General features: G+C 32.7%; 48 protein-coding genes (1 of these 48 only partly in view). 28 read left to right on the forward strand and 20 right to left on the reverse strand.

The features are described from left to right. From J2X17_RS07250 to ychF, 5 genes are all read right to left on the reverse strand, one after another. On the reverse strand, window positions 1–656 hold the 5' portion of the coding sequence (locus J2X17_RS07250; protein WP_310296086.1) for a transglutaminase domain-containing protein. It extends 322 nt beyond the left edge of the window; the window shows 656 of its 978 coding nt (coding positions 1–656); it begins with the start codon at window positions 654–656; its stop codon lies beyond the left edge, outside the window. Then, on the reverse strand, window positions 653–1,183 hold the full coding sequence (locus J2X17_RS07255) for an NADPH-dependent FMN reductase (RefSeq protein ID WP_310296088.1): 531 nt from the start codon (window positions 1,181–1,183) through the stop codon (window positions 653–655). The genes J2X17_RS07250 and J2X17_RS07255 overlap by 4 nt, the downstream gene beginning before the upstream one ends. After that, on the reverse strand, window positions 1,180–2,139 hold the full coding sequence (locus J2X17_RS07260; RefSeq protein WP_310296090.1) for a YihY/virulence factor BrkB family protein: 960 nt from the start codon (window positions 2,137–2,139) through the stop codon (window positions 1,180–1,182). The genes J2X17_RS07255 and J2X17_RS07260 overlap by 4 nt, the downstream gene beginning before the upstream one ends. Before the next feature lie 118 nt (window positions 2,140–2,257). Then, window positions 2,258–2,935 carry a TIGR02117 family protein gene (locus J2X17_RS07265; RefSeq protein ID WP_310296091.1) on the reverse strand — a complete coding sequence of 226 codons (678 nt, stop codon included), beginning with the start codon at window positions 2,933–2,935 and terminating at the stop codon, window positions 2,258–2,260. Window positions 2,936–3,384: 449 nt separating this feature from the next. Further along, window positions 3,385–4,479: a redox-regulated ATPase YchF gene (gene ychF / locus J2X17_RS07270; protein WP_310296093.1), complete on the reverse strand. Its 1,095-nt coding sequence runs from the start codon at window positions 4,477–4,479 to the stop codon at window positions 3,385–3,387. 327 nt (window positions 4,480–4,806) lie between these two features. Here ychF and J2X17_RS07275 point away from each other — a divergent pair, with 327 nt between their 5' ends. Continuing rightward, entirely contained in the window at window positions 4,807–7,560 is a 2,754-nt protein-coding gene (locus J2X17_RS07275; protein ID WP_310296095.1) for a TonB-dependent receptor, read from the forward strand. A gap of 82 nt (window positions 7,561–7,642) precedes the next feature. Next, a complete protein-coding gene (locus J2X17_RS07280; RefSeq protein WP_310296097.1) occupies window positions 7,643–8,389 on the forward strand; it encodes a class I SAM-dependent DNA methyltransferase in 747 nt (248 codons plus the stop codon). A 38-nt stretch (window positions 8,390–8,427) separates the two neighbouring features. Here J2X17_RS07280 and J2X17_RS07285 read toward each other — a convergent pair whose 3' ends face one another. Together J2X17_RS07285 and J2X17_RS07290 are read right to left on the reverse strand one after the other, a co-directional pair. Beyond that, window positions 8,428–9,594 (reverse strand): hypothetical protein, encoded by a 1,167-nt coding sequence (locus tag J2X17_RS07285; protein ID WP_310296099.1) that lies wholly within the window; start codon window positions 9,592–9,594, stop codon window positions 8,428–8,430. A 149-nt stretch (window positions 9,595–9,743) separates the two neighbouring features. After that, window positions 9,744–10,094 (reverse strand): 4Fe-4S dicluster domain-containing protein, encoded by a 351-nt coding sequence (locus tag J2X17_RS07290; protein WP_160374709.1) that lies wholly within the window; start codon window positions 10,092–10,094, stop codon window positions 9,744–9,746. Window positions 10,095–10,245: 151 nt separating this feature from the next. Here J2X17_RS07290 and J2X17_RS07295 point away from each other — a divergent pair, with 151 nt between their 5' ends. The 6 genes from J2X17_RS07295 to J2X17_RS07320 all read left to right on the forward strand — a co-directional run bounded on the left by J2X17_RS07295 (window position 10,246) and on the right by J2X17_RS07320 (window position 15,286). Beyond that, complete coding sequence (locus J2X17_RS07295) at window positions 10,246–11,316, forward strand: acyl-CoA reductase (protein WP_310296103.1); 1,071 nt, start codon at window positions 10,246–10,248, stop codon at window positions 11,314–11,316. Window positions 11,317–11,408: 92 nt separating this feature from the next. Continuing rightward, a complete protein-coding gene (gene serC / locus J2X17_RS07300; protein WP_310296105.1) occupies window positions 11,409–12,479 on the forward strand; it encodes a 3-phosphoserine/phosphohydroxythreonine transaminase in 1,071 nt (356 codons plus the stop codon). Between the two features lie 219 nt (window positions 12,480–12,698). Beyond that, on the forward strand, window positions 12,699–13,649 hold the full coding sequence (locus J2X17_RS07305; RefSeq protein ID WP_310296107.1) for a D-2-hydroxyacid dehydrogenase: 951 nt from the start codon (window positions 12,699–12,701) through the stop codon (window positions 13,647–13,649). Window positions 13,650–13,755: 106 nt separating this feature from the next. Continuing rightward, on the forward strand, window positions 13,756–14,319 hold the full coding sequence (locus J2X17_RS07310; RefSeq protein WP_310296109.1) for a DUF937 domain-containing protein: 564 nt from the start codon (window positions 13,756–13,758) through the stop codon (window positions 14,317–14,319). 190 nt (window positions 14,320–14,509) lie between these two features. After that, window positions 14,510–14,950, forward strand: coding sequence for a DUF6146 family protein (locus tag J2X17_RS07315; protein WP_310296111.1), 441 nt, complete (start codon window positions 14,510–14,512; stop codon window positions 14,948–14,950). 33 nt (window positions 14,951–14,983) lie between these two features. Then, entirely contained in the window at window positions 14,984–15,286 is a 303-nt protein-coding gene (locus J2X17_RS07320) for a DUF6787 family protein (RefSeq protein ID WP_310296113.1), read from the forward strand. Here the strand turns inward: J2X17_RS07320 and J2X17_RS07325 are convergent. Beyond that, window positions 15,283–15,579, reverse strand: a complete 297-nt coding sequence (locus tag J2X17_RS07325; protein ID WP_310296115.1) for a hypothetical protein — start codon at window positions 15,577–15,579, stop codon at window positions 15,283–15,285. The genes J2X17_RS07320 and J2X17_RS07325 overlap by 4 nt on opposite strands. 221 nt (window positions 15,580–15,800) lie before the next feature. Here J2X17_RS07325 and J2X17_RS07330 point away from each other — a divergent pair, with 221 nt between their 5' ends. The 9 genes from J2X17_RS07330 (at window position 15,801) to J2X17_RS07370 (ending at window position 26,828) form a co-directional block, all read left to right on the forward strand. Then, a complete protein-coding gene (locus J2X17_RS07330) occupies window positions 15,801–16,466 on the forward strand; it encodes an ABC transporter ATP-binding protein (protein WP_310296117.1) in 666 nt (221 codons plus the stop codon). Beyond that, complete coding sequence (locus tag J2X17_RS07335) at window positions 16,467–18,167, forward strand: LIC_10190 family membrane protein (RefSeq protein WP_310296119.1); 1,701 nt, start codon at window positions 16,467–16,469, stop codon at window positions 18,165–18,167. Continuing rightward, entirely contained in the window at window positions 18,160–18,924 is a 765-nt protein-coding gene (locus J2X17_RS07340) for a TIGR02757 family protein (protein WP_310296121.1), read from the forward strand. Before J2X17_RS07335 ends, J2X17_RS07340 begins: the two co-directional genes overlap by 8 nt. Window positions 18,925–18,996: 72 nt before the next feature. Then, on the forward strand, window positions 18,997–20,061 hold the full coding sequence (locus J2X17_RS07345; protein WP_310296123.1) for a HEAT repeat domain-containing protein: 1,065 nt from the start codon (window positions 18,997–18,999) through the stop codon (window positions 20,059–20,061). Then, on the forward strand, window positions 20,058–21,494 hold the full coding sequence (locus J2X17_RS07350) for a glycosyltransferase family 2 protein (RefSeq protein WP_310296125.1): 1,437 nt from the start codon (window positions 20,058–20,060) through the stop codon (window positions 21,492–21,494). Before J2X17_RS07345 ends, J2X17_RS07350 begins: the two co-directional genes overlap by 4 nt. 7 nt (window positions 21,495–21,501) lie before the next feature. After that, complete coding sequence (locus J2X17_RS07355) at window positions 21,502–22,767, forward strand: YaiO family outer membrane beta-barrel protein (protein WP_310296127.1); 1,266 nt, start codon at window positions 21,502–21,504, stop codon at window positions 22,765–22,767. A 68-nt stretch (window positions 22,768–22,835) separates the two neighbouring features. Then, window positions 22,836–24,986 (forward strand): DUF4838 domain-containing protein, encoded by a 2,151-nt coding sequence (locus tag J2X17_RS07360; RefSeq protein ID WP_310296128.1) that lies wholly within the window; start codon window positions 22,836–22,838, stop codon window positions 24,984–24,986. Window positions 24,987–24,996: 10 nt separating this feature from the next. Beyond that, on the forward strand, window positions 24,997–25,365 hold the full coding sequence (locus J2X17_RS07365; protein ID WP_310296129.1) for a response regulator transcription factor: 369 nt from the start codon (window positions 24,997–24,999) through the stop codon (window positions 25,363–25,365). Between the two features lie 110 nt (window positions 25,366–25,475). Continuing rightward, a complete protein-coding gene (locus tag J2X17_RS07370; protein ID WP_310296131.1) occupies window positions 25,476–26,828 on the forward strand; it encodes a DEAD/DEAH box helicase in 1,353 nt (450 codons plus the stop codon). 99 nt (window positions 26,829–26,927) lie between these two features. Here J2X17_RS07370 and J2X17_RS07375 read toward each other — a convergent pair whose 3' ends face one another. After that, the gene (locus tag J2X17_RS07375) at window positions 26,928–28,040 is read right to left on the reverse strand and encodes a lactonase family protein (RefSeq protein WP_310296133.1); all 1,113 of its coding nucleotides are present in this window, start codon (window positions 28,038–28,040) and stop codon (window positions 26,928–26,930) included. Between the two features lie 258 nt (window positions 28,041–28,298). Between J2X17_RS07375 and J2X17_RS07380 the strand changes: the two genes are divergently transcribed. The 6 genes from J2X17_RS07380 (at window position 28,299) to J2X17_RS07405 (ending at window position 33,600) form a co-directional block, all read left to right on the forward strand. Further along, complete coding sequence (locus J2X17_RS07380; protein ID WP_310296134.1) at window positions 28,299–30,227, forward strand: BatA domain-containing protein; 1,929 nt, start codon at window positions 28,299–28,301, stop codon at window positions 30,225–30,227. A 184-nt stretch (window positions 30,228–30,411) separates the two neighbouring features. Continuing rightward, window positions 30,412–31,668, forward strand: coding sequence for a dihydroorotase (locus tag J2X17_RS07385; protein WP_310296136.1), 1,257 nt, complete (start codon window positions 30,412–30,414; stop codon window positions 31,666–31,668). Between the two features lie 5 nt (window positions 31,669–31,673). Next, window positions 31,674–32,000 carry a hypothetical protein gene (locus tag J2X17_RS07390; RefSeq protein WP_310296138.1) on the forward strand — a complete coding sequence of 109 codons (327 nt, stop codon included), beginning with the start codon at window positions 31,674–31,676 and terminating at the stop codon, window positions 31,998–32,000. Between the two features lie 116 nt (window positions 32,001–32,116). After that, window positions 32,117–32,761, forward strand: a complete 645-nt coding sequence (locus J2X17_RS07395) for an alpha/beta hydrolase (RefSeq protein WP_310296140.1) — start codon at window positions 32,117–32,119, stop codon at window positions 32,759–32,761. 167 nt (window positions 32,762–32,928) lie between these two features. Next, window positions 32,929–33,201: a type II toxin-antitoxin system RelE/ParE family toxin gene (locus J2X17_RS07400; RefSeq protein WP_409025248.1), complete on the forward strand. Its 273-nt coding sequence runs from the start codon at window positions 32,929–32,931 to the stop codon at window positions 33,199–33,201. An 84-nt stretch (window positions 33,202–33,285) separates the two neighbouring features. After that, window positions 33,286–33,600 carry a helix-turn-helix domain-containing protein gene (locus J2X17_RS07405; protein WP_310296142.1) on the forward strand — a complete coding sequence of 105 codons (315 nt, stop codon included), beginning with the start codon at window positions 33,286–33,288 and terminating at the stop codon, window positions 33,598–33,600. Between the two features lie 257 nt (window positions 33,601–33,857). On the opposite strand, the gene J2X17_RS07410 is transcribed toward J2X17_RS07405, so the two are convergent. Further along, window positions 33,858–34,361, reverse strand: a complete 504-nt coding sequence (locus tag J2X17_RS07410; protein ID WP_310296144.1) for a hypothetical protein — start codon at window positions 34,359–34,361, stop codon at window positions 33,858–33,860. 13 nt (window positions 34,362–34,374) lie between these two features. Next, window positions 34,375–35,139, reverse strand: coding sequence for an MBL fold metallo-hydrolase (locus J2X17_RS07415; RefSeq protein WP_310296145.1), 765 nt, complete (start codon window positions 35,137–35,139; stop codon window positions 34,375–34,377). A gap of 90 nt (window positions 35,140–35,229) precedes the next feature. On the opposite strand from J2X17_RS07415, the gene J2X17_RS07420 reads away from it, so the two are divergent. Beyond that, on the forward strand, window positions 35,230–36,690 hold the full coding sequence (locus J2X17_RS07420; RefSeq protein WP_310296147.1) for a TonB-dependent receptor: 1,461 nt from the start codon (window positions 35,230–35,232) through the stop codon (window positions 36,688–36,690). A 173-nt stretch (window positions 36,691–36,863) separates the two neighbouring features. Here J2X17_RS07420 and bcp read toward each other — a convergent pair whose 3' ends face one another. After that, complete coding sequence (gene bcp, locus J2X17_RS07425; protein ID WP_310296149.1) at window positions 36,864–37,316, reverse strand: thioredoxin-dependent thiol peroxidase; 453 nt, start codon at window positions 37,314–37,316, stop codon at window positions 36,864–36,866. A 411-nt stretch (window positions 37,317–37,727) separates the two neighbouring features. Between bcp and J2X17_RS07430 the strand changes: the two genes are divergently transcribed. Further along, window positions 37,728–38,378 (forward strand): endonuclease III domain-containing protein, encoded by a 651-nt coding sequence (locus J2X17_RS07430; protein ID WP_310296151.1) that lies wholly within the window; start codon window positions 37,728–37,730, stop codon window positions 38,376–38,378. A 19-nt stretch (window positions 38,379–38,397) separates the two neighbouring features. On the opposite strand, the gene J2X17_RS07435 is transcribed toward J2X17_RS07430, so the two are convergent. From J2X17_RS07435 to J2X17_RS07445, 3 genes are all read right to left on the reverse strand, one after another. Continuing rightward, complete coding sequence (locus J2X17_RS07435; protein WP_310296152.1) at window positions 38,398–39,462, reverse strand: tetratricopeptide repeat protein; 1,065 nt, start codon at window positions 39,460–39,462, stop codon at window positions 38,398–38,400. A 620-nt stretch (window positions 39,463–40,082) separates the two neighbouring features. Continuing rightward, window positions 40,083–40,226: a hypothetical protein gene (locus J2X17_RS07440; RefSeq protein WP_310296153.1), complete on the reverse strand. Its 144-nt coding sequence runs from the start codon at window positions 40,224–40,226 to the stop codon at window positions 40,083–40,085. A gap of 50 nt (window positions 40,227–40,276) precedes the next feature. Further along, the gene (locus J2X17_RS07445; protein WP_310296155.1) at window positions 40,277–40,861 is read right to left on the reverse strand and encodes an RNA polymerase sigma factor; all 585 of its coding nucleotides are present in this window, start codon (window positions 40,859–40,861) and stop codon (window positions 40,277–40,279) included. Window positions 40,862–41,348: 487 nt separating this feature from the next. Between J2X17_RS07445 and uvrA the strand changes: the two genes are divergently transcribed. Continuing rightward, entirely contained in the window at window positions 41,349–44,144 is a 2,796-nt protein-coding gene (gene uvrA, locus J2X17_RS07450; RefSeq protein WP_310296156.1) for an excinuclease ABC subunit UvrA, read from the forward strand. Between the two features lie 74 nt (window positions 44,145–44,218). On the opposite strand, the gene J2X17_RS07455 is transcribed toward uvrA, so the two are convergent. The 5 genes from J2X17_RS07455 to J2X17_RS07480 form a co-directional block, all read right to left on the reverse strand. Next, entirely contained in the window at window positions 44,219–44,518 is a 300-nt protein-coding gene (locus J2X17_RS07455) for a hypothetical protein (protein WP_310296158.1), read from the reverse strand. 751 nt (window positions 44,519–45,269) lie between these two features. Next, window positions 45,270–46,739: an oligosaccharide flippase family protein gene (locus J2X17_RS07465; protein ID WP_310296160.1), complete on the reverse strand. Its 1,470-nt coding sequence runs from the start codon at window positions 46,737–46,739 to the stop codon at window positions 45,270–45,272. A gap of 64 nt (window positions 46,740–46,803) precedes the next feature. Further along, the gene (locus J2X17_RS07470; RefSeq protein WP_310296162.1) at window positions 46,804–48,105 is read right to left on the reverse strand and encodes a glycosyltransferase family 4 protein; all 1,302 of its coding nucleotides are present in this window, start codon (window positions 48,103–48,105) and stop codon (window positions 46,804–46,806) included. 60 nt (window positions 48,106–48,165) lie between these two features. Then, entirely contained in the window at window positions 48,166–50,628 is a 2,463-nt protein-coding gene (locus tag J2X17_RS07475) for a YfhO family protein (protein ID WP_310296163.1), read from the reverse strand. Window positions 50,629–50,679: 51 nt separating this feature from the next. Next, on the reverse strand, window positions 50,680–50,964 hold the full coding sequence (locus J2X17_RS07480; protein WP_192185283.1) for a DUF4834 family protein: 285 nt from the start codon (window positions 50,962–50,964) through the stop codon (window positions 50,680–50,682). A 124-nt stretch (window positions 50,965–51,088) separates the two neighbouring features. On the opposite strand from J2X17_RS07480, the gene J2X17_RS07485 reads away from it, so the two are divergent. Beyond that, the gene (locus tag J2X17_RS07485; RefSeq protein WP_310296167.1) at window positions 51,089–52,057 is read left to right on the forward strand and encodes a transporter; all 969 of its coding nucleotides are present in this window, start codon (window positions 51,089–51,091) and stop codon (window positions 52,055–52,057) included. A 48-nt stretch (window positions 52,058–52,105) separates the two neighbouring features. Then, window positions 52,106–53,224: a GTP cyclohydrolase gene (locus J2X17_RS07490; RefSeq protein WP_310296169.1), complete on the forward strand. Its 1,119-nt coding sequence runs from the start codon at window positions 52,106–52,108 to the stop codon at window positions 53,222–53,224. Window positions 53,225–53,335: the final 111 nt, after the last annotated feature.

A 53,335-nucleotide genomic window follows, 5' to 3' on the forward strand; every position in this document is an offset into this window, starting at 1 on the left:
TGACCTAAAAAAGAACCAGAATCTGGAAAATGCTTTGCAAAAAAATAATCTGGATCGGTATCAAAATAAGCAGGTTCAAAATCTTTTATCATTCGACCTTTAGTGCTGTCATAATAACCCTGACCCCAGGTAACATCAACTAAACGCCATTTTCCGTTTAGCAAAACGATATTCCAGGCATGATTTGAAGTTGTATCTTTTCGTCCAATATCAGCCAGTCTGGTTTTAGAATCTCCCCGAATAATTTCTGATTTGATCCCCATCAATGAAGCTAAATATTGATATAAAAGCGTAAAACCTTCGCAGACTGCTTTTTGAGATTTGAATGCCTTTTGAAGCATTTGATTGTTCAGTGCTTCTATTTTTCGCTGCTTTTCGGCTTCACTTCGATAGGAAAAGCTTTGCGTTCTAGGTGGATTTAAAAAGGCAGCATAATCATATTTAATATTGAAGGCCATCCAACTGTAAATTGCCCGCGCCCTATCATAATCTGAAGAAAAATCGTATTGAATTCTTTCTGCTAATTCTTCTGGGCTATCAAAACTTTTTGGGTATTTTAAAACAACTTTGTCAACCGTACTATACTTTTGTGCAAAAGAATATTGCAGAAAAATTATATTTAAAAGCAATAGAAGAACTAGCTTTTTTGTTTTCATGAATTGATGCATGATTTTATAATGTCTTTTAATTCTTTGTCGAGTTCAGTATTAGTAATTTGATTTTTTTCTAAATCGAAATTAGCATTAAAAGCTGGCAAAGAAAAAGTGGCTTTTATTTGTGCACCATATCTTGGTAAAGCATTATTGGCTATTTCTAATACTGACGCTCCTCCCCTTGCTCCAGGCGAAGTTGCCATTAACAACATAGGTTTTTGCTGAAAAACTTCTTTCATAATTCGGGAACTCCAGTCAAAAACATTTTTGAATGCTGCTGAATAATTCGCATTATTTTCTGCCAATGAAACCACTAAAAAATCTGCTGACTTAATTTTGTTTAAAAACGCTTTCGCAAGCTCGTGCTGCCCAATTTCTTTCTCTAAATCAACGCTGAATAATGGCATCGCAAAATCGTTTAAATCTAAAACTTCCACTTCTGCATTTTCAAATAAACCTGCAGCATAAGTTGCTAAATGTTTATTGATTGATTGCGTACTGTTACTTCCTCCAAATGCTACTATTTTCATGGTTTCTCTTTTTGTAATGTTTCTTCTATTGGTTCTTTCTTGGGTTCGTCAATTTCATAAATCTCTTTGGCTATTTCGACTGAATATTCGTTTGGATAGATTTTTCCTCCATACGATTTAGCATAGACTTTCGTAAATTCTGCTCCAAAATACAGAATTATTGCCGAATAATAAACCCAAACCAGTATAATAATTACGGAACCTGCTGCTCCGTACACAGATGCAACAGTAGAGCTTCCTAAATAAAAACCTATAGCAAATTTACCAATCATAAAAAGGACTGCTGTTACTGATGAACCTATTAAGGCATCTTTCCATCTTATTTTTCCATCAGGCAATGTTCTAAAAATAATAGTAAAAAGAAGTGTTATACTTGACAACACAATTACTAAATTGACTACGTAAAATAAATAAACGGTACTTTCCGGAAAATATTCTTTTAAACGTGTACTAATAACATCGAGTGTCGTATTCACAAATAAACTGACCAGCATTAAAAAACCAACTGACGCAATCATCGAGAATGACATTAATCTATTTTGAATGAATTTTTTAAAACCTTTATCTGGCTTAGCGCGTAATCCCCAAATAAAATTAATAGAACTTTGAATTTCTGCAAAAACTCCTGAGGCACCAATTAATAACATTACAACACCAAATACAGTTGCAAAAACATTGCTGCCTGAAAGCTCTACATTTTTAATAGCTTCCTGAATCTGGCCTGCAGCTTCATTCCCAACCAATTCGTTTATTTGTCCGTATAATTGTCCTGTAACCGCTTCTTCTCCAAAGAAAAAACCACAAATTGTTATAATGATAATCAATAAAGGCGGTAATGCAAAAATGGTATAATATGATAACGCAGCACTCAGTTTAATAGCATTGTCATCATTAAATTCTGTAAAAGTATTTTTTAGCAGAAACCATGATTTAGCGAATATATTTTTTATTTTCACGATATACTGATTTTTTGATAGTCTCTCAAATTTAAGAAATACGCAAAAATTTTGAATTGTTGCTTTTTGAGCAAATCTTATATTTTTACCATGTTGACACTTATTCGATTATTCTCTTTTACTGATAATGACAAAAAATTCCTTTATCATAAACTGTCCATAAACTTGCTTTTTGATTGGCAGCTTTCAAAGCGCTATTTGCCCATGTATTGCAAGTATAAAAAAGGCTGTAACTTCCTTTTGCTTCATAAAAAGCATCTTTTTTGCCGTAGCTATAACCTTGAATCCATTCCGGATTTGTGGGATTATGAAAGCTTTCAGAAATATAGGAGACTAGTTTTTGATAGTTTTCTTTTGAAATATAAATGCGTTTGCAATTTTCATTTTCCGCAAGGCTTTTATAGAATGAAGTATGCATGGCGGAAGAACTTACTCCAAAAATTGCTTTTAAAGCTGTACTTGCTTTTAAATCGGACCATTCGGGCGTATGCAAATAAAAACCTTTATCGCCCCATCCAAATGCTACGAATGTTGCCAATGTATCTTTTGATTGTGTCTGACTGAATTGTATTTCTTTTCGCCAATCTTTTACTTCATTTGCAACCGGAACTACAATATCGGTGTGAACTCCGTTGGAAAGAATGTAAATCGGAATTCCATCTTTTTCATCTATTTGTGCAATATCTGAATTGACTGTGATTTTTGAAATCAGATACATCGCGATTAAATATAAAACGAGAAACGTAATAATTCCGAGGATTGTCCAGCCGAGAAATTTAAAAGATTTTTTTAGCATTTGGTTGATTGTTTTTGGATTAATGAATTAGGTTATTTTGTTGTAACCAATTTTTGAGCCAAAAATTAATTTTAAATTTCAAAGGTAGATTGGAATGTTAAAACAGAACGCGGATGAAACAGATTCGCTAAAGCGAAGACGCGGAATTTACACGGATTTTTTACTCTTTATTTTTTTTTTTAAAAATTAGATTTATTCGCATTTTTTATCATTTCGACGAAGGAGACCCGAGCGATAGCGAACAGACGAAGTAAATCCCCGCGAGAAGCTCGACAAGGATTGGGTTCTCGTTTCGGAGTTACTTGCGGGGATTTCTCCTTCGTCGAAATGACAGACTTTGTGCAATGAATTGAAAGAATTAAATTTTTAACATAAAAAAAACTGCTGAATCTCTTCAGCAGTTTTTAGTCTTTTCTCTTTATTCTTGATTCTATTCTCTCAAAAAAAATCTATACGTTAAAACGGAAGTGCATTACATCACCATCCTTAACAATATATTCTTTTCCTTCGACTTTGAATTTTCCTGCTTCTTTTGCTTTTGCTTCAGAACCATATTGAACGTAATCTTCGTATGAGATAACTTCTGCGCGGATGAAACCTTTCTCGAAATCAGTGTGGATCACTCCGGCAGCCTGAGGTGCTGTTGCTCCAATGTTGATTGTCCAGGCACGAACTTCTTTTACACCTGCGGTAAAGTAAGTTTGTTGTTTTAATAATTTGTAAGCTGCACGAATTAAAACTGACGCTCCCGGCTCAGTTAATCCCATATCTTCAAGGAAAACCTGGCGCTCTTCGTAGCTCTCTAATTCGGTAATATCAGCCTCTGCTCCTACTGAAAGGATGATAACTTCAGCATCTTCATCTTTTACTAATTCACGAACCTGATCTACATATTTGTTTCCGTTTACTGCTGAATTTTCATCAACATTACAAACGTACAATACTGGTTTTGCTGTAATTAATTGGAAAGATTCCATTAACTCTTCTTCGTCATTACCTTGAGGAGTAATAGTACGAGCTGATTTAGCTTGTAATAATGCCTCTCTGATTCTGTCTAAAAGTGCCTTTTCAGTTTGCGCTTCTTTATTTCCGGTTTTAGCAGCACGATTTACTTTCTCTAAACGTTTTTCAACCGTTTCTAAATCTTTCAACTGCAACTCGATATCGATAGTTTCTTTGTCACGGATCGGATTTACGTTTCCGTCAACGTGAACGATATTGTCATTATCAAAACAACGCAAAACGTGAATAATAGCGTTACACTCTCTAATGTTTCCTAAAAACTGGTTTCCAAGACCTTCACCTTTACTTGCACCTTTTACCAAACCTGCGATATCTACGATATCAACTGTTGCCATTTGTACGCGCTCTGGCTTTACCAATTCTTCTAATTTATTGATTCTTGGATCCGGAACGTTTACAACACCAATATTAGGTTCGATTGTACAAAATGGAAAGTTCGCACTTTGCGCTTTTGCATTAGATAAACAATTAAATAATGTTGATTTTCCAACATTTGGTAATCCTACAATTCCTGCTTTCATCTGTTGTTTTTGTTTATTTTATGTGATTCGATCGCGCTTAAATACTACTATTATTACTTATATATCAAATTAATGGTATTCAAACTTAATCGTCTTAAATATATTTTTTGTTTATTTTCTCTTTTGTTAAAATCATAATTTCTGACCTTAAAATTTGCAAATATAAGATTTAATACCGCTTGCGCGAAACAAAAAATATCAACATCTGTTTTTTTACGACTTTTCTTAAAAAAAATTAAACTTTTTCGTAATACTTTGTTAAATAATACTATTTTTATCACAATATTTAACAAACCAACACCAATAATTAACCAAAAAGTTTAAAACATGAAAAAAATTGCAATTTTATTATTTCTATTTAGCACTGTGCTCAGTTTTGCACAGCGGCAAGTTTCAGGTACAGTAAAAGATAACACAGGAACCCCTCTTCCTGGAGTTAACATTGTTGAAAAAGGAACCAACAACGGTGTATCTACAGATATTGATGGATCTTATAAAATTACCGTAAAAGAAGGCGCTTCTTTAATTTTTACCTATGTGGGATACAACAGCGCTACCAGATTAGCAAATACCTCACAAATTGATGTTGCGTTATCTGAAGAAGGCGGACAAAATCTTGATGAAGTAGTTGTAACTGGATCAAGAACAGCTGCAAGAAGTAACACAACCACTGCACTGCCTATTGATATATTATCGTCTAAAGATTTGACTTCAACAGGACAAGCTACATTTGATAAAGCATTACAATACAAAATTCCATCCTTTAATACCGTACAAACTCCGGTAAATGATGCTACATCATTACTGGATCCGTATGAAATTAGAAATATGGGGCCAAGCAGAACTTTAATCCTTATTAATGGTAAGCGTAAAAACTTAAGCTCATTACTTTATGTACAAACTTCACCGGGACGTGGAGAAACAGGGGCAGATATTTCTGCAATTCCGACAGATGCTATCGAAAGAGTAGAGATTCTTCGTGATGGTGCTTCAGCACAATATGGCTCTGATGCAATCGCCGGAGTTATGAATATAATTCTGAAAAAAAATGCCAGCGCCGGACAAGTAACTGTAAGAAGTGGAATTACATCTGAAGGTGACGGCGAAATGTTAGGCGTAAGCTTAAATAGCGGTACTACAGTTGGAGAAAAAGGTTTCTTAAATTACACCGTAGATTTTTCTAAAGTAAATTTAGCCAACAGACCTGGAACAGTTGATGCTGAAGGTGATGCAGGAGATTTTGGCGCAAACCTTGCAGATGTGCAAGCGTTTCTTGCTAAACATCCTGATGCCGGAAACATTAACGGATCGCCAGAAACGGCTGCAGCTAAATTCTTGATTAACGGAGGTAGCGACATAAGCGACAATACAAAACTATACTACAATGCCGCTTATGTGTATAAAAAAGTAAATTCTTTTGCCAACTTCAGAACACCTTACTGGAGACCTTTAGCAGACGAACCATACCTTAATGATTTCTTTGGAAACGGTGACCCTGCAAATCCATCTTACGAAGGATATGGCCCTACATTCGAAGGGAACCTAAGTGATTATAATGGTACTCTGGGTTTTAAAAATGTAAAAAATGGCTGGAATACAGATGCCAGTATAACTGTAGGTGGCAATAAACAAACCTATTCAGTAAACAATTCTTTGAACAGATCTAGTATTCTTGATGAAGATGGAAACGAAATTTATAGAGAAAATAGCCCTATTTCATTTAATCCGGGAGGGACTTCTTTTAATCATTTAGTTGGAAATATCGATATTTCTAAAATTTTATCAGACAAAATCAGTATTGGTTTTGGTACCGAATTCAGATCTGAGTATTTCACTGTTATTGAAGGAGATCAAGCTTCTTGGGATGGTTTAGGAGCTGATTCATTTGCTGGAAACAGACCTGAAAACTCAGGAAAATGGAATCGCTATAACGTAGGTGTTTATTTTGATGTTGCTTATGATATTACTAAAGACTTTTTAATAAACGGTACTGTCCGTCATGAAGAATATAGTGATTTTGGCGGTGCAACAGTTTGGAAAGCAAGTACAAGATATAAATTCCTTGACGATAAAATTACTCTAAGAGGATCTGTTTCAACTGGTTTCAGAGCTCCGACATTACACCAAATTTATACTCAAAAATCTCAATATTCTTTTGTTCCTGGTGAAGGAATTCAAGTAAGTGGAATCGTTAATAACGTTTCACCTCAGGCTCGTAAACTTGGTGTTAATCAATTGCAACCAGAAAAATCAACAAACATTACAGTTGGTCTTGGAGCAAAACCTTTCAAAGATTTTAACATAACACTTGATTATTACAATATTAAAATAGAAGACAGAGTAACATTAGGTGATAAACAATATGAAGTTGTACCTACTACAGGTGAAGTTATTGGTAATATTGCGTATTTCTCTAATGCTTTTGATTCTAGAACTTCTGGTCTGGATGTGGTTGCAAGTTATAATAACATTGGTTTAGGTGAAGGCAAATTAGGCTTTAATTTATCTGGAAATGTTACTTTTGAAAACGAAAGAATTTCCGGAATGAAAAACAATAGTTCATTCAGTGATATTTTAAATTCATTGACTTTTACATCAAGACCTAAGACAAAATGGATTTTAGGAGCAAATTATGAAATTGGTAAATTTGGTTTCTCCCTTAATAATACCTATTTCGGAAAATCTACTTTTAATCAAGATGGTTTAGTTTCTAACGAAGTAAGAGATGGTGACGGAAACCTGGTAAGAGATGCTAGTGGTGAAACAGTTAGAGATGACTCTCAACCTAACCTTAAAACAGAATTCATTGCTAAAATTGTTACTGATTTAGGAGTTAATTTTAATGCTACTGAAAAACTAACAATCGCATTAAACGTAAACAACTTATTTAATGTTTTACCAGAATGGAAATTTGTAGCTGAAAATGCAGCAGGAGAGGCATTATTAGCAGATCCGGCAGCTGTAAAAGGGCAGTCTAACTTAATTACATTCAACCAACGTTATTCAAGAATGACTTATGATGGTTCACATTTTAGCCAATTAGGAACTATGTTTAATTTATCCTTAAACTATAAATTCTAATTTACATTGGTTTAAATAATTAAAAAGGGCTTGTCTTATGACAGCCCTTTTTTTTATAATTTTATATTAAAAATTCATAGTTATGGCAAATTTATACGATGGCAAAATGGCCGCTATTTACGACGCAATGTATCAGACTTTTGTTAATTACGACGAAGAATATATATTTTACAATAATCTGATTCAGGAAAATAACAGTTCAACTATTCTCGAAATTGGCAGCGGGACAGGAAATCTTGCAAAACGATTTCAGGAAAACAAGCAGCACTACCAAGGTCTCGATTATAGTGAAAGTATGATTGAAATCGCTCAGCAACGAAATAAGAATTGTTCTTTTATTCAGGGTGATATGCGAGACTTTAAACTCAATAATCCTGTCGATGCGATCTTAATTACAGGAAGATCAACAAGTTATTTAATTACTAATGACGATATCAATAAAACTTTTGAAGCCTTGTATAGAAACCTGACTAATAATGGTATTATAATATTCGATTTTATTGATGCAAATCGTTTTATTCCTTTTACCAAAGAGAACCCAATTATTACGCATGAAGCAGAATATGAAAATGTAAATTATATTCGAGAAAGTCATTGGGATACAAACAATTTCCTTGAAAACTTTATGCTGGAATGGACAGCACAATACTACACTTATATAAATAATGAAAAAGAAATTATTGAGAATGATTTTTCTACCGTTCGGGTTTTTACGCTTAATGAAATTCAGCTTTTTTTATATTTAAATAATTTCGAAATAATAAAAACTATCGATAGAAAAACTTATGCTTATGATACGTACGTAATTGTCGCAAAGAAAAAGATTTAAAAAGTCCGGATGCTAAGCTAAACTTAACTCATGTAAAATTACAGGCTAAATTCTAATGAATCAATAATTGCTTTTTCTTCATCAGTAGCAGTAAACCCCGAAATATCCCAATACTTGGTCAGGATTTTGTTCTTTTTGTTAAAGAGTGTTTTTTCTTTGAAAACATCGCTTTCTTTATAAGTAAAATTCTGCTTATTGAAATTCGTCGTAACAAAATTATTCCGAACCTGAATGTTTTTGATTTTATCTTTTAAAACAAGATTATAAGCAATTTCCTCATTCGAACTCAACAAATAATAATTTTCTCCGTCAACGCGATAATTAACTTTTACAAACGATCTGGTAATGTTTTTAGAGCCTACTTTAGTTTGTTCTTCCATTTGTGCAAGATTTCCTGGCGTAATAACAATACTAAATTCTATAATTAGTTTTTTTACCGGATCGTAAATAACCTCAAAAGTATCCAATGCTTTTTTAGATTTGTCCAAAGGCGTAATTGACATTATATATAAACCGGCATTATTGGGATGTCCCTTTGTTGTGAATTCGTATTCTTTTTTAGTCTTCGAATCTAAAACTGGATCAAAATACTTTAGGTTTGAATAATTTTCCATGATATTATTCAAATTATACCCCATTAAATCGCTCGCAATATCAAATTCTAATAAACCATAAGATCGATTTTGTTCCACCAATAATGTTGTGGTTGATTTCTTTTGATTTCCTTCAAATTGAAAATTAACCAATCCGTCATTATAATAAGAATATTTGTTATCGAGCATAAAGAACTCTCTAACATAAACTTTTAAACGATAAGCAGTGGCAAGTTTTTCCCTTGAATTAGCAACAATTTTCTGAAGATTTTTCTCGGGTTTTTCTTTTGAGACAACAATTTCATCTAGTTTATTATTATTGTTGTTTTTAAGATAAACTACAAATAAATCTGGTTTTAGAGATCCCCAACGAAGTGTCACTTGTTCATAATTGGCTTCTGAAACCTGAATATTTGAAGCGCCGTTTAACATAAAAGTTACCTTTCCGTCACGATTACTTATTAATATTTGCTTTGTTTTCATGATAAGCACAGTCGCATTTTCTACAGGCAGCTGCGTTTCAATATCTTTTATAACAATAGAGTACTCTGTGCTTTGAGCAAATATACTGGTATTAATGAAAATGATAAATAAAAGTATTATTCCTCTCATAGGCAAATTACTGAAACATTGTCATCAAATTAACAAAATAAATCATTATGTCACAGCACAATATACAATAAAAATCGAAAATATAAACATTAGACAAAAAAAAACCTGAGTATGAGCTCAGGTTTTTTATATAAACTTAAAATAAAATATTATTCGTTATGCAAAAACGCTTGTCTATTCAACAATGTTTCTTCATCTTCTACGTGGTTATCATCTGGTACACAGCAATCAACAGGGCATACAGCAGCGCATTGCGGTTCATCATGAAAACCTTTACATTCTGTACATTTCCCAGGAACAATGTAATAAACTTCATCCGAAATTGGTGTTTGGGCATCATCTGCATCAACTTCAGTTCCGTCTGGTAAAATTACTTTTCCTTTAAGACTGGTTCCATCTTTATATCTCCAATCATCAGCGCCTTCATAAATTGCTGTATTTGGGCACTCTGGTTCACAAGCCCCACAGTTTATGCATTCGTCAGTTATAATTATTGCCATTGTTTTTTAGTCTTAAAGTTAAAGTCTTAAAGTTATAAAGTCAAATAAACAAAAAGGCACTTATCTTTTGACCAGATGACTTTTGACTTTCGACTTATTTATGCTTATTTTTGTGCAAAATTACAATCAAAACTATTCATAAACAAACATTATGACATTAGAAACAAAAAAAAGTGTTTTTGTTGAATTAGGAAAATTTTTAAAACAATTTTCCGAAAACGATACAGTTAAAAAATCAGATGTCTTAAATAACGATTTATTTTTTGATGATTTTGAAAAACTGATCTATTTGTCGCAATCTCATAATGGATGGTATACACCTGAACAGGTTTATTTTGCAATTCAGTCCTGGGCAGAAGCTCTAACAGAAGAAAATCTTAACAACTGGCTTTCAAACTATGATGCCTTTAGTCAGGATGATAAAAAAGAGAAAACTGTCGCTTTAATTTTAGCCGGAAATATTCCGTTAGTAGGTTTTCATGATTTTTTATCGGTTTTGATCACAGGAAACCGAGCTTTAATTAAAACATCTTCAAACGATCAGCATTTATTGCCGTTTTTAGCCAAATACTTAATTGCTGTTGATGAAAGCCTAAATGATAAAATCACTTTCGTGGAAGGCAAACTAGAAAATTTCGACGCCGTTATCGCCACCGGAAGCAACAATACAGCAAGGTATTTTGAGTATTATTTCAAAAACAAACCTTCAATTATAAGAAAAAACAGAAATTCGGCTGCTGTTTTAAATGGAAAAGAAAGCAAAGAAGAATTAGAAGCTTTAGGCGAAGACATTTTCCGTTATTTCGGGCTGGGATGCCGTAATGTTTCGAAGATTTTTGTTCCGAAAGGATATTCATTTGATGCTTTTTTTGAAGCAATTTTCAAATATCAGGATGTTATTCATTATGAAAAATACGCTAATAATTACGATTATAACAAAGCGGTATTTTTAATGAGTAATTTCAAATTATTAGATAATGGCTTTTTAACTATTAAAGAAGATTCAAGTTACGCCTCTCCTATTTCGAGTGTTTTTTATGAATTTTATGAAAACATCGAAGATCTGCAAAAACGTCTTGAAGCTGATGCTGAACAAATTCAGTGCATCGTAAGCAATGATTTAATCGAAAACAGTATTCCGTTCGGACAAACTCAAAAACCTCAATTGTGGGATTATGCAGATAACGTAGATACTATAACGTTTTTGTTAACAACAAAGTAAAAATATGTTTAATTATTTCGAATAATTTATCGCTTTTTCAGCTCCTATTGCCGAAATTTGCGTCTTTAAAATTTCGACTATTAACAACAACCATGAAAAAACACAACTACAGCGCAGGACCAAGTATTTTACCTCAGGAAGTTTTTGAGAAGGCATCAAAAGCAATTTTAAATTTTAATGATTCAGGATTATCAATTCTTGAAATTTCGCACCGAAGTAAAGATTTCGTTGCTGTTATGGATGAAGCCCGCTCTCTTGCTTTAGAGTTATTAGGACTGCAGGGAAAAGGATATCAGGCATTATTTTTACAAGGTGGTGCAAGTACAGCATTCTTAATGGCTCCATATAACTTAATGAAAGAAAATGGAAAAGCAGCATATTTAGATTCAGGCACATGGGCAACCGCAGCAATAAAAGAAGCTAAAAATTTTGGAGAAACTGTAGTAGTAGCTTCTTCAAAAGACGAAAATTATAACCATATTCCAAAAGGATATTCTATACCAAGTGATGCTGATTATTTTCACTGCACAAGTAACAATACCATTTTTGGAACTCAAATGAAAGAATTCCCTGCAACTAACATTCCTGTTGTTTGTGATATGAGTTCTGATATTTTTTCACGCGAATTAGATTTCTCAAAATTTGATTTAATATATGCCGGAGCTCAAAAAAATATGGGTCCAGCGGGAACTACTTTGGTAGTAATTAAAGAAGAAATTTTAGAGAAAAGCGGAAGAACTATTCCAAGTATGTTAGACTACGCCAAACATATTAAAGCAGAAAGTATGTACAATACTCCTCCTGTTTTTGCAGTTTACGTTTCGTTATTGACATTACAATGGATTAAAGAAAAAGGCGGAATTGCAGCTGTTGAAAAATTAAACAACGCGAAAGCCGAATTAATTTATACCGAAATCGACAGAAACCCTTTATTTAAAGGCGCTGCAGCTGTTGAAGATCGTTCTAACATGAATGTGACCTTCTTATTAAACAATGCTGATCATACTGCAACTTTTGATGCGTTATGGAAAGAAGCAGGAATTTCAGGATTGCCAGGACACCGTTCTGTTGGTGGTTACAGAGCTTCTATTTACAACGCTATGCCTATCGAAAGTGTTCAGGTTTTAGTGGATGTGATGAAAGCGCTTGAATCTAAAGTTTAATCGGTTATTCGGTTAATTGTTTAATCGAAAATTTGAATTGAACACAAGATTCCTAGCCCCGATAGAAGTGGAAATCCTTTTTTATTTTTCCTTTAAAAATAAAAAAGATTGTAACGAATAGCGGGATTAGCTCCTAAATCAAAAAAGAAAAAATTATATATATCTTAATCTTCTAATCTTAACGATTAAACGATTAACCAAATAAACAAATAAACTAAAATGAAAGTATTAGCGAATGATGGAATTTCTAAAAGTGGAATTCTAGCTTTAGAAAAAGGTGGATTTGAAGTTATAACTACAAAAGTAGCTCAGGAACAAGTAGCTAATTTTGTAAATGAAAACAACGTTGACGTAGTTTTAGTTCGTAGTGCGACTAAAGTTCGTAAAGATATTATTGATGCTTGCCCTGGTCTTAAAATTATCGGACGTGGTGGTGTTGGTATGGATAATATCGATGTTGATTATGCTAAAAGCAAAGGAATCCATGTAATTAATACTCCTGCTTCATCATCAGAATCAGTTGCTGAATTAGTGTTTGGACACTTATTTTCCGGGGTTCGTTTTTTACATGATTCTAACAGAAATATGCCTCTTGAAGGAGATTCAAACTTTGATGGTTTGAAAAAAGCTTACGCGAACGGAACTGAATTAAGAGGAAAAACTCTTGGTATTGTTGGTATCGGCCGTATTGGTCAGGCTACTGCTAAAATGGCACTTGGTTTAGGTATGAAAGTTATCGCTGCAGATAGTTTCATCCCGCAAGTTGATGTAAAAGTGGAGTTTTTTGATGGTCAGTCTATCACAACTACAATCGTTTCTCAATCTTTGGAATCTTTATTCAAAGAAGCCGATTTCATTACATTACACGTTCCTGCTCAGGATGGCTACATCATTAGTGAGAAAGAATTGGCAATCATGAAAGATGGTGTTGGAATTGTAAACTGTGCGCGTGGTGGTGTGATTGATGAAGTGGCGCTAGTAAAAGCTTTAGATTCAGGAAAAGTTGCTTTTGCAGGTTTAGACGTTTTTGAAAGTGAACCAAAACCAGAAATGGCAATTTTAATGCATCCTAAAATTTCATTGACTCCGCATATTGGAGCTGCTACTGGAGAAGCACAAGACAGAATTGGTACTGAATTAGCTTCGCAAATTATTTCTTTATTGAGCTAATTAATTATAATTAAATTATTTAGGAGGGATTTATTAACATTGTTTAATAAATCCCTTTCTTTTTTAATTAAATTTGAGATATAAATCTAATCTAAATTTTTAAATTATGTTTGAACAATTAACTCAATTAGTACAACAATACGGAGGCGATGCTGTTGTAAACAATAAAGCCGTTCCAAATGAGCATAATGAAGCTGTAATAAACGAAGCTGGTTCTTCTATTTTTTCAGGATTGCAAAAAATCGCTTCAGAAGGCGGTGTCGAGCAATTAGCAGGATTATTTAATGGAAGTTCACCAATCGATAGTTCTAATCCTGTTGTACAGCAAATAACACAACAATTGAGCGGAAGTCTGGGCGAAAAATTTGGATTAAGCAGTACTGATTCTGCTGGTGTGGCTTCAAGCATTATTCCACAAGTTTTAAACTCTTTGGTAAATAAAGCAAAAGACCCAAATGACAGCAGCTTTAATATTTCAGATATTATAAGCTCAATTTCAGGAAACAGCGGCCAGGCATCTAATATTATGGACACGATTTCAAAATACGGAATGCAATTTGGCCTGGACCAAAATTCAGACGGAAAAGTTGATGTAGCCGATGTTATGGTCGTTGCAAAAAGTAAGGGCGGATTTTCGGCTTTTATTGGGAGATTGTTTAGGAGTAAGTAATTTTTAAGGTTCAAAGGCTCAGAGTTCCAAAGGTTCAAAGGGTTAAAAAATATCAAAAAAAGCTGTTTGTAATTTTTACAAACAGCTTTTTTATTAGCAATCATTTTCCTTTGTACCTCTGAACCTTTGCAGCTTTGAACCTATTTAAAAAATTTATTCGTAAATTTAAGGTTCAAAAAAAAAATGGGTCATGAAAAAGATAATCTACATACTTATCGTAATTTTTACCATTATTGCATGTTCTACAACTTCAAAGAGCACTTCAGTTGCTGCAACTACACCTAAAGCAAATGCAGGGGGAAGTGATACGATTCGAATAGCAAATGATTCATTAGAATATGAAGTAATTATTATTGATAATGGCTTTAATACATGGCTGGCTTCCAGAGCATATCCTAGAAACTATCATTCATTATCTTATCTTGAAAATAAAAATTATTTATATGTATCAGAATGGAATAATCGAGTGAGACAACCACAGCTCTATAATCCAAATTTATATGAGATGTCGATTGATTACCGACCTGATATTCATTATGGTTATGAGGTAAATTACTTGATTTATAATTATATGATTTATTTTCAAAATACTTACAAACAAAAGCTTTGGGGGTATGTTCCGTCAAGATAATGTTACTATATTTGTAATCATTACAAATAAAGAATGAATAGATTAAAGAAACGTTGGGGTATTACTTCAAATCTACAAGCCATTATCATAGTAATTGTTTTTGCCATCACAGGATCGGCATCGGCATGGCTGTCTAAACCTTTCTGTGTTTGGTTGGGTATTACTAAAGAAGATTTTGGCGGATGGTTTACTTTAATTCGTTTGTTGATTATTTTCCCTATCTATCAGGTTTTACTTGTTGCAATTGGAGCTATTTTTGGACAATTTCGCTTCTTTTGGAATTTCGAAAAGAAAATGCTTAAAAATATGGGATTAGGTTTTCTTTTTAAAAATTAAATCTCCTTATCTCTTTTTTGAAAATAATAAGTATAGATCCATGTAATTGTAAACGAGGGAATCACATCTGTAAAGGGTAATGCTTCCTCAATAAAAGTCAAAACGCTAGCAACCTTCCCTACTCTGCCTTTGTACATTCGGGTCATGATAAAAGCTGCAATTGGTGCCCAAATGACATCTGAAAATTCTCCCAATAAGGGAATAGAAAAAGAAATCATACCTACACCATCCAAAAGCAGACCTAAAAGGAGCTTTCTGGTTCTGTCATCATTTGTTACTTCTAAATTTTGCATTTTATTCGTTTGAGAGATTATTCGAATTTAGAAAGAAATCTATTAACTAGCTTATTTCTAAATGCATTTTTCTTTCTTAATTTCCACATCCATAAGATTTATACCAATTCCATTTAGATTTAAATCTCATTTTTGGAAGTTGGAATTTATCCCTGCCCGAGTTTCGGGATCGGGATTGGAATTTGATTATAATCTTTGTTTCTTTGTAAAAACAGTTTCAAATGATACACGCAAAAAATATACATAAATTCTATGATCAGCTTGAGGTTCTAAAAGGAGTTGATCTTCATATTAAAAAAGGAGAAATTGTATCGATTGTTGGTGCTTCAGGTGCCGGAAAAACGACTTTGCTGCAAATTTTGGGAACTCTGGACAAACCTTCAAAAACAGAAACCCAGACTTCGCTAACTATAAATGGAGAAAATATTTTAGGTTTTAATGATAAAGCATTATCAAAATTCAGAAATTTAAATTTAGGTTTCATTTTTCAGTTTCACCAGCTTTTACCAGAATTTACAGCTCTTGAAAACGTGTGTATTCCTGCTTATATTGCCGGTAAAAAACCATCCGAAGCTGAACCTGAAGCTAAAAAATTGTTGACCTTTTTAGGATTATCACATCGTATCGATCATAAACCAAACGAACTTTCGGGCGGCGAACAACAACGTGTCGCTGTGGCACGAGCTTTAATAAACAAACCTGATGTCATTTTTGCCGATGAACCTTCAGGAAACTTAGACACACACTCAGCCGAAAATCTACACCAACTATTCTTCCAGCTTCGTGATGAATTTGGGCAAACTTTTGTAATCGTAACGCATAACGAAGAATTGGCAAATATGGCCGACAGAAAGTTAGTAATGTCAGACGGACAAATTCTTTCTTAAATGATTTTAATTGCAATTAGCTGGATCTATATTTTATTCACAACCATTAATCTCGGTACTGGTTTTGATAAAATCATGGGGTTAAAAAACAACAATTTTGTAATTACATCTATTTTAGGATTATTTTCTGTAACTATTCTAGCAAGTACCTGGGCTATTTTTGGGAGAATTAATATTGAATTTCATTCTTTTTTATTACTTCTGAATATCATTTTACTTCTTCGATTCCGAAAGCCAATTTTTGAAATTTATCAATCTTTTATTTTAGAATTGAAGCAATTACAAAAGACTTTAAAAATCGTCTTGATCCTGATTCCTCTTTTGATAGTGGCGCAATGTGCCTCTATTCCATTTGTAATTGATAATGAATCGTATTACATACAAACCATAAAATGGCTCAACGAATATGGCTTTGTAAAAGGTCTTGTGAATTTACATTTGTTTTACGGGCAAATGAGCGGCTGGCATATTGCCCAAAGTGCTTTTAATTTTTCATTTTTATATAAAAACTTTAATGATTTAAGTGGATTCTGTCTTCTGTTAGGAAACATTTTTTCCATCCAAAAATTGAATGAATATTATAAGAACAATAACAAAATTTATTTGATTGTGGGATTGTTACCCTTGTTCAATATATTCTTTTTCCAATTTATAAGCGCGCCCTCCCCCGATATTCCTGTTTATATTTTCTCGTTTATATTCTTTTTTTATTTTCTGGAAAACTTCAAAAAAGTAACGATAGAATCTTTTAATTTGATGCTGGTTTTGATTTTATTCCTCTTATATATCAAAAACACCACACTTACTTTTGCCTTATTTCCAATAATTCTGCTGCTTCTTAATTTCAAATTAATTGCACCAAAACTTTTAAAACCAGTATTGTTGTCACTTTTAATGCTATTACTTTTTATTATAAAAAACATGATAGTTTGCGGTTCACCCATTTTCCCGTCAAAGATTGTCAATTCTCTTGCAACAACTTATTCTATTCCTGATGTTATTCAAAACTTTTATTATGATCAAATCAAGTTTTATGGATTTTTTGTTAATAGAAGACAATATGATGCTATGTCGTTTTCTCAGTTATTCATTCAATGGATTTCACTGCCAAAACTAAACGGTTTATTTAATAAAATTGGCGTTTTATTAATACTTGTAACACCATTTTTTATTTATAAATTTCAAAATAAAAAAGCTTTATGGGCACTTTACTTCATAATGGTATTACAGCTTTTACTTCTTTTTTTGACATCTCCTCAATATCGATTTTTTATAAATTTCATATTATTCTTTTCGTTGTTCTGTTTGACATCAATTGTTTCAAACAAAAAAATAATTCAGCCATTAGTAGTGCTTTCGCTTATTCCGACTATTATAGTTTTATTTCTGCCAATAGATCTGAATCGGTTTTCAAACCATAAATTTATGATGGATATCAGTAATTTTAAAACTGAAAATATCGTTTTTCCGTTTAAAAATACTAAAAGCAATACCGCTTTTGAAACTCATCAATTGGGAAATTTAAAATACTATTCACCAGTAAAAAATGATTTTTTCTGGGCAAATGGAGATGGAGATTTACCTTGTGTCGAAAAACAGCAGCTTGATTATTTTGAAAAATATTTTCGTATAATTCCGCAAATGCGTACGAATGATTTAAAAGATGGATTTTATGCTAAAAAGCTCCCAGAAAATGAATAAATCAGAACTCAAAGAATTTCTCGACGAAAAAGTCATTCAATATAATAATCAGGATTTTATTGAAAGTGACCCCGTACAGATTCCGCATTTATTTTCTCAAAAAGAAGACATTGAAATTGCAGGTTTTTTGAGTGCGACAATCGCTTGGGGAAATAGAAAAATGATCATTAAAAATTCACATCAAATGATGGAATTGATGGGCAATACACCTTACGATTTTGTCATGTCACATTCTGATGAAGATTTAACGCGTCTGGAAAATTTTGTACACCGCACTTTTAACGGAAAAGATTTTGGTGGATTCATTAAAGGATTGCAGCATATTTATAAAAATCACAATGGTCTGGAGGCAGTTTTTGCTAAAAACCAGGAAGAAAATAATCTGCAGAAAAGTATTCACGAATTCAAAAAAATATTCTTTGAAACTGAGCATTTACCAAGAACCCAAAAACATATTTCAGATCCTTTAAACAATTCTGCAGCGAAAAGAATCAATATGTATTTACGCTGGATGGTTCGTCAGGACACTAAAGGAGTTGATTTAGGAATTTGGAAAACCATTTCGCCTGCTTCATTATCTTGTCCTCTGGATGTTCATTCCGGAAATGTGGCCAGAAAATTAGGTTTATTGACCCGAAAACAGAACGACGGAAAAGCTTTGTCCGAATTAGATTTCAAACTTCGAGAAATGGATTCAAATGATCCTGTAAAATATGATTTTGCACTTTTTGGACTAGGAGTTTTCGAAGGCTTTTAGACTGAAAATCAGTTAGTATTATTGCTATTAATCGCTTTTTTTTCGTAATATTACGTTATAAAAGCCATTTGTATGGAATATTTTATTCTGGACCTAAAAGATTATTATGTAATTCCTGTTTTCTTAATTTTAGCTTTAGCGCTGATTATTGTTCTGATATCTAACAGGATTTATTACCAATATAACTTTTCATCTCGATATCTAATTACACGTAAATCGCATCGATTTTTAACTGAAATTGCTTTATCAAAATCTGACAAAAATAAATTCAATCAAAAAATTGCGAAATTTAAATCTGAAGTTCCAATTCATAAATCATGGTGCAAGGAGATGCTGATCGAGGATCTTATCAAAATAAAAAGCATTCTGAAAGGCAAAGCATCCGAAAACATACTTTTAATTTATGAAAAACTGGATTTAAACCATTATTCTGCCAGTTTAGTTCGGGATTTTAGAAAATATAAAAAATGCGATGGAATCTATCATTTTCATGCTTTAGGATATAAACCGGGAATTACATTTATAAAAAAATATATGCTTCATCCAAATAGGGTGATTCGATCTAATGTAAATATTGCCTATTTGGCTTTATCAAAAGGTGATTGGCAGGCGGTTGGAAAATTTCCTATCAAAGTCTCAATCATTGCGACTATAAAAGTAATGGATGTTTTACATAAAGAAAAAATTCCGCGACCCGCACAAATAGATCTTTGGATTCAGTCTCCTGATCCAATGATTTTAAAATTGGCCGTAATGACAATGGTTTTTTACAATTACAGAAGCAAATCGGCCGAAATAATTAAATTGCTCCGTCATGAAGATAAAGCCTTAAGAATCGATGTTATAACGGCTATTAAAGATCTTTATTTAGAAGCAGCCGAGGAGGAACTATTGTCTTTGCTCTATAATGAAACTCTGGATATTCAGCTGGAAATGATTGAAGCTCTTGGAGTAATAGGTTCTGAAAAGACTATGATTTTTTTAAAAGCAGAAATTCCAAAACAAGATACAAAAGATATTAAACTTAAAATGGTGCAGTCTTTAAATAATTTAGATCCTGTTGGTTTAGACTCATTAGGAAATCAGGATGCAGACACGCAAAAAATGATTAATCACTTTAGAAAATTAGCACTATGACACATGATTTTCTAACTTATCTGATTCGTTTTTATAATGTTTTTGTAGCATCCTTTTCACTTGGCTATATTTTATTTTATATATTTTTAGCCATATTATCGTATTGGGCAATTATTAAGCACTTAAAAGAACATAAATATTTAGACGAAGATGTTCTGCTGCGTTCTAACCATATTTGGGGTGTTTCTGTTGTAGCACCTGCCTTTAACGAGGGCGTAAATATTGTGTATAACGTAAAATCACTGCTTTCATTAACGTATCCTAAATTCGAAATAATCATTGTAAATGATGGAAGTACCGATGACACGCTGGAAAAATTGATTACCGAATTTGATTTGGTTAAAATTGATTTTTATTATCAGGAAAAAATTGTAACACAACCCGTAAAAGGGCATTACAGATCTAAAAATCCTGTCTATTCAAAACTATTGGTTGTCGATAAAATAAATGGAAAAAGCAAGGCAGATGCATCCAATGCAGGAATAAATACATCTCAATATCCGTTATTTCTATGTACCGATGTCGATTGTATTTTAAAAAGAAATACAATTCTGAAATTAGCAAAACCATTCATGGAAAATGAAATTAGGGTTATTGCAACGGGCGCAGGAATCAGAATTTCAAATTCATGTGAAATAAAAGAAGGCTTTTTGTATAAGATTCATTACCCAAGCGAATGGTATCCGTGCTTTCAGGAATTAGAATATGTTCGTTCTTTTTTATTTGGACGAATGGCATGGAGCCAAATAAATGGGCTGTTGCTTGTTTCTGGCGGATTAGGAATGTTCGATAAGGATGTTGTCATAAAAGCCGGAGGTTATTGGCATAAATCTCTTGGGGAAGATATGGAGCTTATAACCCGCATGAGAAGATATATGTATAATACAAATGAAAAATTCTTAATCAAATATATTCCCGAATCTCTTTGCTGGACAGAAGTACCCAGTACGAAAAAAGTATTTTTAAGACAACGCATTCGCTGGGCAAGAGGTCTGGTACAAACGCTGTATTTACATCGAAAAATGTTTTTTAATCCTAAATATGGAAGAACAGCTTTTTTGGTTCTGCCTTTTTTCTTCTGCTTTGAATTTTTAGTTCCAATAATCGAATTTCTAGGCATTCTGACTTTAATTTTTAGTTTCATCTTTAACCTTATCGATTTTCAATATCTTTTAATAATTACAACGCTTGTTTATCTGTTTTATCTTTCCATAACCATAATTTCAATAATGATAGATGAAGTATTATATAAAAGTTATGCAAATTATAAAGAATTAATACAATTAATTGGAATGGCCGTTATTGAACCTATTGTATATCATCCTATTAATGTTTATGCCTCATTAAAAGGATATTGGTATTTCTTTACTCAAAAAGAACAAAAATGGGGCGTAATGGTTCGTAAAGGATACGAAATGCCAATTAAAAAATAGCAGGAAGATGAAAAGCATTAAAATCACATATTTCGTCAAATTATTCTTTTGTCTGTTTTTACTTTCTGTCCAAAATATAAAAGCACAAAGAAAAATAGATACGGATAGTCTTTTGTCTGTTATTATTCAGGATATGAAAACAGATCATCCTGATTATCAACAAAATATTCAAAGAGCATTATTAGGGAAAAAACTAGCTCCCGATTACCTTGATTTTCATTTGGTGCTTGGTAGAAATTACGATTTGACGAAAATAAAAGACAGTGCCCGATATTATTATAAATATGTAATTGATAAAAATCCGGTTTATGAAGACGCCTTTTTATATCTTATAAATATGGATATTGAAGAAGAAAAATATGAAGAAGGCTTAATCATAACTAACAAGGCTATTGACTTATATCCTAACAGTAAGCCTTTTCAATTAAGAAGAATTGCTATTTATGCTTTACAAGGCGATACTGAAAACGAATTAAAATATGTAAAATCAGTCCGGTTAAAATTCCCTCATGATCCTGACATTGAGCAACGACTATACCTTTTATACAATAAAATAAATTATGACAGGATTGGTGCTTACTACAATGTAACAACCATTGACCGTTCTGGTGTTGGCCCGTGGCATTTGGTTAGTGTCGATTATCTGCGGCAGCGTCTATGGGGAAGTATAATTGGCAGGGTCAATTATGCCCGACGACGATCATCAGATACTATAATGTCAACCGGATTGCAGTTAGAAGCTGAGTCGTATATTTTTTCAAAAAAAAACAACTACTCTTTCATAAATGTGGCCTTTAGCGCAGCTGATGCTTTTCCAAAGGTACGATTGGCATATTCCTATTTTCGTAACTTCAAGAAAGGCTGGGAAGCTGATTTGGGAGCGCGTTACATTATCATGCAGGATAATAGTGACTTAAAAACATTAAATATCGGTGTTGGAAAATATTTAGGTTCCTATTGGCTAAATCTTAGAACTTATATACAAAAAGACAGTCCTTCGCTTACCTTTACGTCAAGATATTATTTTAATACAAAATATGATTATATAACATTGATGACCGGTTATGGAACTTCCCCAGATGACAGGACAACGGCAGCACAATATGATCGCAGAGTATTTTTGAACTCGTACCGCCTTAGCGCAGGATTTGCTACATTGGTTAAAACCCATTATATAATCGGAATTCTCATCACTGATAATGAACAGGAATATAAAAAAGATAAATTTCAAAGGGAACTTAATTTTGCCTTTTCACTACAATATAAATTTTAATTATTATGAAAAAAAAGTATTTCAATTGCTTACCCCAAATCTTTTTTTTCCTGTTTAGTTTTACCACGATGGCACAGTCTGAAATAATCATAACCAATAAAAACAGCATTATTTCAAAATCTGATGATAGTCAGAGTGCTGCCTTACTTCTAAAAAAATACCTGGACAAATCCTTTGGAAAAGAATTTGACAATATTTCTGAAGGTAAAAAACAAGAAGATCAGGCTGAAATCGTTCTGGAAGTTTCGGATCAGGAAAAACTAAAATCAAATGAATTCATGATCAAAAGTGATTCAAAATCGATTTATTTAATTGCAACAAATTCAAAATACCTTCGTTATGCTGTTTATACCTTGCTTGAAATCTGGGAATTCAGAAAATTTACTTCCACAGAAACTTATATTCCACGAGTAGAAAAATTTGTGTTTCCAACAAACACAAAAAAGAACTATCAGCCAGCGTTCGATTACCGAGTACTTTTCTATCCTGACTCGTATGACCAAGCATTTAGGGATTGGCATAAACTCGATTGGCAAATTGACGATTTTGGTATTTGGGGACATTCATTTAATGTTCTGGTTTCTCCAAAAGAATATTTTAAAAGCAATCCGAAGCTTTTTGCTTTGTATGAAAGAAAAAGAAATGAAGCATCCTTATGCATGACAAATGACACTGTTGTGGATTTAGTCGAGAAAAAAATGACCAAAATTATTGCCGACACACCAGACGCCACATTTTATTCGATAAGTCAAAACGATGATGTTGTTTATTGTGAATGTACAGAATGTCGAAAACTAAATGAAAAATATGGCGGCCCTCAAGGCTCTTTATATTATTTTCTAAATAAAATTGCGGCACGTTTTCCAAAAACTAAAATTACCACACTCGCCTATTTACATACTTTTAAACCGCCGGTAAACTTAAAAATTGCACCTAATATTTATACTATTTTTTGCCCGATTGAACTCAACCGCGGAAAAGCGCTGACCGCCCAAAATTCGACTTCATTTGTAAAAACACTCGAAAACTGGAGCACCGCAAATCCTAATTTATTTCTGTGGGATTATACCGTTCAGTTTTCTAATTATATGTCGCCTTTTCCAAATTTTGAACCTTTTCAAAGCAATTATAGACTCTTTAAGAAAAATAAAGTAAAAGGCATATTTGTTCAGGGTTACGCAGATGTGCCCGGAGATTTTTCAGAATTACGACAATATATAGCAGCAAAACTACTTTGGGATACTGATATTGATATTAAAGCCGTCACTGCTGATTTCTTAAGAGGTTTTTATGGAAAAGCTGCACCTTTTGTAAGTAATTATATGTCTCTTTTAACTGAAAACCAAAACAAAAGCAATACTTATTTAGATATCTACTCTGGTCCGGTTCAGGCAAGAAATACTTTTTTAACTCCCGAAGCAATGGATCAATATGATAAGCTACTGGAAAAAGCTGCTGCAGCCGTTGAAGAGGACAAAACTTTAACTTTAAGAGTTCAAAAACTACGTTTGGCATTAGAATATGTCTTCTTTGAACAATCGAAATTCTACGGAAAAAACCAGCATGGAATGTTTTTCGTAAATACAAAAGGAGAAAAAGAAGTAAAAACCGGACTGACGGAAAGAGTTTTAAAATTCACGAAATCCTGCAATGATTTTGGAATTTATGAATTGAGCGAAGGCGGACTTTCACCCGATAATTACTACAAAGAATGGCTGGAAATCTGTAAAAACAAAACCACTCATCTCGGTGAAGATTTAAAAGTGAATTTTATCATTGAGCCTTCCAGTGATTTTAAAGGAAAAGGAAGTTATGGTTTAGTTGATGGCAACAAGGGATACAAAGACTTCAATATCAACTGGATAGGATGGTACAACTCTGACGCCGCATTTGAAATTGAAACAAAAAAACTGAACTTTAATACACTAAAATTAAACTTTTTGGACGATCAAAGGCATTGGATTTTCACTCCTAAAAAGATATTTATTTATGGATATGAAAATCAAAAATGGATACTTTTAGCTGAAAAAACTTGTGATAATTTAACTGAAAATGACCAAATTACAACAAAATCATGGGAAATTATAAACCAAAAATTTAGTAGTTTTATAAAAATCAAAGTCCTCATCAAACCACAAACAGAATTGCCAGGCTGGAGAATGCGGAAAAACAAAAAACCTATGTTAATGATGGATGAGGTAGAATTGTATAAAAAATAAATATCTAAAAATGGTTAGCAACGACAAAAAAATTCTGATTATTGACAGTGATGAAATGACACTTGAGATTCTAAAATTTCTTCTCAAGAAGGAAGGTTACAAAATAAGTATTGCTAAAGATGGTATGAGTGCATTAGAACGAATTCCCATCATCATGCCCGATTTGGTGATTACTGCCATTATAATTCCCCTAAAATCGGGATTACAAATTATTAATGTTATCAAACAAGATTATAAAAATATCCGAGTAATTGCCCTTTCAGCACTTGCAGAAGAAGAAAAAACGGTCGAACAAGCTTTTGAATTAGGAGTGGATGATTTTATTGCAAAACCTTTTAATCCAAATGAACTTTTGTTGCGAATAAAACGATTATTATAGTATTTTGAACGCTGTTTTTGAGAAATACGGATAACCCCAACATTCGGAATTTACAAGAAACATCAATTTTTCAGCTATTTATAGCTATATTTGCACAAAATTTAATGCAAATGAGCACTTTCGAAAAATTCAATCTTCCAAAATCAGTCCAAAAAGCAATCGACGAATTAGGATTTGTTACGCCTACTCCTATTCAGGAAAAATCCTTTTCTGTGATTATGTCTGGACGAGATATGATGGGAATTGCGCAAACCGGTACCGGTAAGACATTTGCTTATCTATTGCCTCTTTTAAAATTATACAAATTTACACCAACCAATACACCTAAAATTGTAATTCTGGTTCCAACCAGAGAATTAGTCGTTCAGGTTGTCGATGAAATCGAGAAATTAACCAAATACATGTCTGTTAAAACACTTGGTATTTTTGGTGGTGTAAACATAAATACACAGAAAAAAGCTGTTTACGAAGGTGTAGACATTTTGGTTGGAACGCCAGGTAGAATGATGGATTTGGCTTTGGATGCTGTAGTTCGTTTTGATGAAACTCAAAAATTAGTTATTGATGAGTTTGATGAAATGCTGAATCTAGGTTTCCGTACACAATTAACAGCGCTTTTGGCGATGATGAAAACCAAACGCCAAAACATTTTATTCTCTGCAACAATGACGGATGAAGTTGATGCTGTATTAAATGACTTTTTCGATTTTCCTGAAGAAGTTACACTTGCCGCTTCTGGAACTCCTCTTGAAAATATTACGCAGGTTACCTATAACGTACCGAATTTCAATACAAAAGTAAATCTGTTAAAACATTTGTTAGAAACGAACGAAAGCATGGAGCGTGTTTTGGTTTTCGTAAATAACAAAAAGATTTCAGATATGCTTCATACTCGTATCGAAGAAGATTTTGAAGGTCAGTTTGGTGTAATTCACTCCAATAAATCTCAAAATTACCGTTTGAGTACGATGGCTGAATTCCAGGAAGGAAATCTTCGTGGATTAATCACTACAGATATTATGGCGAGAGGTTTGGATATTTCAAATATCTCCCACGTGATCAACTTTGAACTTCCTGAATTTCCAGAATTATACATGCACAGAATTGGTCGTACCGGTCGTGCTGATGCTACAGGAACCGCAATTAGTTTTATCACGCCTCGTGAGGAAGAATTTAAAGTGGAAGTAGAAGTTTTAATGAATCAAGAGCTTCAAATAGCTGATTTCCCTGAAGAAGTTGAAATCTCAGCAAAATTAATCGAGCCTGAAAAAGACAGACAGCCTATCAAGTTTTTAATGAAAAAACAAACCTTAAAAGGTGATGGTGCTTTCCACGAAAAAGACAAAAAGAATAAGAAAGTCAACCTTGGAGGACCTTCTAAAACAAAAAAGAAAACCCACGGATCTGTCAATCGAAATATGTTGAAAACGAGAGACAAGAAGAGAAAAGATAAGGACAAATAGATCTTTAAAATTCCAATAAAAAAACTCCAAATTCCAATTGAAATACAAATTAGAATTTGGAGTTTTTTATTGATTTTTTTTTTAGTCGCAGACTGAAAACTATATTTTTGTAAACAAAAGTCCAACCGGTGAACACAACTCAATTTTTTTACCTGTGTCAATAAGTTTTCCCGTTGTTTTGTCTCTTTTAAATATTACGATATTGTTGGTGTATTGATGCCCTACTAAAAGGTAATTTCCTGACGGATCAATTGCAAAATCTCTTGGGCCTTTTCCTAAAGTGCTTTGTTGTTCTACTAATGCAATGGCTCCATTTTTAAGGATTTTATAAACTGAGATATTGTTTGCGTCAACACGATCAGTCACGTATAAAAATTTTCCATCAGGCGAAATTTTTATTGCTGCCGCACCAGTACCTCCTTTAAAATCTTTTGCCAGAATACTTGTTTCGGCAATCTTTTTTAAACTTCCGCTTTTGTCATAACTGAAAGTTGTCAGGGTTGCATCTAATTCCTGAATCAGATAAACGAATTTTCCATCTTTACTAAAAGTCAAATGTCGCGGGCCGCTTCCTGCTTTTACATCAACGGTTTCTTTTAATGTCAGCATTTCATTGTTTGAATACGGATTGTATTTATAGATGAAAATTTTGTCCAAACCTAAATCATTAGACAAAACGAATTTTTTATCTGGAGAAAAAACGACCTGATGAACGTGTGCTTTTTCCTGACGCGCTACATTTACACCTTTTCCTTCGTGCTGTAGTATTTGCTGAACTTTGGTAATACTTCCGTCAGGATTTTTCTTAAAAACCACAATACTTCCACCAGAATAATTGGCGACAATTACATTTTTTGAATCATTTATTAAATGGCATGGATCGTTGCCTAAAGGCTCGTTTTTATTTAAAAAAGTAACCTTTCCTGATTTTGCATTATATCCAAAAGCACTAACAGCACTCTGATCCCCGTTTTCATTTACAGCGTAAATAAATTTATTATCTGCTGAAACCGATAAATAACTAGGACTCACAACGCTTTCAGAAGAGTTTTTTAACTTAAATTCGCCCGAAGCAGCATTGAATTCATAAACATAAATTCCGTTACTCTGACAGGTATTGGTATATGTTCCAATCAATAAATTAAATTTATTCTGAGCCTCTGAAGTCGTAAAAGCTAAAGCCGAAAAAAGCAGCATATATAATCCTTTCATAGTTTTTTGTTTTTTGAATATGCTAAAATACTTAATAAAATCATTAGAAGGTACATTTTTGGTTACAAATGAACTCTCAAATTTTACATTTTTTAAAGTTTGCCGTGTGCTTTTAAACCATACAAGTTACGTAAGTTCATTTAAATTTTCAGCGTATTTATAATCTCTTATTTACATATATGGTTTAGCTAAAAATTTGTATTTTTGACCAGCATCTTCGCGAAAAATAAAACGTAGTGAAGTTAAATCGAAGCCAGAATGCATTTTAAACACCCCGAAATTCTATACTTTCTGTTTTTATTGATTGTTCCAATTTTGGTGCATTTGTTTCAATTACGACGTTTTAAAACTTCTTATTTCACGAATGTCAAATTCTTAAAAGAACTAGCTGTTCAGACCCGTAAAAGTTCTAAAATCAAAAAAAGATTATTATTAGCAACACGTTTACTATTGCTAACGTGCATAATTTTTGCCTTCGCACAACCATTTTTTGAAGCAAAAGACAGCAAAAATGCCACTAATGAAATGTATATTGTTCTGGATAATTCATTCAGCATGCAGGCAAAAGGAAAAAAGGGAGAATTGCTTAAACGTGCTGTTCAGGAATTGTTAGAAAACACGCCTGAAAACACGCAGTTTTCGCTCTTAACCAACACAGAAAATTTCTGGAATACCGATATTAAATCATCCAAAAGTGCTTTGCAAAACCTTAAATATAGCGCAATTCCATTTGAGCTTTCTTCGATTATGGCAAAAATAAAAGCACATAAATCGGCACATAAAAAAGATATTGTCATTATTACAGATGCCATTGACTTGGCCGAAAAAGATGTCGCCAATATAGATTCTGATGAAAAACCATATTTCATTGTTCCGGAAGCCGAACAAAAAAATAATGTATCAATAGACAGCGTTTTCATCAATCAGACTTTGGAAAATTTTTATGAAATCGGGATCAATTTATCCGCTTATGGTGAAGATTTCAAACCAATTTCTATGGCTTTATACAATCAGAACAAACTGATAGCCAAAACGATTATAAATTTTGATACGAAGAAAAAGAAAATCAATTTTACGATTCCAAAAGAAGCTTTTAACGGATTTGTAACGATAGAAGATAATGGCCTATCTTATGACAACAAACTTTTCTTTAGCATTTCAAAAGCTAAAAAAACGAATGTTATTAGTATTGGGGAACCGGAAAAAAGTAGCTTTTTATCCAGAATTTATACTACGGCAGAGTTCAATTACACCAATTATTCCATTCGTGATTTAGATTATAATCGCTTAGAAGAACAAAATACAATTGTATTGAATGAATTAGATGAAGTTCCGCAAGCACTTCAAACAACTTTAAAAGCATTTGTTTCCAAGGGTGGAAATTTAGTTGTCATTCCTTCTGAAAAAACCTCTATTAATAATCTGAATACTTTTTTAGGAAATTTTGGCCGAATTCAATTTAAAAATCTTGAAAATCAGAGCAAATTAATTACAAAAATCAACTTTGATCATCCTTTGTTTTCTGGCGTTTTTGAGAATAAAATAACGAATTTTCAATATCCGAAAACAAATAATTCCTTTGCTGTTTCAAGCTCGTATCCGGCAGTTTTATCTTATGAAGATCAGAGCGTTTTTGTTACGATGATTCAAAATCCTGTTTCAGGAATTACTATTTTTTCAGCACCAATTAACACAGCAAATTCGAACTTTCAGCAATCGCCATTAATTGTGCCTCTATTTTATAAAATGGCCCAGAACAATCAGAAAACTGGGGTTACAGCTTTGATAATTGGAAATAATCCACCTTATTTTGTTGATGTTTTATTGACAAAAGATGCTATTCTGGAAGTTAAAGGAACAGAAGATTCTTTCATTCCGATTCAGCAGATATTAAACAAAAAGGTGAAGTTAACCTTCAATGATTTTCCGGAAACGGCTGGAAATTATACTGTTTTTGATAAAAAAGAACCAATAGAAAACCTGAGTTTCAATTACAAAAGAACCGAAAGTGATTTGAGACAGGTAAATACAAATGTGATTTCTGATTTTAAAACGGCTGATACAATTTCGACCATATTTAACACCTTACAAACTGAGCGAACTGACAGCCAAATTTGGAAATGGTTTGTTATCTTTGCACTGTTATTTTTAGCATTAGAAATGGCAATTATCAAATTCGTGAAATAAACTTAGAGTTTTTCTTTTTTGCTTTTAGTTTGTCATTCCGAGGAACGAGGAATCTCCGCGAAAAGCTCAACAAAGATTGGCTTTTCGTCACGGAGTTACTTGCGGGGATTTCTCCTCCGTCGAAATGACAAACTGTATGACTAAAAATGTTAAAAATTACGATTTAAAATAAATTTATCTACATATGAAAATAATCATCCGAAGCGCCAAAATCATCGACTCAAAAAGTCCGTTTCATAATCAGACTGTTGATCTTTTAATTGCAGATGGTTTTATTGAAAAAATAGGAGCCCTAATTCCTAAAACTGATGATGCTGAAGAAATAAAATTAGATAATCTGCATATTTCCCAAGGTTGGTTTGACAGCAGCGTTTCGTTTGGAGAACCAGGCTACGAGGACAGAGAAACAATTGCAAACGGATTGAATGTTGCTGCAAAAAGCGGTTTTACATGCGTGGCTTTACAACCCAACTCCTTTCCTGTTATTGATAATCAATCGCAGGTAAATTTTGTAAAAAATAAAGCAAATGGTTTTGCGACAGAACTTTTCCCAATTGGAGCTTTAACCAAAGCCAGCGAAGGAAAAGATATGGCAGAATTATTCGATATGAAAAAAGCCGGAGCTGTTGCTTTTGGGGATTATAATAAGAGTATCGACAACGCCAATCTGCTAAAAATTGCGCTTCAATATGTTCAGGATTTTGATGGTTTGGTGATTGCTTATTCACAAGATCAAAATATAAAAGGAAATGGAGTTGCTAATGAAGGAATAGTTTCGACAAGATTAGGTTTGAAAGGAATCCCAAATTTAGCCGAAGAACTTCAAATCGCCAGAAACCTGTTTTTATTAGAATATACGGGAGGTAAATTACACATTCCGACTGTTTCGACAGCCAAAACAATTGAGCTTATAAAAGAAGCTAAAGCGAAAGGTTTACAAGTAACCTGCAGTGTAGCAGTACATCATTTAGTTTTAATTGACAACAAATTAGAAGATTTTGATACCAGATTTAAAGTAACGCCGCCATTACGAAACGAATCCGACAGAGCCGCACTTGTTAATGCTGTTTTAGACGGAACAATCGACATGATTACTTCAGATCACAATCCGATTGATATTGAATTCAAAAAAATGGAATTTGATACCGCTAAAAACGGAACAATTGGCCTGGAAAGTGCTTTTGGAGCTTTACTGACTGTTTTACCTTTAGAAACTATAGTCGAAAAACTAACTTTAGGAAAAGGAATTTTCGGAATTGAAAATAATTCGATTGCGGAAGGTTCAAAAGCGAACCTTACTTTCTTTACACCAGAGGGAAAATCGACATTTACGAAAGAAAACATTCTTTCAAAATCTAAAAATTCTGCTTTTTTAGGAACTGAAATAAGAGGTTCTGTGTACGGAATTTTAAATCAAAATCAACTTGTTATCACAAAATAATTACAATGAATAATTCAATCGAAGAGGGAAAATCAATCGCTATTACCAGTTATATTTTAATAGTTGGAGTTTTAATTGCGATGTCGATGAACGCTGAAAATAAAAATAGTTATGCTTCTTTTCATATCCGTCAGGCTTTGGGTTTGTCTTTGACGTTTATATCCTTTGGAGCTATTACCAGCAATTTTGACAGCTTTTATATCACTTTCCCAATGTGGATCTGCATTTCAATTTTATGGACTTACGGAATATTTAGTGCTATTCAGGGGCAGACAAGACCAATTCCGTTAATTGGAGGATTATTTCAAAAATGGTTTAAATCGATAGGATAATTTAAATTCCAAATCCTTAAATTCCAAATTCCAAAAACTTTGTCAAAGTCTGAAACTTTGACAAAGTTTAAATTCCAACAATTCACAATTCACATTTCACATTTCACAATTAAAAAATGAATCTATCTTTAGAATATAAAATAAGAGAACCAAAAGTAATTTTAGACAAAAATCCTGTTTTAATTTTATTACACGGATATGGCAGCAACGAAGAAGATTTGTTTTCGTTTGCTACTGAACTTCCTGATAATTATTATATTATTTCTGCAAGAGCGCCTTATGATTTACAATATGGAGCTTACGCTTGGTATGCGATAAATTTCGATGCTGATCAGAATAAATTTTCAGACAACGAACAAGCCAAAACTTCTCGTGATTTAATTGCAAAATTTATTGACGAATTAATTGTTAATTATCCAATTGATGCAAATAATGTAACTTTGATTGGTTTCAGCCAGGGTTCTATTTTGAGCTATTCTGTAGCACTTTCTTATCCTGAAAAAGTTCAGCGAGTAGTTGCTATGAGCGGTTATTTCAATGAAGAAATTCTTAAGGAAGGTTACGTGAAAAATGACTTCAAAAACCTAAAAATATTTGCCTCACACGGAACTGTTGATCAGGTAATTCCAGTCGATTGGGCAAGAAAAACACCGGCAATTCTGGAAAATTTAAATATTCCAATTACTTATAAAGAATACCCTGTTGGACACGGTGTTGCTCCTCAGAATTTCTTTGATTTTAAGAATTGGCTTTCGTTGTAGATTGCAATTAATTAATAAAAAACCTACAAAAAAAATACACTTATCAATTATTATATTGTATTTTCGTCTCTGTAAACCAAATTGGTTGATAACACCGATTAAAATAATTAAATACCCAAAAGTTTCTTTTTAAGGAAACTTTTGGGTATTTTTGTAAAATAAATATAATGGATAACTTTTTTGATATAATCTTTTTAGAAGAAGCATTTAATTTTTTACAAGATTTAAATCCAAAGCATTCAGAAAAAATAATTTATAATATTCGGAAATCACAGACAAAAAATGATTCTGAACTTTTTAAAAAATTAAACGACGAAATTTGGGAATTTCGAACTTTATTCCAAGGACATCAATATCGATTATTAGCATTTTGGGATAAAACAAATTCAAAAAATACACTTGTAATTTCAACTCATGGCTTTATAAAAAAAACAAAGTAAAGTTCCGAATAATGAAATAACGCGAGCAAAAAAAATCAGATCCAATTATTTTAAAGAAAAGACAAAAATCAAAAATTTAAAAAAATGAAAACATATACTTTAGATCAGGTAACAGATGAAATTGTTGGCAAAATTGGAACACCAAATAGAGATCAATTTGAGTATGATTTACAAATGGATTTAATTGGAAACGCCATAAAACAAACTCGAAAAGAACGAAATCTAACTCAGGAAGATTTAGGAAAACTTATTGGTGTTCAAAAAGCACAGATTTCTAAACTAGAAAACAATGCTGGTAACGTAACTTTGGAAACTTTAATTAAAGTTTTTAGTGCATTGAAAGCAAAAGTAAAATTTCAAATAGAATTATCAGACCTAAATATTGATTTTGGAAAATAATTCTCAGTCGTACTTTTTAGTTCTGAACTGTGACTGAAAAACACGACTGAAAACTTTTTACTGTCCTGTATAAATAATCTTCTCTCCTTTTTTCAAAACATAACCTTTCCAGGGAATCAATTGTAAATCATCTTTGATCCAGGGTTCTCCTTCGGATTTTCTTTCTAAAAGAGAATAAAAGTGTTACGATGATCGAAAATAAGAGTATTTTTTTCATATGTCCTATTAATTAATAAAAAACATAGGACACAACAATCCTATTTTTGATATAAAATTGATTGGTTTACTTCAAAACTAATACTTTCATCACCATTAACAAAGTATTTCAACAAGACTTCTCCCCATAATTCGCCATTACTGTAATCAGCGATAATCCATCTGTGGTTTAAGATTTTTACTTTATTGATGATAAATTTGTTCGAACCAATTTTATCTTGCCCAGTGTAAGGATTCCCGTTTGGATTGGAGTTTAAATCCAATAATTTCTCGGTTACAACCGGAATCAATTTTTCATATAAAATTACTTTTCCTCCAGAAGCACTATTATCAAAATAATTTTGGGCATTTTGATTGTGTTCCAAAGAAAAATAATCTGCTTCGGCCAATTTACCTGACACTAAACTTATACTGTCTCTTAATTTTTTAGTGGTTTTATCATATCGCTCCTGTCCAAATTTCACTTCTCTGCTATAAAACATGTAAGTAAAAATATTCATTAATATCGCAAGGATAAAAAGATAAAGCATTAAGGATTTTTTCATTTTGTGTATTATATTAAATTGTAATTTCTAAGTTATCGTAAGCCAAAAAGACATTTTCAGGAAGTTGTTTTTGTACTTCTTCATGAAATCCTAAAACGTGGCTGATATGCGTTAAATAAGCTTTTTCTGGCTTGACCAAATTTATAAAATCAAGTGCTTCCTGCAAATTAAAGTGTGTATCATGAGGTTCGACACGCAACGCATTCACAACCAATACTTTCAGGTTTTTTAATTTTTCGATTTCGACTTCTTCAATTGTTTTAACATCGGTTAAATAGGCAAAATCATCGATTCTATAACCGAAAACCTGTAAATCGCCATGCATTACATTAACAGGAATCGCTTTTTTATCTCCAACAGCAAAAGGTTCATCGTTAATAACTTCAATAGTTTTAACACTCGGTGCTCCGGGATATTTGTTTACCGTTTCAAAAACATAATCAAAACGTCGTTTAAGATTCTCAATTACGCGTTTGTGTGCATAAACCGGAATTTCACCCTGACGGAAATTAAACGGACGAATATCATCTAAACCGGCAGTATGATCCGCATGTTCGTGTGTGAATAAAATAGCGTCGAGTTTCCGACAGCCGCAGGAAAGCATCTGCTGCCTGAAATCAGGTCCGCAATCGATTACATAAGAATGATTTTCCCATGTAATCCAAATGGCTACGCGGAGCCTTTTATCCTTAGCATCAGTGCTTTTACAAACAGGATGATCGACCCCGATAATCGGGATGCCTTGAGAAGTACCAGTACCTAAAAAATATACCTTCAATTGAACTTATTTTTTTTACAAAAATAGGATTATTTCTCTTTCATTAGAAGCCTAATTTGCTAACTTTGTAACAAATCTATTTAAAATAAAATGGGTACAGAAATAAAACTCAAAGGTGACAAGGTCATCGAACAGATTCCTTCTATAAAAGACAAAGCGTTACGCATTAATTTAAACGAGAATATTTACGGAACATTTGCTGAAATTGGTGCTGGACAGGAAACTGTGAGGCATTTTTTCAGATCCGGAGGTTCATCGGGAACTATTGCAAAAGCAATGTCTGCCTATGACAAAGATTTTAGTGATGCCGTTTACGGTATTGAAGGCGACGGAAGATATGTTACTGAAAACCGACTGAAAAAAATGTTGACCTTTGAAGGCGAACTTATTGAAGAGCGTTTAAGTAGAGAAAAACACCCAAATAAGCTTTTTTTTAGTTACGCCAATACAGTTGCAACTATTGATTTTGCAAAACAATTTAAAGGCCACGGATGGGTTGGAATACGATACCAAATTGAACCGGACGAAGCTTATAACGAAATTATTCTTCACATTCGTTTTAAAGAAACTGATGCCAGACTACAACAAGAAACATTAGGGATTTTAGGTGTAAACTTAATTTATGGTGCTTTTTACAAATACAACGACCCTAAACGATTACTTCGTTATTTATACGATCACTTAGATAAAGACCAGCTTGAAATTGATACTATTAACTTCTCAGGACCACGTTTTGCTGATGTTGACAATCGTTTAATGAGTTTACAACTGGTTAAAAACGGAATGACAGACGCCGTAATGTTTAATCCTGAAGGAAAAAACGTTTTGCCGGCTGCTGTTTTATACAAGAAAAATCTTCTTGCTTTTAGAGGAAGTTTCCGCCCAGTTACGAATGTAAATCTTGATATGTACCAGAAATCATTAACAATGTTTCTGGAAGAAAACAAGGTTGAAAAAGATAATACTTTAGTCGTTTTTGAAATTACACTTTCGAATTTACGTTCAGATGGTGAAATTGATGAGCGTGATTTTATGGACAGAGCCGAATTACTTTGTTCATTAGGCCAAACGGTAATGATTTCTAATTTCCAGGAATATTATAAAGTGGTGGAATATTTTGCAAATTATACGAAAGCCAGAATGGGATTGGCAATGGGGGTAAACAACCTTGTTGATATTTTTGATGAGAAATACTACCGTCATTTAAGTGGAGGAATTCTGGAGGCTTTCGGAAAATTATTCTACCGCGATATGAAAGTATTCTTATACCCTATGTTGGGTGAAAACGGAGAAGTTATTACTTCTGATAATCTAAAAGTACATCCAAGAATGAAAGAATTGTACAAATTCTTTAAATTCAACGGAAAAGTAGTTGATATTGTAGATTACAACCCAGACATATTAAACGTATTCTCAAGAGAAGTTTTGAAAATGATCAGTCAGGGAAAAACAGGATGGGAACCAATGCTTCCGTCCGGAGTTGCAGAGATCATAAAGGAACATCACCTTTTTGGATATCATCCGGAAACGGAATTGGAACAAAATACATAAAAAAAAATCCCAAGAAGAAAATATTTTTCTTCTTGGGATTTTTTTATGTTTCAAGTTTTTTTGTTTGCTTCGCCAATTCGGCTTTTAGCCTCGGGTCAGGTTTCAAGTTTTCGCTTAGGGTTGTTTAACAATCTAAACCTGAAACCTGAAACCTGAAACCTGAAACAAAAAAATTACTTCAAAATCTGCGAAGCGTGTTCTTTTGTTTTTACTTTTTCGATTACTTCATCGATAATTCCTTTTTCATTGATGACGAAAGTGGTTCTGTGTATTCCGTCGTATTCTCTTCCCATGAATTTCTTTGGTCCCCAAACGCCAAATGCATTGATAACAGATTTGTCTTCGTCTGCCAATAACGGAAAAGGGAATTCGTATTTATCTTTGAATTTCGTTTGTGCTTTCTGGCTATCAGCACTTACGCCAAGTAGTTCATAATTATTAGCTTTGAAACGCTCAAAATTATCTCTTAGATCGCAAGCTTCGGCAGTACAGCCTGGCGTACTTGCTTTCGGATAAAAGAAAACCACTAATTTTTTTCCGGCATAATCTTCCAGTTTATGTGTTTTTCCGTCCTGATCGATTCCTGAAAAATTTGGTGCTTTATCGCCTGCTTTTAATGTTACCATTTTATTAGATTGTTAGATTTTTAGACTTGCTTAGACTTCTTAAATTCTTTGACTTGCTTAGACTTCTTAGATTCTTTGACTTGCTTAGACTTCTTAGATTCTTTGACTTGCTTAGATTGTTAGACTATTTAGATTTTTGATTTTTGATTTTTGATTTTTGATTTTTGATTTTTGATTTTTGGACTGTGCGTATTTACAATTCACAACTCATAATTCATAATTATTATGCCCCAGATTGCCGTGGAAACCCCGGAGTTGTGGCAGTTTACATTTTTTGCCATAAAAAAGCGACCAACGGAAGCTCTTTTTATGGCTTAAAAATGTTACTGACACAATGAGGAGTTGTAGCAGAAAGCTGGATTAGGCACATCATGAAAATTATGCTATTTTTACGAGATTAAAAATACGGAAATGAATAAAGAAGCCCGCGTACAATTTGTTATAAATACGTTAAAAGAACTCTACCCCACTATACCAGTTCCATTAGATCATAAAGACCCTTACACATTGTTAATTGCCGTTTTGCTTTCGGCGCAATGTACGGATGTACGTGTGAATCAGATTACGCCTTTACTATTTGCAAAGGCTGATAATCCGTATGATATGGTTAAAATGTCTGTTGAAGAAATTAAGGAAATTATTAGACCTTGCGGCTTATCGCCAATGAAATCGAAAGGAATTCATGGTTTATCGCAAATTTTAATTGACAAACATAACGGTGAAGTTCCGCAAAGTTTTGAGGCTCTGGAAGAATTACCGGCAGTGGGACATAAAACAGCAAGTGTTGTAATGTCGCAGGCTTTTGGTGTTCCGGCTTTTCCGGTTGATACTCACATTCACAGATTGATGTATCGTTGGAATCTTTCTAACGGAAAGAATGTGGTTCAGACAGAAAAAGACGCAAAAAGATTATTTCCAAGAGAAATATGGAACGATTTACACCTGCAAATAATTTGGTACGGAAGGGAATACTCGCCTGCGAGAGGCTGGAGTTTAGAAAAAGATATTATTACCAGAACAGTGGGTAAAAAATCAGTGATAGAAGAAGCTGCTAAAAAATAATTTAGCAGCTTCTATATTTTTACATGCCGTTTTTCAGCGCATTATACTCATTTGTCATATCCAAAGATCGGTAAATACCTAAAAGTGATTTTATAGCATCCGGATTTTTAGGTTCGATAGTTAATGCTTTTTTAAGGTATGGAATCGCACTTTTTACGATTTCATCTTTTTGAGCATTTAATTTATCATATTCTTGTGTTTCCTTTGGACTATTACCCAGCGCCGCCATCTGGTCCATCAATGCTTTCTTTAACTGCATTTTGACATAAGAAAGGTTAATATAACAGTCAACGCAATTAGGCTCAATTTGCAATTCTTCATTATAATATTTTTCCGCTCCCGCATAATCATTGATTTCCAAACAGCAAAAAGCTAGAGAACTCAAAATTTCTGCTCTTTTGGAAGGTGGAAATACATTTCTTGGCTTTTCATAAAGACCTTCCTTTACATTTGATTCTCTGGCACTCATTGAAACAAACGCTTCCTCAACTTTTGTTTTTTTGTTTGTTGCATAATAAATAACACCTTTTCCGGTATAATTTATTTTTCTGAGTTGCTCATAATATTTAACAGCTGCAGCATAATCTTTACCAGTTGAAGAAGAAGTAGCCGCATTAAGTAAGTTTAAAGTATCTTTTTTGTCAAACAAATATACTTCGTAACTCTTGGCAGCACTTTCTTTAAATTTTCCAGCTTTGTAGTCGTTAAAAGCTCCATCTACAAGTTTAGATTTCAAATCTTTTAAAGCTAAATTTGCCTTAGCTGCGTACTTGTAATTGTGAGAATCATTTTCGTATAATAACACATCCTGATAGGCTCCAGAAGCCATTGTGAAATTATTTGTAGCATCAATATTTTTGGTTGCTAAATCTTTACAAACATTTCCTTTTAAATAAAAGAAGTTTGATTTATCATCATCTGAGGCATTTACAATGAGATATTCTATTTTCTTTAAAGTAGCCAATGCCTCCTCGCTTTTTCCTTTATCAAAATAAGCCTGAGCTATTTTGATTTCATCTTTTTGAGCAAATGCTCCAACACTTATCATCAGCAGCAATGATAGTATCTGTAGGTTCTTTTTCATTTTGGTTGGTTTTGATTGTTAAATAGATTTTGGGTTCCTCGATAAGAGATTTATTGAAAAACAGACTTAAAAAAAAAGTCTTATTTTACTTAAATAAAATTTCATGAAAATTATTTTCGCGATTCATTTATCTAATAAAAAACACTCTATGATCTTTATTTTTTTTTTAAAACATTAAAGATCAGTAACAATCAAAAAAGTAAAGTGATGTAGTTTTGTGCCATATTTTTCTGGTTGATTGGTTAAACATATTTAATTAGTACTATTATTCTTTATATAATTATTATCTATTTAAATGTTTTGACAAGAAAAAGTTGCAAAATCAGCCATTTCAACGAATAAAACTCAACTTTTTTAACTAAAATAAAACTAATTACCGAATAAACAAATAAAAGTTAACCAAAACGTAACATTTTAATAAAATATCAAGAAAAATCACACAAATTAAATGTAATATTAATAAAACATAATCGAGACATAAATTATATATACCTAATTAAAAAAGTAAAAGTATTACATAAAAAAAACTCACTATGTGCATGATAATGCAAATAGTGAGTTTTTCAAACCAATAATATTGGTTTCATTAGAATAAACATCCGACTAAAATTGTGGGCTGTTTAATTAGCTATAATCTCAAAACTTTTTTCTTTTACCTTCACAACAGTTAATGCTTGTGAATAACTTAGCAAGAAAGAAACAACTTCCTTCTTAGGTTTTAGATTTTTAGAAGCTAATGCCTTCTTAGAGTAAATTTTCGCCATACTGAAAATATAATTTATACTAGTATAACGAGTTAAAAATCAAAATAGTATTAGTTGGTTAAAATAATTTGATGTTTATCAATTATTTTTCTCAAATTCATCAGCGCATAACGCATTCTTCCTAATGCTGTATTGATGCTAACGTCTGTAAGCTCAGAGATTTCCTTGAAACTCATATCCTGATACATACGCATTACAAGAACTTCTTTTTGGTCGTCCGGAAGTTCTTCGATCAGTTTTTTCAAGTCAATTTCCACTTGATCAACTATCATTTTACCTTCAATTGTCAACGAATCATCAGACATAATTGAAAAAATCGAGAACTCTTCGGTTTCTCTATACATTGGCATTTTTTTGGTTTTGCGAAAGTGATCGACAATTAAATTATGGGAAATACGCATAACCCAAGGTAAAAATTTACCTTCTTCATTATATGAATTGCTTTTTAAGGTTTTGATTACCTTAATAAACGTGTCTTGAAATATATCGTTCGAAATGTCTCTATCAGCAATCTTTGAATATATAAATCCATATATTTTAGACTCATGCCTTTTAATTAGTATCGATAGAGCAGTTTCATTGCCATCGATATAATCTTTTACTAATAGAGCGTCTGGAATATGCAGATCAGCCATAATACTACTTTTTTAGTTTTTATAATTTGGAGTAATTTTCTAAAAAGTAATTTTATTTTATAGGCTTATCTGATTTAAGAGTTATGTTAATATTATGGTCAAATTTAACAAATAATTATTTTAAAAAGCAAATAAAATTGAGAATAATTAACAAGAAAATATAAAAAAACATAAATAAAACTTAAATTAAAAAGATAAAGTACTATAAAACATCAAAAAGCATGAATTATTTAAATATAAAAAAACACCTATAAATAACTTACAATTAAACAATTAAGGAATTTTATATAATGATATTAATCATTTATGATCTAATTTTCATTTGATTTCAAACGCCATTACTTTTTATAAATTATGGTTCTTCATTATTTTTCTTCTTTTTGGTCATAAACTAACTGTTGCAGACTTATTTAGTTAAAATTTGGAACAATCGCGTTAACTAAATTCAATTCAAAATTGATTACTTTTGTAAAAATTGACTTTTTTTATGCAAATTGACCTTTCAAAACTCGATCCAAAACATAATATTATTATTAAAGGTGCACAAGTACATAATTTAAAAAATGTAGATGTGGCAATTCCTCGTAACAAATTGGTTGTCATTACAGGACTTTCAGGCTCTGGAAAATCAAGTTTGGCTTTTGATACTTTATATGCAGAAGGGCAACGCCGTTATGTTGAAAGTTTATCTTCATATGCACGTCAGTTTTTAGGGCGTTTAGACAAACCAAAAGTTGAATACATAAAAGGTATTGCGCCGGCAATTGCAATTGAACAGAAGGTAAATACAACCAACGCACGTTCCACTGTGGGAACATCTACTGAAATTTACGATTATATTAAACTTTTGTTCGCCAGAATTGGCCGTACCTACTCTCCTATTTCCGGACAGGAAGTGAAAAAAAATACAGTTACCGATGTTGTTTCTGATGTAAAATCTTTTGAATTAGACAGTAAATGGTTATTACTTTCTCCAATTCATTTAGAAGAAGGCAGACAACTCGAAGACAAACTAAAAGTACTTTTACAACAAGGTTTTGCACGTATTTTAGTTGATAATGAAATGGTTCGTCTGGATGAATTTACACCTTCAGAAATTCATAAATTAGACAATAAAGATATTTTACTGATCATTGACAGAATCGTTGTTAAAGAGGAAGAAGAATTCTACAATCGTTTGGCCGATGCTGTTCAGACTGCTTTTTTTGAAGGAAAAGGAATTTGTTATTTGCAGGAATTAAATTCGGACAAAAGATTTACGTATTCGAATAATTTTGAATTGGACGGAATTACTTTCCTTGAACCAAACGTACATTTATTCAGCTTTAATAATCCGTATGGTGCTTGTCCGGTTTGTGAGGGTTATGGAAATATCATTGGTATTGATGCCGATTTGGTGGTTCCGAATACTTCTTTATCCGTTTTTGAAAGTGCAATTTATCCGTGGAGAGGTGAAAGCATGAGCTGGTATAAGGACGAATTGGTAAAACATGCCTACAAATTTGACTTTCCAATTCACAAACCTTATTTCCAGTTAACTGAAGATCAAAAGGATTTAATCTGGAAAGGAAATCAGTATTTTCAAGGGTTAAACGGTTTTTTTAAAGAATTAGAAGAAAAAAATTATAAGATACAAAACCGCGTGATGCTGTCTCGCTACCGTGGAAAAACAAAATGTCATGCCTGTCGCGGAAAACGTTTACGTGAAGAAGCTTCGTATGTAAAAATAAATGGCAAAACGGTTTCTGAATTAGTAGATTTACCAATCAAACATTTGGTTACTTTTTTCAAAAACATAGATTTAAATGTTTACGAACAGCAAATCGCAAAACGTCTAATGGTTGAAATCAACAATCGTTTATCATTTTTGACTGAAGTTGGTTTGGATTATCTTACCCTAAACAGAAACTCTTCCACACTTTCAGGAGGAGAATCGCAGCGTATTAATCTGGCGACTTCTCTTGGAAGCAGCCTGGTTGGTTCCATGTATATTTTAGATGAGCCGAGTATTGGTCTGCATCCTAAAGATTCTGAGCGATTGATTAAGGTTTTACTTTCACTGCGTGATTTAGGAAATACCGTAATTGTAGTTGAACACGATGAAGATATTATGAAAGCCGCCGATATGATTATCGATATTGGTCCGGAAGCAGGAACTTTTGGCGGGAATTTAGTAGCTCAGGGAACTTATGATGAAATTCTGAAATCAGAATCTTTAACAGCGAAATACCTGAACGGAGATTTAGAAATTGCTGTTCCGAAGAAACGACGAAAATTCAAAAATCATATTGAAATTATTGGTGCAAGAGAAAACAACTTAAAAAACATAAATGTTACATTTCCGCTTGACGTTTTAACTGTAATCACTGGAGTTTCGGGAAGTGGTAAAAGTACACTGATTAAAAAGATCTTGTTTCCTGCAATGCAGAAAAAGCTCGAAAATGCCGCAGAGAAAGCTGGACAGTTTACTGAAATAAATGGCTCATTCTCTCAAATAAAACATATTGAATATGTGGACCAAAATCCGATTGGGAGAAGTTCAAGATCGAATCCTGTGACTTATATCAAGGCTTATGATGATATTCGAGATTTGTATGCTAAAGAAAAACTATCAAAAATAAGAGGTTATCAGGCGAAACATTTTTCTTTTAACGTAGATGGAGGCCGTTGTGAAACCTGTAAAGGCGAAGGCTCAATAAATGTCGAAATGGTTTTTATGGCAGATGTATCTTTGCCTTGCGAAACTTGCGGTGGAAAACGTTTCAAAAAAGAAATTTTAGAAATCAATTTTGATGAAAAAAATATCAACGATATTCTTACCATGACAATTGATGATGCTATTGCTTTCTTTGAAAAAAATAAGCAAACCAAAATTACGCAGAAATTACAGCCTTTGCAGGATGTTGGCTTAGGCTATGTACAGTTAGGGCAATCTTCTTCTACGCTTTCAGGTGGTGAAGCACAACGTATTAAACTGGCATCGTTTTTAGTTAAAGGAGCTACAAAAGACAAAGCTTTATTTGTATTTGATGAGCCGACGACAGGATTGCATTTTCACGACATTAAAAAACTATTAGCTTCTTTTGATGCTTTAATTGAAAAAGGGCATTCAATAATTGTAATTGAACATAATCTCGATCTTATTAAATGTGCTGACTGGATTATTGATTTAGGTCCGGAAGGTGGTGAAAATGGCGGTCATTTATTAGCAGTTGGAACTCCGGAAGATATTGTAAAGGTAAAGGAATCTGTTACCGGAATTTATTTAAAAGACAAACTTTAATTTATAAAAAATTCCAAATTCCAATAGTGATTATCCTATTTGGAATTTGGAATTTTTATTTTGTGATTTAATTGTTAAGCTACCAGACATCTCTCTTCAAAAGGAAAGCCATCTTCATCAATAGCAACAAGTATCTTTTTCTGTTTAGATGCCTCAACGGTAAGATACAGCCAGGCAAACGACCATAAGCCTAAAGTTAAACAAAAAATGGTAAAATTTAAACCATGATTAACTACTTTTCCTCCTTTAGATAAGACAGCAAAAAGCATTTTGTCATTTCTTTCTTCGAGCGTAAATCCATTATGAACTTTATTTGATATCATATTCGAAAATACCTGTAAGCTTTGCTCCCTACTTAGTTGATTCTTCTTCATAATCATCCTTTTAAAATTAGTCTCAAATACCACTTTATTTCATTTTAACAAATTTAGTAATGCATTTAATGAATTAAAAACATTAATATCCCGATTTTATTGCAGTAAACATCATATTTCTTATCGTATTAAGCTAAGTGATGCTAAAAATTCAATATAAAGTTAATTTTTATAAATTAAATAACAAAATAAACGACTGTTAAAATTAAAATATTAACATCATAGTATCAAGAGTTTACACTAAATTAACCCCTATACTTAATATTAAAAGAAGGCGTTTCGTAATCAGGTCTTTATACTTTATGAATATCCTTCCATGGTACCAAATCCAATGGTAACGATTGTATGGGAGTAATAAACCGTTAGTTTCACATTTAGTATTAGCCGAAAAATATGTTGTAGAAGTATTGGATAAAACCGTTGCGTTGGAATCGTGATGTCTTCAAATTTGGGTGCTCTGATACGAGTAACCAAAGCTGTTTTTTCGATTACTTCGCCCCGACATCACCAATTTTTATAAAATCGCCAATCTTAACGGGCGCATATAGGTAATAACCAAACCCGCCACCACAGTTGCAATCGCATTCGATGAACCTAATGAAAATAAACATCAACAAATACAGAAACTCCTTTAGATATAGAAGAATCAGATCCTGGCAAATACGGAAAAATAATTACCCGCATAAAGGCATACGCCAAAAAGCGAATGATATTAGAAATAAATTAATTTTACTTTATCAATAAAACCGTACTAGATTTTAATTCCAATTTTCCCAAAAAGATTATCAATAACTTTATTTATGTCGGGCGAAATTTTAAATTTATAATTTAAACAGACGTATAAAATTGTTACCAAAACCGACTTTAGAGCGATACTTATTAATTGGTAAAAAGGAAATTCCCAAAAGTAAAACACTAAAAATAAAGCAAATGTAAGTAGTATTGAATAAACCGTTTCTTTTGTAAATGGATACAAATGAAGTTTTTTTACAACAAAAAGCAATTTGGCTAAACTGTATAAAGTAATAGACAATAATGTAGCAAAGGCAGAACCAAAAATCCCAAAAATCGGAATAAAAATCATGTTTAGAACAACAGTTAACACAACCAGCATTAATCCTAAATACAATACCATTCGGTAATATTTGGTATTGAAAATGATAGCATTATTGTTTCCTAAAATTAAATCAAAATATTTAGACAAACCAATCATAAACACAACGGCAATTCCGCCACTATATTCTTTTGGCACTAACTCGTACAACTGATTAATATTTACAAATATGCAGAGCATTACAAAACCGCCCACCATCTGCAAATTTATTGAGGTTTTTTTGTAAAGTCGATTTAACTCATCGTGTTTGTTCTCGTGCATTAATTTTGCTGTAATTGGATATACAATTTGGTGCATGGCACGACTTGGTACCGAAATTACCAGTGCAATATAGGTTGCCACAGAATAGAAGGCAATATTCTCAATCTGCATGTATTGATTTAATATCATTTTATCACCATCCAAAAGCAAATTAGCAACACTTCCTGATAAAATAATATAAAAAGTATAGATTAATATATCTTTTGTATTTGTTGGTATTGTAAACTGAAAAGTTGGTTTTTGAATACTAAATGCATATAACATAGTAATCAGGAATGCAAAAAAATACAAAACTGCTGTTGCATACACAAACCCTTCTACGCTAAGCCAATTGTAATACACGCCTACCAGTAGAAATAGTGAAAATAATCGCAAACCTACTTCCTTGACAAAGTTTCCAAAAACAGAATGCATATTTACCCGCAGCCAGGCATAAAAAATTTCAAAATATGCCATGCACAATCCTATAAATGGTATTAACCATATATAACTTTTTACAATCGCATTCTTTTTTGACACAAAGAACAGAATCTCATCATAAAAAATAAGCCCTATTAATAAAAGTGGAATTATTAATAACAGAGGGAACAAAACAGTAAAGGATAAAAAACGAGATTTTTCTTCGTCCGTTTGATATTGCGAATAAAATTTAACCAAAGTGTTTTGCATTCCAATGGCAAATAATGGCATAATCACATTCGCACAAGACGTAACATAATTAGTTAAACCATAAAAAGTTGCACCTAAAAAAACAGGGTATAAATAAAGTGTATTAATAGCTCCAATTCCGAAGCCAAAATAAGTAATAATTGTATTTTTGAAAGACTGATTTAAAACAATACCCATGTTTTTATTGTAGATTGTAGAGTTTAGATTTCTGATTTCTACTCTCTATTGATTTTTGAAATTGTTATTGATTTTTGAAATTGCTATTGATTAGCTGTGCTAATTGTTTAGTTAGATTTTTTCTTGAATATTGTTGTAAACCAACACCATTAGCTTGTAATTTTCCTTCCAAATACTGATTATAAAAGTCCAAAATTACGCTTTTTAACTTCGCTTTTTCAGAATAATCAAAAAATACTCCTGTATTTGTTTCTGTTATAATATCAGCAAAATCAGAACCTTTCGGACCAATAGCGATAATTGGGCGATTCGAGACCATGTATTCGAATAATTTCCCTGGAATAATGCTTTTGGTGTCTTCAGAATTAATTTCAATTAGAAGTAAAACCTGTGATTTTTTTTGATGAGCAATTGCTTCATTATGCGAAACATAACCCAGAAGATTCAAATAAGCATTCAATTTAAATTCTTCAATAGAATCTAATACTTCCTGACTTACTGCTCCAATTAATTTGATTTCTAAATGCGATTTAAAGTCCAGAATTTCATTTAATAACTCCACCAGACATTCCCATAAAAACTTCGGATTTCTATCAGACAAGAAGGATCCGATATGCGCCAAAGTAAATTTAGAATCTAAAGACTGTTTTTCAACCTTCTCAATATCATAACCATTTGTAATCACCGAAATTGGCTTGTTGGTAATGGCTTGGAATTCGGTTTTAGTAGTCTTGCTGGTTACGAGAATTGTATCAGCAGTATTTAGAACTTTATGCTCTAAGCTTTTATGCTTTTTTGCAGCGTAAGAAGACAAACGCAATGCTTTATGATACCCAATGGTTGTCCATGGATCACGGAAGTCAGCAAACCATTTTACGTTTAATTTTTCTTTTAATTCTAAACCTATTAAATGCAAACTATGCGGAGGTCCAGAAGTTACAATGGTATCAATATTATTTTCCTTGATATATTTTTCAAGGTAAGAAACTGAGGATTTTACCCAAAAAACACGTGCATCGGGAATAAACAGATTGCCACGAACCCAAAGAAAAGTTTTATCAAGAAAGGTTTGTTTTTTCTTTTGCGGAAAAATTCCTGAGCTTATTTTCTTGGTTTTATTTTTTGAAAAGACTGAAGCCAACTGATATGGCTCCCAAATTTTATTTTTAAGAACAATTACTTTATCTGAGATTTCACTCACTAAACCTTCATCAATAATTGGATATGTCGGATTTTCAGGAACATAAACAATAGGCTGGATATCAAATTCAGGCAAATATTTTACAAATTTTAACCAACGCTGTACGCCGGGACCTCCAGCGGGCGGAAAATAATAAGTAATGATTAAAAGTTTTTTTGGTTCCATTTAAATTTATTCAATTTCACAGAGACTCACAAAGTTCTCGCAAAGTTTCGCAAAGAGTTTTTAAGATTTTTTTGGAGTATCTCCTTCACTTCTCTGTGAATCTTTGCGATAGAATCTCTCAAAATAAATTCCACCAATCAACAGCAATAACATTCCAATTGAACTTGCCAATGTGATCGTACCTCCTGTTTTTACAACCTGTGGTTCAAATTTAAATTCTATAGTGTGTTTTCCGCCCGGAATTTCCATGGCACGTAACACATAATCAACGGGGAAATGATCTGTCAATTTTCCATCAACATAAGCATTCCAACCATTTTTATAATACATTTCAGAGAAAACGGCTAAACCATCTTTTCCGTTATCAGATTGATATTTAATGTAGTTTGGTTTGTATTCTACAACTTTAATAGTTCCGGTTGTATCCCAAAGTTTGTTTAATCTTGCATCTTGAAATTTACCTTCATAATCATGAACATTCAAAACAGCTACTTTTTTAGTATCTATTTTATCTAAGGCTTTCATCACATCATCAGGCTTGTTTACCAGTTTTACTGAATTTACAAACCATGCATTTCCGTTAGCTCCTGGATTTGCAACAGGGATTTCTTTTCCTTCCTTGTCAGTTTGAATTACATACTTAACATTTAACATATTAAGCACTTCAATATTTCCTTTCATGATTTGATAATCCATTAACTGCTGCATTCTTCTCGGTCTTACAGCACTATAGCCTCCAATTGTTTTATGAAAATACGAAGATCTTCCTTGTAATTGCCCCTGAACATCAAAAACACGATAAATGGATTTATCTTCTAAAATTTTGGTATCAATAGGTGTTTCCTGAAATGGAGCCGCAATTTGCACTGGGCTTACAAAATCTTTAGCTGAAACATATCTTTTGTCCACAAAAAACAAATCGAAAATCATCAAAATTCCAATAATAATCAAAGTTGTATTTTGGGCCAATTTATTTTTAACAAACAACCATAAAATTCCAAAAGTAATAACTATAAAAAATCCTGATCGCAATAAATCTGCTGAGTATAAACTCATTCTGTCTTCTTTCAAAGCATCTACAAAAGCTGGCCCATACGCTTGCATATAGCTGGCATCGCTCATTCCTGTAAAATGAAACATACCTTTTGCTATTACCAGTATTCCAAGTACCCCGAGTCCAAAAACGCCAGTTTGTATTAAAGCTTTTTGCTGTAGTTTTGGTTCATCTTTAGCTTTAAAAAATGATTGTAAACCCATAACCGCCAAAACAGGAATACACAATTCAAGAATTACCTGAATAGACGAAACAGCTCTGAATTTATCATACATCGGAACGTATTCGATAAAGAAATTTGTTAAAGCGGAGAAATTTTTCCCCCAAGAAAGCATCAAAGTAAATAATGCTCCTGCCAGGAATACGTATTTTATTTTTCTTTCATCAATAAACAAAGCTAATACGGCCAAAAAGAAAACTATTATTCCTATATAAGCCGGAGCAGAAACGATAGGCTGATCGCCCCAATATGTCGGCATTCCAGATACAAAATCCTGTGCCTGATCTGATGGAACTCCTTGTTCTATCATAAAAGCATACATGCGGCTGTCTGTACCAACATTTTCATGACTGGAACCTCCAAAAAGTCTTGGAGCGATTAGATTAAAACTTTCCGCAATGCCATAACTATACTCCGTAATATAGTCAGTTGTCATTGATGCAGTTGTCTCATTTTTAGATCCGTCAGGGTTAAAAGTTAATTCACTTTTATCGCGAATACTATACTTCGCATATTCACTTGTAGCTAACAAATTTCCTGCATTGGCACCAATTGCAAAAATCCCCGCTATAGACAATACTCCAATTGCTTTTAAAAGTTCTTTATATTCTTTTGCTTTGATAAATTGAAAAGCAAAAAAACCAGAAAGAATCAATAAGAAAATCAACAGATAATAGGTCATCTGAAAGTGATTGGCATTTACTTCCAGCGCCACCGCAAACATGGTGAGCAAACCTCCCCAAATATATTTTTTTTGAAAAACCAGCACAAAACCGGCAATTACAAGCGGCATATATGCAATTGCATGTGCTTTTGCGTTATGACCAACTCCTAGAATAATAATTAAATAAGTAGAAAAACCGAAAGCGATTGCTCCGATAAATGCTTTAAGAGGATCTGTTTTTAAGACCAACAACAATCCGTAAAAACCAAAGAAATAAAGAAATAAATAATCGGCAGGACGCGGTAAAAAGCGTAAAACATCATCTACTTTACCGATAAAATCATTTGGATAATTTGCTCCTAACTGATATGTTGGCATTCCTCCAAAAGCAGAGTTTGTCCAATAAGGTTCTGTATGTTCAGCGGCTCTAAAGTCGTTTTGCTCTTTTGCCATTCCGGTATATTGTGCAATATCCGATTGGAAAATTTGCTTTCCTTGTAAAACTGGATAAAAATAAATTAACGAAACGAGAATAAAGCCCAATATAACAAGGGCGTGCGGATAGAACTTATTTACTATTTTCAATTTAGGTTGGTTTGGGTTAAATGATGGATCCTATTAATTTAGGACACAAACTTAATCTATTTCTTCGTAATCAACATAATCGCCCACCTTTTTGGTTTCGCGAGGATTTTTTGCATTCGCAGTGTTGATGATTATCTCATCATTATTTGCACGCGTTTTTTGCCATGAATTGTCCTGGCTATATTGTTGCTGTCTCTGAAAATTTTCACCTGCTTTCTCAACCGCTTTTTTTACCAATACCGGCAAAAAAATTCTGGCCAAAAATTTGAAAATATAATAAAACGCAATAATCCACATTATCGTTTTAAACAAATTTGTAAAAGATGCTTCTTGCATAATCGTATAATTTTTGCCAAAATTAATAAATCCGTTGTTTAAAATTAAAATATCAATCTTAAATAAATAATAAAATATAGTACATTTGAAATGCGTTATAGTTTTTGAATCAAAAAATACATTTATGTTAAATATTAAAAACTTATTTATCTCAGCTCTTTTTTTATCACCACAAATTTTCTTTGCACAATACACAGATGTTATTAATTCAAATCGCCCAGGCGAAACAATGTCCGCATTTTCTGTGGGAAAATCAGTTATTCAGGCAGAAATAGGCGTTTACGGAATTAAAGAAAAACACGATTTATTAGATTACGATGCGAGTGGTTTCGGAACCGATTTTACTGTTCGTTATGGTGCTTTTTTAGAGCAGCTTGAATTTGTTCTTGACTTACAATACCAAATGGAAAACTTTGATACTCCGTACACCAGCTACAAAAAAAACAATTTCAGACAAACTGTTTTAGGTGCAAAATATTTAATTTATGATCCTTTTAAAAATCAGGAAAAAACAGCAAATATCTATAGCTATAAAGCAAATCATTCCTTTGACTGGCATCAATTAATTCCGGCAGTTTCCGTATTTGCAGGAGCAAATTTTGTTGGCGCAGATAATCCTTATTCCTTTTCGGCAGAATCAAGTATTTCTCCTAAAGTAATATTGATTACCCAAAACCTTTTTGGTGGCGGAAAATGGGTATTTGTTACTAACTTTATCGCGGATTATATCACTACAGACTATCCAAGTTACGGATATGTATTAACTTTGACGCATGGATTTAATGATAAATGGTCCGGTTTTATTGAAAATCAAGGATATAAAAGCGATTTTTACAGTGATGCGATAGTTCGTGGCGGTGCGGCTTATTTGCTTAATTCAAATATGCAGATTGATGCTTCAATAAGTACCAATTTTAAAGATACACCTTCAATATTATACGGCGGAGTTGGATTTTCATGGCGTTACGATGGCTGGTACAAAGAAAAACAGGAAATGACATTCAAAAAAGACAAAAAGTCTAAAAATAAGGAAGAAGAAGAAAATATAGACTACCAGGAAAAGGAAAGAAAGCGTAAAGCTAAATACGAGTAAATTAATAACACAACATCTCAAAAAAGAGATAAACAATTAAGAGTTTTAATGATTACAATTAAAGAAGCAAAAACAAAAAAAGAGTTAACAGCATATATCAAATTTCCGTTTTCATTATATAAAGACAATCCGTATTGGATCCCGCCTATTATTGCTGATGAATTAGAGTCTTTTGATAAAACGAAAAACCCTGCTTTTGATCATGCTGAAGCTTATTTTTATATTGCGTATAAAAACGATGAAATTGTTGGTCGTATAACTGCAATTATCAATTGGTCTGAGGTAAATAATCAGCATAAAAGAAAAGTTCGTTTTGGTTGGTTTGATGTTATTGATGATATTGAAGTTACAAAAGCCTTACTTGAAAAAGTGTACGAATTAGGGAGAAAACATAATCTGGAACATGCTGAAGGTCCAATGGGATTTTCGAATTTAGACAAAGTTGGAGTTCTTACGAAAGGTTTTGACCAAATAGGAACTATGATTACATGGTACAACAATCCGTATTATGTAACTCATTTTGAACAACTAGGCTTTCAGATTGAAAAAGAATTTATCGAAAGTGTTTTCCCTTTTTCAAATGTAAAACCGGAGTTTTTCCTGAAAGCACAGGAATTAATTAAAAAACGTTATGGTTTAAGGTCATTAACTTTTACTAAAACAAAAGACATTATGCCACACGTGGACAAAATGTTTGATTTGTTTAATACTTCTTATGCTAATTTAGCTTCGTTTGTAGCGATTTCAGATGTTCAAAAAGAATATTTTAAGAAAAAATACATCAGTTTTATCAATCCTGAATATATTAAATTCGTTGTTGATAAAGAGGATAAATTAGTAGCATTTAGTATCGTAATGCCAAGTTTTGCAGAAGCGTTACAAAAAGCAAAAGGTAAATTATTTCCGTTTGGTTTTTGGCATTTATTAAAAGCCAGAAAAAAGAGCAAGGATGTTGTTTTTTACTTAATTGGAGTACTTCCTGAATATCAGAATAAAGGCGTAACGGCAATTATTTTTGATGAATACTATAAAACTTTTTCCGAAAAAGGAATTCAGACTTGTATCAGAACTCCTGAATTAGAAGAAAATACAGCGATTCATTTACTTTGGAAAAATTTTGATCCAATAATTCACTGTGAAAGAAAAACGTATAGAAAAGATCTTTAGAAAAGTTTTCAGTAAACAGTCGCAGTCGCAGTCGCAGTCGCAGTCGCAGTCGCAGTCGCAGTCGCAGTCGCAGTCGCAGTCGCAGTCGCAGTCGCAGTCGCAGTCGCAGTC

The organism is Flavobacterium aquidurense, assembly GCF_031458035.1.
In the GTDB taxonomy this organism is placed as follows: Bacteria; Bacteroidota; Bacteroidia; order Flavobacteriales; family Flavobacteriaceae; genus Flavobacterium; species Flavobacterium aquidurense_C.

Excerpts from the sequence above, each read along its gene's own strand:
- J2X17_RS07290 (WP_160374709.1), bottom strand. The coding sequence starts at position 10,094 with ATGGCAATAATTATAACTGACGAATGCATAAACTGTGGGGCTTGTGAA.
- J2X17_RS07295 (WP_310296103.1), top strand. The coding sequence starts at position 10,246 with ATGACATTAGAAACAAAAAAAAGTGTTTTTGTTGAATTAGGAAAATTT.
- J2X17_RS07485 (WP_310296167.1), top strand. The coding sequence starts at position 51,089 with ATGTTAAATATTAAAAACTTATTTATCTCAGCTCTTTTTTTATCACCA.
- J2X17_RS07455 (WP_310296158.1), bottom strand. The coding sequence starts at position 44,518 with ATGAAGAAGAATCAACTAAGTAGGGAGCAAAGCTTACAGGTATTTTCG.
- J2X17_RS07470 (WP_310296162.1), bottom strand. The coding sequence starts at position 48,105 with ATGGAACCAAAAAAACTTTTAATCATTACTTATTATTTTCCGCCCGCT.
- J2X17_RS07285 (WP_310296099.1), bottom strand. The coding sequence starts at position 9,594 with ATGAGAGGAATAATACTTTTATTTATCATTTTCATTAATACCAGTATA.
- J2X17_RS07365 (WP_310296129.1), top strand. The coding sequence starts at position 24,997 with ATGGTTAGCAACGACAAAAAAATTCTGATTATTGACAGTGATGAAATG.
- J2X17_RS07410 (WP_310296144.1), bottom strand. The coding sequence starts at position 34,361 with ATGAAAAAATCCTTAATGCTTTATCTTTTTATCCTTGCGATATTAATG.
- J2X17_RS07330 (WP_310296117.1), top strand. The coding sequence starts at position 15,801 with ATGATACACGCAAAAAATATACATAAATTCTATGATCAGCTTGAGGTT.
- J2X17_RS07420 (WP_310296147.1), top strand. The coding sequence starts at position 35,230 with ATGGGTACAGAAATAAAACTCAAAGGTGACAAGGTCATCGAACAGATT.
- J2X17_RS07370 (WP_310296131.1), top strand. The coding sequence starts at position 25,476 with ATGAGCACTTTCGAAAAATTCAATCTTCCAAAATCAGTCCAAAAAGCA.
- J2X17_RS07355 (WP_310296127.1), top strand. The coding sequence starts at position 21,502 with ATGAAAAGCATTAAAATCACATATTTCGTCAAATTATTCTTTTGTCTG.
- J2X17_RS07255 (WP_310296088.1), bottom strand. The coding sequence starts at position 1,183 with ATGAAAATAGTAGCATTTGGAGGAAGTAACAGTACGCAATCAATCAAT.
- J2X17_RS07275 (WP_310296095.1), top strand. The coding sequence starts at position 4,807 with ATGAAAAAAATTGCAATTTTATTATTTCTATTTAGCACTGTGCTCAGT.
- J2X17_RS07465 (WP_310296160.1), bottom strand. The coding sequence starts at position 46,739 with ATGGGTATTGTTTTAAATCAGTCTTTCAAAAATACAATTATTACTTAT.
- J2X17_RS07345 (WP_310296123.1), top strand. The coding sequence starts at position 18,997 with ATGGAATATTTTATTCTGGACCTAAAAGATTATTATGTAATTCCTGTT.
- serC (WP_310296105.1), top strand. The coding sequence starts at position 11,409 with ATGAAAAAACACAACTACAGCGCAGGACCAAGTATTTTACCTCAGGAA.
- J2X17_RS07480 (WP_192185283.1), bottom strand. The coding sequence starts at position 50,964 with ATGCAAGAAGCATCTTTTACAAATTTGTTTAAAACGATAATGTGGATT.
- J2X17_RS07440 (WP_310296153.1), bottom strand. The coding sequence starts at position 40,226 with ATGGCGAAAATTTACTCTAAGAAGGCATTAGCTTCTAAAAATCTAAAA.
- J2X17_RS07395 (WP_310296140.1), top strand. The coding sequence starts at position 32,117 with ATGAATCTATCTTTAGAATATAAAATAAGAGAACCAAAAGTAATTTTA.
- J2X17_RS07315 (WP_310296111.1), top strand. The coding sequence starts at position 14,510 with ATGAAAAAGATAATCTACATACTTATCGTAATTTTTACCATTATTGCA.
- J2X17_RS07390 (WP_310296138.1), top strand. The coding sequence starts at position 31,674 with ATGAATAATTCAATCGAAGAGGGAAAATCAATCGCTATTACCAGTTAT.
- J2X17_RS07430 (WP_310296151.1), top strand. The coding sequence starts at position 37,728 with ATGAATAAAGAAGCCCGCGTACAATTTGTTATAAATACGTTAAAAGAA.
- uvrA (WP_310296156.1), top strand. The coding sequence starts at position 41,349 with ATGCAAATTGACCTTTCAAAACTCGATCCAAAACATAATATTATTATT.
- J2X17_RS07265 (WP_310296091.1), bottom strand. The coding sequence starts at position 2,935 with ATGCTAAAAAAATCTTTTAAATTTCTCGGCTGGACAATCCTCGGAATT.
- J2X17_RS07325 (WP_310296115.1), bottom strand. The coding sequence starts at position 15,579 with ATGCAAAATTTAGAAGTAACAAATGATGACAGAACCAGAAAGCTCCTT.
- J2X17_RS07405 (WP_310296142.1), top strand. The coding sequence starts at position 33,286 with ATGAAAACATATACTTTAGATCAGGTAACAGATGAAATTGTTGGCAAA.
- J2X17_RS07360 (WP_310296128.1), top strand. The coding sequence starts at position 22,836 with ATGGCACAGTCTGAAATAATCATAACCAATAAAAACAGCATTATTTCA.
- J2X17_RS07350 (WP_310296125.1), top strand. The coding sequence starts at position 20,058 with ATGACACATGATTTTCTAACTTATCTGATTCGTTTTTATAATGTTTTT.
- J2X17_RS07400 (WP_409025248.1), top strand. The coding sequence starts at position 32,929 with ATGGATAACTTTTTTGATATAATCTTTTTAGAAGAAGCATTTAATTTT.
- J2X17_RS07445 (WP_310296155.1), bottom strand. The coding sequence starts at position 40,861 with ATGGCTGATCTGCATATTCCAGACGCTCTATTAGTAAAAGATTATATC.
- J2X17_RS07490 (WP_310296169.1), top strand. The coding sequence starts at position 52,106 with ATGATTACAATTAAAGAAGCAAAAACAAAAAAAGAGTTAACAGCATAT.
- J2X17_RS07340 (WP_310296121.1), top strand. The coding sequence starts at position 18,160 with ATGAATAAATCAGAACTCAAAGAATTTCTCGACGAAAAAGTCATTCAA.
- J2X17_RS07335 (WP_310296119.1), top strand. The coding sequence starts at position 16,467 with ATGATTTTAATTGCAATTAGCTGGATCTATATTTTATTCACAACCATT.
- J2X17_RS07375 (WP_310296133.1), bottom strand. The coding sequence starts at position 28,040 with ATGAAAGGATTATATATGCTGCTTTTTTCGGCTTTAGCTTTTACGACT.
- J2X17_RS07435 (WP_310296152.1), bottom strand. The coding sequence starts at position 39,462 with ATGAAAAAGAACCTACAGATACTATCATTGCTGCTGATGATAAGTGTT.
- J2X17_RS07310 (WP_310296109.1), top strand. The coding sequence starts at position 13,756 with ATGTTTGAACAATTAACTCAATTAGTACAACAATACGGAGGCGATGCT.
- J2X17_RS07385 (WP_310296136.1), top strand. The coding sequence starts at position 30,412 with ATGAAAATAATCATCCGAAGCGCCAAAATCATCGACTCAAAAAGTCCG.
- J2X17_RS07280 (WP_310296097.1), top strand. The coding sequence starts at position 7,643 with ATGGCAAATTTATACGATGGCAAAATGGCCGCTATTTACGACGCAATG.
- J2X17_RS07320 (WP_310296113.1), top strand. The coding sequence starts at position 14,984 with ATGAATAGATTAAAGAAACGTTGGGGTATTACTTCAAATCTACAAGCC.
- ychF (WP_310296093.1), bottom strand. The coding sequence starts at position 4,479 with ATGAAAGCAGGAATTGTAGGATTACCAAATGTTGGAAAATCAACATTA.
- bcp (WP_310296149.1), bottom strand. The coding sequence starts at position 37,316 with ATGGTAACATTAAAAGCAGGCGATAAAGCACCAAATTTTTCAGGAATC.
- J2X17_RS07380 (WP_310296134.1), top strand. The coding sequence starts at position 28,299 with ATGCATTTTAAACACCCCGAAATTCTATACTTTCTGTTTTTATTGATT.
- J2X17_RS07305 (WP_310296107.1), top strand. The coding sequence starts at position 12,699 with ATGAAAGTATTAGCGAATGATGGAATTTCTAAAAGTGGAATTCTAGCT.